55 protein-coding genes, 3 tRNA genes and 1 riboswitch (2 of these 59 running past the window's edge) are annotated in these 57,671 nt (G+C 35.0%); of the genes, 7 read left to right on the top strand and 51 right to left on the bottom strand.

Translation table 11 applies throughout. The annotated features are described in order from the left end of the window. The 9 genes from G558_RS0100530 to ybeY all read right to left on the bottom strand — a co-directional run. Positions 1-327, bottom strand: the 5' portion of a protein-coding gene (locus G558_RS0100530; protein ID WP_036931296.1) for a cyclodeaminase/cyclohydrolase family protein. The gene continues 294 nt to the left of window position 1, outside the view; 327 of the gene's 621 nt are visible here — the first part of the coding sequence; its start codon is at positions 325-327; its stop codon lies beyond the left edge, outside the window. A 27-nt stretch (positions 328-354) separates the two neighbouring features. Next, complete coding sequence (gene hutI / locus G558_RS0100535; protein WP_028828407.1) at positions 355-1,593, bottom strand: imidazolonepropionase; 1,239 nt, start codon at positions 1,591-1,593, stop codon at positions 355-357. 27 nt (positions 1,594-1,620) lie between these two features. Then, positions 1,621-2,514 carry a glutamate formimidoyltransferase gene (gene ftcD, locus G558_RS0100540; protein ID WP_036931335.1) on the bottom strand — a complete coding sequence of 298 codons (894 nt, stop codon included), beginning with the start codon at positions 2,512-2,514 and terminating at the stop codon, positions 1,621-1,623. 27 nt (positions 2,515-2,541) lie between these two features. After that, entirely contained in the window at positions 2,542-4,569 is a 2,028-nt protein-coding gene (locus tag G558_RS0100545) for a urocanate hydratase (protein ID WP_330363748.1), read from the bottom strand. A gap of 162 nt (positions 4,570-4,731) precedes the next feature. Then, the gene (locus G558_RS0100550; protein ID WP_028828410.1) at positions 4,732-5,538 is read right to left on the bottom strand and encodes a histidinol-phosphatase HisJ family protein; all 807 of its coding nucleotides are present in this window, start codon (positions 5,536-5,538) and stop codon (positions 4,732-4,734) included. 27 nt (positions 5,539-5,565) lie between these two features. Beyond that, the gene (gene recO / locus G558_RS0100555; RefSeq protein WP_028828411.1) at positions 5,566-6,303 is read right to left on the bottom strand and encodes a DNA repair protein RecO; all 738 of its coding nucleotides are present in this window, start codon (positions 6,301-6,303) and stop codon (positions 5,566-5,568) included. Between the two features lie 30 nt (positions 6,304-6,333). Next, positions 6,334-7,242: a GTPase Era gene (gene era, locus G558_RS0100560; protein WP_036931298.1), complete on the bottom strand. Its 909-nt coding sequence runs from the start codon at positions 7,240-7,242 to the stop codon at positions 6,334-6,336. Positions 7,243-7,269: 27 nt separating this feature from the next. Continuing rightward, positions 7,270-8,073 carry a diacylglycerol kinase gene (locus G558_RS0100565; protein ID WP_330363749.1) on the bottom strand — a complete coding sequence of 268 codons (804 nt, stop codon included), beginning with the start codon at positions 8,071-8,073 and terminating at the stop codon, positions 7,270-7,272. Between the two features lies 1 nt (position 8,074). Beyond that, positions 8,075-8,569 (bottom strand): rRNA maturation RNase YbeY, encoded by a 495-nt coding sequence (ybeY, locus tag G558_RS0100570; protein WP_084502762.1) that lies wholly within the window; start codon positions 8,567-8,569, stop codon positions 8,075-8,077. 221 nt (positions 8,570-8,790) lie between these two features. Between ybeY and G558_RS0100575 the strand changes: the two genes are divergently transcribed. Further along, positions 8,791-9,159 (top strand): class II SORL domain-containing protein, encoded by a 369-nt coding sequence (locus G558_RS0100575; protein WP_028828415.1) that lies wholly within the window; start codon positions 8,791-8,793, stop codon positions 9,157-9,159. 116 nt (positions 9,160-9,275) lie between these two features. Here the strand turns inward: G558_RS0100575 and G558_RS0100580 are convergent, their stop codons facing one another. The 13 genes from G558_RS0100580 to G558_RS0100640 all read right to left on the bottom strand — a co-directional run bounded on the left by G558_RS0100580 (position 9,276) and on the right by G558_RS0100640 (position 26,249). Next, the gene (locus G558_RS0100580) at positions 9,276-10,418 is read right to left on the bottom strand and encodes a THUMP domain-containing class I SAM-dependent RNA methyltransferase (RefSeq protein ID WP_408633484.1); all 1,143 of its coding nucleotides are present in this window, start codon (positions 10,416-10,418) and stop codon (positions 9,276-9,278) included. A 39-nt stretch (positions 10,419-10,457) separates the two neighbouring features. Next, the gene (locus G558_RS13275) at positions 10,458-11,117 is read right to left on the bottom strand and encodes a ribonuclease HI family protein (RefSeq protein ID WP_051188381.1); all 660 of its coding nucleotides are present in this window, start codon (positions 11,115-11,117) and stop codon (positions 10,458-10,460) included. A 14-nt stretch (positions 11,118-11,131) separates the two neighbouring features. Next, a complete protein-coding gene (locus G558_RS0100590) occupies positions 11,132-11,914 on the bottom strand; it encodes a Nif3-like dinuclear metal center hexameric protein (protein ID WP_028828417.1) in 783 nt (260 codons plus the stop codon). An 18-nt stretch (positions 11,915-11,932) separates the two neighbouring features. Further along, positions 11,933-12,658: a tRNA (adenine(22)-N(1))-methyltransferase gene (locus tag G558_RS0100595; protein ID WP_028828418.1), complete on the bottom strand. Its 726-nt coding sequence runs from the start codon at positions 12,656-12,658 to the stop codon at positions 11,933-11,935. Positions 12,659-12,719: 61 nt separating this feature from the next. Beyond that, complete coding sequence (locus G558_RS0100600; protein ID WP_028828419.1) at positions 12,720-14,276, bottom strand: ABC-F family ATP-binding cassette domain-containing protein; 1,557 nt, start codon at positions 14,274-14,276, stop codon at positions 12,720-12,722. A 51-nt stretch (positions 14,277-14,327) separates the two neighbouring features. After that, entirely contained in the window at positions 14,328-14,852 is a 525-nt protein-coding gene (gene hpt / locus G558_RS0100605) for a hypoxanthine phosphoribosyltransferase (protein ID WP_028828420.1), read from the bottom strand. A gap of 38 nt (positions 14,853-14,890) precedes the next feature. Continuing rightward, positions 14,891-15,433: a DUF4364 family protein gene (locus tag G558_RS0100610; RefSeq protein ID WP_028828421.1), complete on the bottom strand. Its 543-nt coding sequence runs from the start codon at positions 15,431-15,433 to the stop codon at positions 14,891-14,893. Positions 15,434-15,554: 121 nt separating this feature from the next. Then, positions 15,555-17,306 carry a pyruvate kinase gene (gene pyk / locus G558_RS0100615; protein ID WP_028828422.1) on the bottom strand — a complete coding sequence of 584 codons (1,752 nt, stop codon included), beginning with the start codon at positions 17,304-17,306 and terminating at the stop codon, positions 15,555-15,557. A gap of 39 nt (positions 17,307-17,345) precedes the next feature. Next, complete coding sequence (pfkA, locus tag G558_RS0100620) at positions 17,346-18,305, bottom strand: 6-phosphofructokinase (RefSeq protein WP_028828423.1); 960 nt, start codon at positions 18,303-18,305, stop codon at positions 17,346-17,348. 125 nt (positions 18,306-18,430) lie between these two features. Next, positions 18,431-21,880: a DNA polymerase III subunit alpha gene (locus tag G558_RS0100625; RefSeq protein ID WP_028828424.1), complete on the bottom strand. Its 3,450-nt coding sequence runs from the start codon at positions 21,878-21,880 to the stop codon at positions 18,431-18,433. A 127-nt stretch (positions 21,881-22,007) separates the two neighbouring features. Then, on the bottom strand, positions 22,008-22,748 hold the full coding sequence (pflA, locus tag G558_RS0100630) for a pyruvate formate-lyase-activating protein (protein WP_028828425.1): 741 nt from the start codon (positions 22,746-22,748) through the stop codon (positions 22,008-22,010). 28 nt (positions 22,749-22,776) lie between these two features. Continuing rightward, positions 22,777-25,008, bottom strand: a complete 2,232-nt coding sequence (gene pflB, locus G558_RS0100635) for a formate C-acetyltransferase (protein ID WP_028828426.1) — start codon at positions 25,006-25,008, stop codon at positions 22,777-22,779. A gap of 101 nt (positions 25,009-25,109) precedes the next feature. Next, a riboswitch (ZMP/ZTP riboswitch) is annotated at positions 25,110-25,191 on the bottom strand. 59 nt (positions 25,192-25,250) lie between these two features. Then, positions 25,251-26,249 carry a YhdH/YhfP family quinone oxidoreductase gene (locus G558_RS0100640; protein ID WP_207636186.1) on the bottom strand — a complete coding sequence of 333 codons (999 nt, stop codon included), beginning with the start codon at positions 26,247-26,249 and terminating at the stop codon, positions 25,251-25,253. Positions 26,250-26,399: 150 nt separating this feature from the next. Between G558_RS0100640 and G558_RS0100645 the strand changes: the two genes are divergently transcribed. Then, a complete protein-coding gene (locus G558_RS0100645) occupies positions 26,400-26,834 on the top strand; it encodes a MarR family winged helix-turn-helix transcriptional regulator (RefSeq protein WP_028828428.1) in 435 nt (144 codons plus the stop codon). Between the two features lie 226 nt (positions 26,835-27,060). After that, entirely contained in the window at positions 27,061-28,314 is a 1,254-nt protein-coding gene (locus tag G558_RS0100660; protein ID WP_071604433.1) for a DUF2254 domain-containing protein, read from the top strand. 93 nt (positions 28,315-28,407) lie between these two features. On the opposite strand, the gene G558_RS0100665 is transcribed toward G558_RS0100660, so the two are convergent. From G558_RS0100665 to G558_RS0100690, 6 genes are all read right to left on the bottom strand, one after another. Continuing rightward, a complete protein-coding gene (locus G558_RS0100665) occupies positions 28,408-28,926 on the bottom strand; it encodes a peptidylprolyl isomerase (protein WP_028828431.1) in 519 nt (172 codons plus the stop codon). A gap of 87 nt (positions 28,927-29,013) precedes the next feature. After that, positions 29,014-30,336: a bifunctional folylpolyglutamate synthase/dihydrofolate synthase gene (locus G558_RS0100670; protein ID WP_028828432.1), complete on the bottom strand. Its 1,323-nt coding sequence runs from the start codon at positions 30,334-30,336 to the stop codon at positions 29,014-29,016. Between the two features lie 18 nt (positions 30,337-30,354). Further along, complete coding sequence (gene truA / locus G558_RS0100675; RefSeq protein ID WP_036931299.1) at positions 30,355-31,101, bottom strand: tRNA pseudouridine(38-40) synthase TruA; 747 nt, start codon at positions 31,099-31,101, stop codon at positions 30,355-30,357. Further along, complete coding sequence (locus G558_RS0100680; RefSeq protein ID WP_028828434.1) at positions 31,091-31,534, bottom strand: N-acetyltransferase; 444 nt, start codon at positions 31,532-31,534, stop codon at positions 31,091-31,093. Before G558_RS0100680 ends, truA begins: the two co-directional genes overlap by 11 nt. 84 nt (positions 31,535-31,618) lie before the next feature. After that, positions 31,619-32,791 (bottom strand): tRNA uracil 4-sulfurtransferase ThiI, encoded by a 1,173-nt coding sequence (gene thiI / locus G558_RS0100685; RefSeq protein WP_028828435.1) that lies wholly within the window; start codon positions 32,789-32,791, stop codon positions 31,619-31,621. 1 nt (position 32,792) lies between these two features. Next, positions 32,793-33,944: a cysteine desulfurase family protein gene (locus G558_RS0100690; protein ID WP_036931301.1), complete on the bottom strand. Its 1,152-nt coding sequence runs from the start codon at positions 33,942-33,944 to the stop codon at positions 32,793-32,795. Between the two features lie 199 nt (positions 33,945-34,143). Between G558_RS0100690 and G558_RS0100695 the strand changes: the two genes are divergently transcribed. After that, on the top strand, positions 34,144-35,130 hold the full coding sequence (locus G558_RS0100695) for an asparaginase (RefSeq protein ID WP_028828437.1): 987 nt from the start codon (positions 34,144-34,146) through the stop codon (positions 35,128-35,130). 43 nt (positions 35,131-35,173) lie between these two features. Here the strand turns inward: G558_RS0100695 and hpt (G558_RS0100700) are convergent, their stop codons facing one another. From hpt (G558_RS0100700) to G558_RS0100710, 3 genes are all read right to left on the bottom strand, one after another. After that, complete coding sequence (gene hpt / locus G558_RS0100700; RefSeq protein ID WP_028828438.1) at positions 35,174-35,713, bottom strand: hypoxanthine phosphoribosyltransferase; 540 nt, start codon at positions 35,711-35,713, stop codon at positions 35,174-35,176. Positions 35,714-35,792: 79 nt separating this feature from the next. After that, on the bottom strand, positions 35,793-36,692 hold the full coding sequence (locus tag G558_RS0100705; RefSeq protein ID WP_036931303.1) for a DMT family transporter: 900 nt from the start codon (positions 36,690-36,692) through the stop codon (positions 35,793-35,795). A 64-nt stretch (positions 36,693-36,756) separates the two neighbouring features. Next, entirely contained in the window at positions 36,757-38,379 is a 1,623-nt protein-coding gene (locus G558_RS0100710) for an ABC-F family ATP-binding cassette domain-containing protein (protein ID WP_028828440.1), read from the bottom strand. A 190-nt stretch (positions 38,380-38,569) separates the two neighbouring features. On the opposite strand from G558_RS0100710, the gene G558_RS0100715 reads away from it, so the two are divergent. Continuing rightward, positions 38,570-39,925 (top strand): Na+/H+ antiporter NhaC family protein, encoded by a 1,356-nt coding sequence (locus G558_RS0100715; protein WP_028828441.1) that lies wholly within the window; start codon positions 38,570-38,572, stop codon positions 39,923-39,925. Positions 39,926-39,929: 4 nt separating this feature from the next. On the opposite strand, the gene G558_RS0100720 is transcribed toward G558_RS0100715, so the two are convergent. Then, on the bottom strand, positions 39,930-41,300 hold the full coding sequence (locus G558_RS0100720) for a cobyrinate a,c-diamide synthase (protein WP_028828442.1): 1,371 nt from the start codon (positions 41,298-41,300) through the stop codon (positions 39,930-39,932). Between the two features lie 112 nt (positions 41,301-41,412). On the opposite strand from G558_RS0100720, the gene G558_RS0100725 reads away from it, so the two are divergent. Next, a complete protein-coding gene (locus G558_RS0100725; protein ID WP_028828443.1) occupies positions 41,413-42,339 on the top strand; it encodes an AEC family transporter in 927 nt (308 codons plus the stop codon). On the opposite strand, the gene G558_RS11995 is transcribed toward G558_RS0100725, so the two are convergent. The 19 genes from G558_RS11995 to G558_RS0100820 form a co-directional block, all read right to left on the bottom strand. After that, the gene (locus tag G558_RS11995; protein WP_028828444.1) at positions 42,340-42,885 is read right to left on the bottom strand and encodes an FUSC family protein; all 546 of its coding nucleotides are present in this window, start codon (positions 42,883-42,885) and stop codon (positions 42,340-42,342) included. 3 nt (positions 42,886-42,888) lie between these two features. Continuing rightward, complete coding sequence (gene pap / locus G558_RS0100735) at positions 42,889-44,391, bottom strand: polyphosphate:AMP phosphotransferase (protein WP_028828445.1); 1,503 nt, start codon at positions 44,389-44,391, stop codon at positions 42,889-42,891. A gap of 77 nt (positions 44,392-44,468) precedes the next feature. Next, positions 44,469-45,152 (bottom strand): RluA family pseudouridine synthase, encoded by a 684-nt coding sequence (locus G558_RS0100740; RefSeq protein WP_028828446.1) that lies wholly within the window; start codon positions 45,150-45,152, stop codon positions 44,469-44,471. Next, entirely contained in the window at positions 45,153-46,022 is an 870-nt protein-coding gene (locus G558_RS0100745) for a class I SAM-dependent methyltransferase (RefSeq protein ID WP_028828447.1), read from the bottom strand. It abuts the gene before it with no gap. A 12-nt stretch (positions 46,023-46,034) separates the two neighbouring features. Then, on the bottom strand, positions 46,035-47,195 hold the full coding sequence (locus tag G558_RS0100750) for an NAD(P)/FAD-dependent oxidoreductase (RefSeq protein WP_028828448.1): 1,161 nt from the start codon (positions 47,193-47,195) through the stop codon (positions 46,035-46,037). Between the two features lie 170 nt (positions 47,196-47,365). Then, positions 47,366-48,562: a molecular chaperone DnaJ gene (gene dnaJ / locus G558_RS12000; RefSeq protein WP_071604434.1), complete on the bottom strand. Its 1,197-nt coding sequence runs from the start codon at positions 48,560-48,562 to the stop codon at positions 47,366-47,368. 63 nt (positions 48,563-48,625) lie between these two features. Next, positions 48,626-50,452 carry a molecular chaperone DnaK gene (gene dnaK, locus G558_RS0100760; protein WP_028828449.1) on the bottom strand — a complete coding sequence of 609 codons (1,827 nt, stop codon included), beginning with the start codon at positions 50,450-50,452 and terminating at the stop codon, positions 48,626-48,628. Between the two features lie 83 nt (positions 50,453-50,535). Next, positions 50,536-51,150, bottom strand: coding sequence for a nucleotide exchange factor GrpE (gene grpE, locus G558_RS0100765; protein WP_028828450.1), 615 nt, complete (start codon positions 51,148-51,150; stop codon positions 50,536-50,538). A gap of 13 nt (positions 51,151-51,163) precedes the next feature. Beyond that, positions 51,164-52,225: a heat-inducible transcriptional repressor HrcA gene (gene hrcA / locus G558_RS0100770; RefSeq protein ID WP_084502767.1), complete on the bottom strand. Its 1,062-nt coding sequence runs from the start codon at positions 52,223-52,225 to the stop codon at positions 51,164-51,166. 160 nt (positions 52,226-52,385) lie between these two features. Beyond that, positions 52,386-52,459 (bottom strand) — tRNA-Gly (locus G558_RS0100775). Between the two features lie 43 nt (positions 52,460-52,502). Next, positions 52,503-52,587, bottom strand: a tRNA-Tyr gene (locus G558_RS0100780). Between the two features lie 18 nt (positions 52,588-52,605). Then, a tRNA-Val gene (locus G558_RS0100785) sits at positions 52,606-52,681 on the bottom strand. A gap of 108 nt (positions 52,682-52,789) precedes the next feature. Next, the gene (gene pyrR / locus G558_RS0100790) at positions 52,790-53,314 is read right to left on the bottom strand and encodes a bifunctional pyr operon transcriptional regulator/uracil phosphoribosyltransferase PyrR (protein ID WP_028828452.1); all 525 of its coding nucleotides are present in this window, start codon (positions 53,312-53,314) and stop codon (positions 52,790-52,792) included. Positions 53,315-53,333: 19 nt separating this feature from the next. Beyond that, positions 53,334-54,248 (bottom strand): RluA family pseudouridine synthase, encoded by a 915-nt coding sequence (locus G558_RS0100795; RefSeq protein ID WP_028828453.1) that lies wholly within the window; start codon positions 54,246-54,248, stop codon positions 53,334-53,336. Positions 54,249-54,261: 13 nt separating this feature from the next. Then, complete coding sequence (locus tag G558_RS0100800) at positions 54,262-54,642, bottom strand: DUF3783 domain-containing protein (protein WP_028828454.1); 381 nt, start codon at positions 54,640-54,642, stop codon at positions 54,262-54,264. 65 nt (positions 54,643-54,707) lie between these two features. Next, on the bottom strand, positions 54,708-54,881 hold the full coding sequence (locus G558_RS13905; RefSeq protein ID WP_156888479.1) for a hypothetical protein: 174 nt from the start codon (positions 54,879-54,881) through the stop codon (positions 54,708-54,710). Between the two features lie 10 nt (positions 54,882-54,891). Continuing rightward, a complete protein-coding gene (gene feoB, locus G558_RS0100810) occupies positions 54,892-56,760 on the bottom strand; it encodes a ferrous iron transport protein B (RefSeq protein WP_028828455.1) in 1,869 nt (622 codons plus the stop codon). A gap of 67 nt (positions 56,761-56,827) precedes the next feature. Next, the gene (locus G558_RS0100815) at positions 56,828-57,049 is read right to left on the bottom strand and encodes a FeoA family protein (protein ID WP_028828456.1); all 222 of its coding nucleotides are present in this window, start codon (positions 57,047-57,049) and stop codon (positions 56,828-56,830) included. Positions 57,050-57,091: 42 nt separating this feature from the next. Beyond that, positions 57,092-57,307, bottom strand: a complete 216-nt coding sequence (locus G558_RS0100820; RefSeq protein WP_028828457.1) for a FeoA family protein — start codon at positions 57,305-57,307, stop codon at positions 57,092-57,094. Positions 57,308-57,495: 188 nt separating this feature from the next. Here G558_RS0100820 and G558_RS0100825 point away from each other — a divergent pair, with 188 nt between their 5' ends. Further along, positions 57,496-57,671, top strand: the 5' end (the start) of a protein-coding gene (locus tag G558_RS0100825) for a pyridoxal phosphate-dependent aminotransferase (protein ID WP_028828458.1). 910 nt of this gene lie beyond the right edge of the window; only the first 176 of its 1,086 coding nucleotides appear in the window; it begins with the start codon at positions 57,496-57,498; the stop codon falls past the right edge of the window.

A 57,671-nucleotide genomic window follows, 5' to 3' on the forward strand; every position in this document is an offset into this window, starting at 1 on the left:
TTGCATAGCATTTCTTCTTGTTTCTTTCTGCTCTTCAGTTTCTTTGGGCATTCCAAGGGCATCCATGTATTTATTGAATGAATTCGTATCTCTTTGTATATCATCAATCAATTGTATCCTTATTTTTTCAGCTTTATTTGCCATTGCTTTCATTTCTTCTTGCACATCTTCATAACCTTTTTTATCTATGGTAAGTCTTGCTACCATTTCTGCAAGCGCTCCTGCAAGTGCTCCTGCTAAGGCTGCAACACTTCCTCCACCTGGTGCCGGTTCACTTGATGCTGTCTTTGATACAAAATCTTCTATCGTCATATTTTTCATTTCCATAATCAGATCTCCCCTAACAAATACAATTTATTTTACAATTACACCATCTTTTATTACCGTCTCTACTATATTAACGCCCGCGTGGTATGGCAGAAAATGTATAGACGGGAATTCGAGTATTATTATATCTGCTTTTTTTCCCACTTCTATGCTGCCAATTTTATCCTGTCTTGCAAGTGCCGCCGCCCCATTTATAGTAAGGGCCGTTATTATCTCTTCTATAGACATTTTCATTTGAATCGCAGCAAGGGCGATTACAAGTGGAACGGAATTGGTAAAACAGCTCCCTGGATTAAAATCCGTTGCAAGTGCCACAGCGCACCCACTGTCTATAATATCTCTGGCTCTTGCATAATCTTCTTTAAGGCAGAATGCAGTGGCGGGTAAAAGTGTTGCCACTACATCTTTTTTAGCCATATTTCTTATGCCCTCATCAGATGCCTGGAGAAGATGATCTGCTGATACTGCCCCCAATTCTGCTGCGAGTTCTGCTCCTCCAAGCCTTACTATCTCATCGGCGTGAAGCTTTAGCATAAGTCCCATTTCTTTTGCACTGGAAAGAAATTTTCTTGACTGCTCTATGCTGAAGACATTCTTTTCACAGAATATATCTGCAAACTCTGCAAGGTTTTGATCTTTGGCTTTTTTCATTACCTCAATCATGTAATCTATGAATTCATCTTCTTTGCCCTTCCACTCAGGTAAAACACTGTGGGGTCCTAAAAATGTAGCTGCTATGTCCACCGAATGGGTATCGTTGAGGATTTTTACAGCTTCTAACTGCCTCATCTCTGTTTCTTCGTCCAGCCCGTATCCGCTTTTAGCCTCTACTGTCGTCACTCCAAAATCAAGCATTTTATCGAGTCTCTTTTTCCCTGTTTCAACAAATTTTTCAAGAGAAGTGCTTCTTGTAGATCTTACAGAACTTGTGATTCCTCCGCCTCTTTCCATTATCGACATATATGTGTCACCTCTGAGCCTCCAGGAAAACTCATCGGCTCTGTAACCTCCAAATATAAGGTGAGTATGGGAATCTATAAAACCTGGCAGTACAGCTTTTTCGGTGGCATCAACTACATGATATTCGCTCTCGTCATATTTTTTGTTTATATTTTCCGCAGTATCTACGTCGACAATAATTCCATCTTCAATCACCACCGAACCACCGTAAATAATTCCTATATCAGCCATCTCAGCGCCTTTTTTGGGAGCCTTTCCTCTGCAGGTTACAAGTTCTGAGGCATTTTTTATTATAAGCTTTTTCATCTCTATCTCCTGTTCAAATTACCTAAACTATATTCTGGTTTCAAGTACCTGGTCCATACTGAAGTTTTCAATTTGCAGGTAATATTCAGCCGAATCTATGAGTGCCTGCATAGGAACAAGTCCGACAATTTCGCTTCCTATAACATTTACTCCGTATCTTTTAGCTTCCATTTTTACAGTCTCAAAAACTCTGTATACCGCTGATTTTGTATAATCAGTAAGATTCATTGATACCTGAGCAACGTTTCTGTCTTCAAGCATTACTCCCATTGCTTTAACATATCTGAAGCCTCCACTTATATGTCTTACCTGTTTAGCTATCTTGTCAGCAATCTCAAGATTTGGAGTGTCCAGATTAATATTATAAGCAACAAGTGGCATTCTTGCTCCTATAGCGGTAACCCCTCCTGTAGGATGTATTGTATCTGGGCCAAAGTCTGGTTTCCACATACTTTGATCCAGCATTTTTTCTTTCATTCCTTCAAACTGACCTTTTCTGACATTGGCAAGATTTTCTCTGTGAGGTGCGCTCGCTGATTTTTCATAGAGGAAAAATGGCTGGCCATATTTTTCAGAAGCTTCTTTTGCTACTTCTTTTGCTAGTTTATCTGCATCTTCAACTGTTGTGTTTTTTACCGGAATAAATGGTATTACATCTACGGCTCCCATTCTTGGATGCTGACCTTCATGTTTTGTCAGGTCTATAAGTTCTACTGCTTTACCTATTGCATTAACTATCGCCTCTTTAAGTGCTTCAGGCTCCCCTATAACAGTTACAACGCATCTGTTATGATCTTTATCCGGGCTGTAATCCAGCAATTTTACATTTTCTTTAGCTCTAAAGCAATCCATTATTTTTTCTATTTTTTCTAAATCTCGCCCCTCACTAAAGTTTGGTACACATTCAATAATCCTGTTCATGGCCATTTTACTTCTCCTTGTCTATTCTTATTTTCTTTTATATGAATTAAATGTTTTTTCTACAAGACCGTCATCTGCTACATAAGGTATGGTTATATGATCTTCTCCCTTAAACGTTTCATTGTATTCAGCTACTGTTGATATAGAGTTTTCACATCTTGCCCAGCTTCTTCTTGAAACTCCGACCATAGTATCCCAAGGTATTGATGTTTTGATTATCTCGTCTACTCTTTCACTTCCATCAAGCACCATTCCAAAACCGCCGTTTATAGATTTTGAAATACCTACTCCACCCCCGTTATGAAGTGCAACCAAGCTCATCCCTCTGGCTGCATTTCCTGCAAAACACTGGATTGCCATGTCGGCAGTTATATTGCTTCCGTCGTATATATTTGAAGTCTCTCTAAAGGGTGAATCCGTCCCACCTGTATCATGATGGTCTCTGCCAAGCATCACCGGACCAATCTCAGCATTTCTTACCATTTCGTTGAATTTGAGTGCTATATCTCTTCTTCCAAGTGCATCTTGATAAAGTATTCTGCACTGAGTACCTACTACCAGATTGTTTTTTTGAGCATCTCTTATCCATATATAGTTGTCTCTGTCCTGTCCTCTTCTTTCAGGATTGATAACTGACATTGCTGCTTTGTCAGTTTTTCTAAGATCATCAGCGCTTCCACTCAGGCAGCACCATCTAAATGGCCCATACCCATAGTCAAACAATTCTGGCCCCATGATATCTTCTACATAGGATGGGAAAATAAATCCTTCACTCGTATCTATTCCGTTCTTTGCAATATCTTTTGCTCCTGCATCAAATACTGCTTTCATGAAGGCATTTCCATAATCAAAGAAATATGTTCCTCTGGCTACAAGTTCCTTTACCAGGTGATAATGCTTTATAAGACTTTCATCAACTTTTTTTACAAAATTCAATTTATCTTTATCCAGCATTTGCGTTCTTTGTTCAAATGTCACACCCTGAGGACAGTATCCTCCGTCATAAGGTACATGACACGATGTCTGATCTGAAAGGAGCTCTATTTTTACGTTATTATCTACAGCGTATTCAAGCAGATCTACTATATTTCCATGATATGCTATAGAAATCGCTTTTTTCTTATCCATGTTTTCAGAGGCAATTTCAAAAGCCTCTTTTGCAGACGTTGTTATGACTGACACCCATCCTTGTTTGTGTCTGGTTTCAATCCTTGAATAGTCTACTTCTGCTATAATTCCTACTCCATTTGCAATTTCTATGGCTTTTGGCTGTGCCCCGCTCATTCCCCCAAGACCCGATGTAACAAATATATGTCCCGCCAGGTCCTTATCGTCAGGAATTCCAAGAACTTTTCGTCCCGCATTTAAGATAGTATTAAATGTCCCATGTACAATTCCTTGTGGGCCTATATACATCCAGCCACCAGCTGTCATCTGTCCATAACTCGAAACACCCATAGCTGCAGCTTTTGACCAGTCGTGTGGATTATCAAACATACCTATCATCAATCCATTTGTTATAATTACTCTTGGACTGTTTATAGAAGATTTGAATAAACCCATAGGGTGACCAGACATCATTACAAGCGTCTGCTCATCGGTAAGCTCTTCCAAATATTTTTTTAAAAGCTGATACTGCATCCAGTTTTGTACTACCTGACCGGTCTCACCATATGTAACAAGCTCATATGGATAAAGCGAAATCTCATGATCCAGGTTGTTATCTATCATTACCTGAAATGCTTTACCTTCTATGCACTTACCTTTGTATTGCTCTATTGGCTTCCCATATATTCTGTCTTTTGGCATAAATCTGTACCCATAGATCCTGCCTCTGGTCATAAGCTCTTCCAAAAACTCTGGAGCGAGTTCTTCATGGAGATTCTCTGGTATGTATCTTAAAGCGTTTTTTAGAGAAAGTTTTATTTCCCTTTCATTTAAACTTAGCTCTCTCATTGGAGCTCTTCTTACAATTTTTTTAAATTCAGGATACTCAGGCAGTGAATCATCGAGTTTAATAGTCATAGCCTTTGATATGTCGGTGTTGTTTATCATAAATTACCTCCTGTATTATTATTTTTTTTAAAGAATCAAATTACATTCTATAATAAATATGATAACACTCTCAAAGAAATTTTACAATCAGCCAGTTAAATATTTATCCACTAAAAAGCAAGCAACCTTAGCTTGTTTCTTCTAAGTTTTGCTTGCTTTATTCTAATTTATCTTTTCAAATACAGGTTTCATTTTTTCAAATCTTGAGTAGTATTTGAAGCCACATTTTTTCAAAACATCATACGCTATATCAAAATCTCTCGCTAGATCTGTTTTTTTATGAGCATCCGATCCTATAGTAACTATCTCTCCACCTAAATCTTTGTACATCTGAAGAATTTCCATCTTTGGATGTACGTGGCCAAGATTGTATCTAAGCCCCGCCGTATTAATCTCTATGCCCTTTCCCTTATCTATCAGGGTTTTGAGTATTTCTTTTATATATTCGCGGTGAACATCCATATTCAAAAATTTATTATCGTATCCGCCATATCTAATTATATAATCTATATGACCCAGCACCGAAAAATTGAAATCTTTTTTTACGCAATTGATTCCCCATTCAAAATATTTTTTATAGTATTCATCCTGAGTAAGTCCTTTGCTAGAATCCGGTGTTGCAAAATCTTTAAACTCAAAAGCGTGAAGAGAACCAATTATAAAGTCAAAAGGGTATGTGCTTAAATAATCATTTGTCTCTTTTTCTATTGAAGGTTCAAGATTGATCTCTGCTCCAAGCAAAATGTTTATATCTTTTCCATATTTAATCTTTAAATAACTTATTTCACCTACATATTTATCATAATCTATTACACTGTCTATCCTCTTATTTGGATGTATAACCTCGAGATGATCTGTGAAAACTATTTCTCTAAGGCCAATATCAATGGATTTTTTAACAATATCTTCCATTTTTTCATCTGAGTCAAACGAATAACATGTGTGCATATGATAGTCTGTCTTTATCATTTATTACTCCTTGTAATTGATCTTTTTCTAATCAAGTATCAGATATTCTCTTGTCTTAATTTTGACTTCTGAAAGATGGTATTTAATATAATAATCAAGCATAATGCTGAGTTCTTGAATTATTTGATCATTTATCTTTGCTTCTAGTATTTTTGAAATGTGGTTACTTTGGATGTATTCAATAAGCCTGAATGTTGTAGTATCATACATGTATTTCAGCCGAACTTGGTTAAGACATTTTGTGCAGACTCTGCCACCTTCTCCTGGAGCGAAGTAGTTCCCAAGATTTTGATTATTTCCACACACTATACATCTGGATGCATTGGGTCTATATCCTGTATAATCAAGTATTTTTAATTCAAAAATTGTTTTCATTAGAATTATGTTATCATTGTTTTGAAGTTCACCAAGTGAGTCTGCAAGCAATTGAAATAGTCTGATATTGCTTTGACCTTCCATAGAAAGTTTTTCCACCAGTTCGATCATATAATATCCAAGATATGTTTTTTCCATTTTACTGGACAATTTATAGAAATTTGATATCAAATCAGCATTGGAAAGCCTGTATTTTCCATCTCTTGTATTAATTGTCACATTAGAATATGCAAATATCTGAGATCCGCTCATCAGGGGGCTTTTTAAGAGCCTTGCATTTTTTGAATAAACACCAAGTTTCCCCATTTTTCTTGTAAAAAGTGTTAATATGCAATCTGAATCAGAATATTTAGTGCTTCTTATTACTATTGCTTCCGTTTGTATTATCATATATCACCATTTAAACCATATTATAGAGCTTTAGATTTCCTTGTCGTTAAATCCAAAACCTCTGATATAATTTTCATTATCTCTCCAGTTTTCTTTAGGTTTTACCCAAAGTTCAAGGTTTACTTGTATACCCAGTCTAATTTCTAGTTCTTTCCTTGCTGCGCTTCCTATACCTTTGATTTTTCTTCCGCCTTTTCCGATTATAATACTCTTATGATTCTCTCTTTCACAGTATATTACGGCAGAGATATCCATTATTTCTTTATCTGTTCTCTTCTTCATTGATTCGATTCTAACCATAGTTCCATGGGGAATCTCTTCATCAGTATAGTGCAGTATTTTTTCTCTTATAATCTCAGAGACAAGTACTCGCTCTGGCTGATCTGTAATCATATCTTCTGGAAAAAACTGCGGTCCATATGTCAGATAAACTTTGATTATTTCTATTACCTTTTTACTGTTAGTTCCCTTTAGTGCAGATACTGGTATTATTTCATCAAATAGATTTAAATTACTGTACATCTGAACTATTTTCATAAGTTTTTCGTTGTTTATTTTATCAACCTTGTTGATTATAAGAAGCTTAGTCTCTTTTCTGAATTTCAGTTTTTCTATTATCTTAGAATCAGCCTTTCCTATAAAATCAGATTCATCAACTACGTAAAGTATTATATCCATACCCTTCATAGATTCTTCAGATGATTTAAGCATGTATTTTCCAAGTTTATTCCTTGGGTCTTGCATACCAGGTGTATCAACAAATACTATCTGAGCATCATCATCGTTAAATATAGCTTTTATCTGATTTCTTGTTGTTTGAGGTTTGTCACTCATTATAGCTATTTTTTCTCCCACAAGCTCATTTATAAGTGTTGATTTTCCAACATTAGGCCTTCCTACTATACTTACAAAGCCCGATTTAAATTTTTTATTTATCATAATATCCTTTCAAAGTAAAATCTCAATTTATATTTTAAACACTTTAAACATAAAAACTATAACCACAATACCAGTGATTGCTCCAAATACAACTTCACGCAGAGTGTGAATCTTGCCTTCTATCCTTGACTGACCAACGAGCATTGCCATCAAAAAAGACAGCGTAGCAATAAGGGGATCTTCAGAAAGCAGTGATATCGCGGTTGCCACACCAAACCCAAGCGCCGCATGGCCACTCACTATGCCTCCTTGAAATGCAGTTCCCGATTTTGCATAAGTTTTTATCCCTATTACAAGTATCAGTATTAATATTATTCCTACAAAAGTGACATGAATTCCCTGTCTCCTCATCTTTGTTAAGACCGAAATTGTAATAGGATTTATTTTATCAAAGAAGAGCAGATAGCCCGTTGCAATTGCATTTAGTGCAGAAATCAATACTGCTCCAGCTGCCACGTCTTTAGCAATTTTTGCCAGAGGCGAATATTCAGTGGTTGTAAGGTCTACCGCACTTTCTACTGCTGTATTTATCATTTCAGAAACCACTACAAAAACAATCGATATACATAATATAGCCATTTCTATCCTTGTAAGCTCAAAAAATAAAGAAGCAAACAAAATTGCTATGGCAAAAACATAATGAACCCTCATGTTTCTTTCAGACTTAAGCGAGTAAATTATACCTTCAACCGCATAGTTGAAGCTTTTTATCATACTTATTTTTCTTGGATTTTTATCATCATATTTTCTATTCAGACTCTGTTTTATTTCAATATCTTTTTCATATTCGGCTTTGAGCCTGGCTTTTAATTCATCCTTTGTCTCTTTCATCCTAATGATCCCTGGTGATTTCGGCTTTTTCAAGTATATGTCTTTCCATAGCCTGCATCATTTTTGTATCCCCTGGATTCTCATGATCATATCCCAGAAGATGAAGTATAGAGTGACAGACAAGAAAGCATATTTCTCTTGTAAAAGAATGATTGTAATCTTTAGCCTGAGCTTTTGCAGTTGGTATTGATATTATAATGTCTCCTAGTAATTCAAACATACCCGAATCATTTGAATTCTCATTTTTTCTCATAATTCCTATTTCTTCTTTTGTAAACATGGGAAAAGAAAGTACATCAGTCTTAGTATCTTTTTTCCTGTATTGCTTATTAATTATTCTTATCTCTTCATCGTCTACAAAAGTGAGCGAAATTTCATAATTGTCATTTAATGCATGGACATTAAGCGCTTCACCAATTATTACTTTTAGATAATCTATCATTTCTTTTGTAATCTCAGCTGAATATTCTCCTAAATCATAATTCAGATCAATCATCTTGTGAATTCTCCCTTATATAATTTATAAATTATACCTGACAAATACTTATATCCTTATTTTACACTAAAGATACCTTTTTTTAAAGAAGTATTATTACTTGGAAAAGTGTTTGTGAATAATTTTAAATAATAAATTTATTCATTTTATGTTTAATTTATCAGTTTATGGGTTATAATATCTATTAAGCATTACTAAATTTAATTATTAGGAGGATACACATGTCAATATCAAATTATTTTAAATCAGGTGACTGGAAATCAGAGAAACATGTTCCAGTTATAATTGCTCCAGAAAAAGTTAACGCAGAAGAAAGTTTTGAAGTAACTGTATCAATAGGAGATGCAATCGCTCATCCAAATACACTTGAGCATCATATTTCATGGATGAAATTATTTTTTGTTCAAGAAGGAAGCCAAGTACTTGTAGAAGTTGCGAGCATGGAATTCTCTGCTCACGGAGAGCTTGATAACCTTACTGATCCTCATTTCTCAACAAAGCTTAAAATTGCTAAACCTGGAAAATTAGTTGCTATGAGCTATTGCAACATCCATGGTCTTTGGGAAAGCGAAGTTGAAGTTAAATTCTAATTATTGAAAACACTTCTACAAAAACATAAACATAAAAAACCAGTTCTGAGTAAAAAAATCAGAATCTGGTTTTTTTGTAATCATTTTTAAAATCTTATTTTAAAACTATTCTTTTTTTAATTTTGAACTTTTGGCGGTTTTGGACCAGGAAATTGATAATAGTGTGACTTAAGCATACCATTATAAAGTTTTCTTTTTTTCATTGCCTTTTTTCCAAACAACTCTTCTACGTTTTCAAGGCTTGAAATTACGTATATTGACCATGTAGGCAGATGTTTAAATGCTTTGCCTAATTGCTTATAGAGTTCATACACTTCTTCTTTTTCACCCATTCTTTCGCCGTATGGAGGATTTGTAATAATGAATCCATATTCATTTGAAGAATGGAATTTTGTTGCATCAGACTTCATAAAATCAATAAGGTGATCTACTCCTGCAATCTGGGCATTTGATTTTGCAAGCTTTACCATTTCTGGATCAATATCATATGCATAAATCTTGAACTCTTTATGATTTTCTTTTTCAATCGCTTCTTTTCTGGCAATCATCCAATCTGACTTACTTATAAAAGACAGTTCTTCACCCTGGAAATTACGATTTATCCCAGGCATTATATTTGCACCTATCATTGCTGCTTCAATTGCAATGGTTCCTGAGCCACACATTGGGTCAACAAGCAACTTTGATTCATTCCAGGGAGTAAGCATTACCATAAAAGCAGCTATGGTTTCTCTTATTGGAGCTCCACCAGAAAGTTGCCTGTAACCACGTTTATGAAGTGCTGGTCCAGTTGTATCTATAGTAACTTGAACTATGTCTTTATTAATAAAAACATGTATTGGGTGTTTTTCGCCTGTCTCACAAAACCACTCTGTTTTATAAACGCTCTTTAATCTTTCAACGGCAGCTTTTTTAGTGATTGCCTGTATGTCTGAAACCGAAAAAAGTTTACTGTTTATTGATTTTGCTTTTGCAACTGGAAAATTTGCATCAACTGGTATATATTTTTCAAGAGGTAGTTTTTTAACGTTTTCAAAAAGTTCATCAAAAGTTCGCGCCTGAAATTCACCCAGTTTTACCAAAATTCTTTCCGCACATCTCAGCGAAATGTTAGCTGTCGCTATACCTTTTGCATCAGTTTCAAATGTCACTCTGCCATCGGAAACATTAGTAACAGTGAATCCCAGGTTTTTTAATTCGTAAGACACTGTGGACTCAACTCCAAAGAGGCATACTGCTATTGCTTCAAATTTCATTATATTTCTCCTTATTAATAACTGCTATAGGTTTTATCATTTTTATATAAATTCAAAAAGCAGATTTTTTATTTTGCTTTTTTCTCTTACTGATTTTAAATCATCCAATATATTTTCTATTTTTTTTGCATCACTTATTTTCAAAGTTATTACGACATACTGATTTAAGGCCTTGATATCCACAAAGTCAGTTTTGTTGTTTTTTAGTAAAGTTTTTACTTTATCGAATTCAGTTTTATTGCTTTGAGAATTACTACACTCCAAATTTTCATTTTCAGTAATCCTATAATCATATATGACTGTGTTGTCACTATCAAGAGCTTCATTTACAAGCTTGTCCGCCCTTTTATTAAGCTCTCTTTTGACGTGGGTTACACTGTATTTTTTAAATTTCTTGAGTTCACTTATAACAGCTGTAAAAAGAGGTATAAGATCCAGACTCTTTACTTTGTATTCCCCTTTAATCTGCTTTTCAACCAGCTGACTGTCCAGATATACTTCGACCTCAATATAACCCATACTATCTGCCATTTTAAGAGCTTCAATAACCGCCTTATATTCTGCGGTGTTATTTGTTGCTGTACCAATGTTCATTCCACACTCATATACAGCGTCTCCATCTTCTTTCTTTATTACATACCCGATAGCTGCTTTTCCGGGATTCCCCCTGGAACCACCATCAGAAAATATTACTGCCTTCATATTAACTCCTGTTATTATCTGTATTCAAAAGGATTGACATCTACCTCTGATTTTATTAACTCTATGTCTCTTAGATCCTCAATGTTGTTTCTGATGAATTTATGCATGGCCTCTGGAAATATTTTTTCTGTGTCAAAGTGCCCTGCATCAAGTATATTAAGTCCTTTTTCTTTCAATTCCAGAGCGAAGTGATACTTGAGATCTCCTGTAATAAAAAGCTGTGCTCCATTTGAAACTGCAAGATCAATATATTCGCTTCCACTGCCAGTAACTACAGCAACCTTTTTTATTTTATCATTTATATTGCCCGAAAATCTAAGATTATCTATCTTCATAACAGATTTAACGTGTTTTATATAATCTTCTATTGAAGCTTCTTTAATGTTAAATATCCTGCATATCCCATGTTCTTCTATAGGAGATTTTATCACTTTTATGTTCTGTCCTCCAAGCTTTTGCGCAAAATAATCGCTCAATCCACCATCTATAGCGTCAAAATTAGTATGTGCACCATAAAAGGCAATCTCACTCTTTATTAGTTCATATACAAGATTGTCACCTTCAGAGCTTACAACTTTTTTTATTCCTGAAAATATGAGTGGATGATGACTGATTATCAAGTCTGCTTTTTCTTTTACCGCAACATCAAAAACGTCTCTTGTAAGTTCCAGTGTCAAAAGTATTTTTTTTACCTCAGAATCGTAATCCCCAAGCAAAAGGCCTACATTGTCCCAAGATTCTGCAATATTTGCTCTTAGTTTATTATCCAGGATTTTAGATACCTCTCTCAGTTTCATAAAAACCTCCTTTGATGGCTAGTCAATTTTTTCCAGCACATTATTTAATGATTCAATTTTTTTAAGAACTACTCTGTACCTGTCTTTAATATTGTTACTATCTGTAATTTCAAGTTTTTCTTTTATTTTATACTGTTTTTTCAGCTTATAATAGACCAGTTCTTTGAGGAGCATAAGGTTGTTATTGCTTTTGTCTGCCATTATAAATTCCCCCAGCTCCAGTGTGACATCGCCTTCACTGAAATTTCTAATTGGAATTTTCGCTTTTCTTGCCTTTGCTTTTATTATATGATATATCCTGCCATCTGCTTTGGCCAATTTTTCTTCGAGTATATCAAAGCTGTTTTCATAAAAATATTTCCTTATGGATTCAGGCAACTGTACTGGCTGAACTATTATTTCTATATCATTTTTTCTGATATGTTTTAGCCTTTTATCAATAAGCTCTGATATTAAATTTCCGCCCATACCAGAAATCACTATAGTATCTATTTTATCGCCTTCTTTAATCACTTCGAGGCCCGATCCAAGTCTTGTTTCTATGCTTGTTTCAAGTTTGTGCAATTCTACCTGAATTACCGCTTTTGAAAGTGAACCCTTGCTAACATCTGAAGCTATTACATTTTTTACCACTTTGTTTTGTACAAGATATATAGGCAAATATCCATGATCAGTACCCACATCAAGGAGTGTACCAGGTTTGCTTACCATATCTGCTATTGTTTTGAGTCTCTCATCTATCATATTATTCACCTGTAATTTATAAGACCTATTACCAAGCCGCTCTTAATAATAGGTCTGCATTTTATACTATCTTATTTGTCCAGTCTTCTACATTCCATACTTCATCAACTACATCTTCATAGAACTCAGGATCATGTGATACAAGTACAACTGTGCCCTTGAATTCTTTTATTGCCTTTTTTAGCTCATCTTTTGCATCAACATCCAAGTGATTTGTGGGCTCATCAAGTACGAGGAAATTTATATTTTTCAGTAAGATTTTGCACAGTCTTACTTTTGCATTTTCTCCACCCGAAAGCACCATCATCTGACTTGTAATGTGTTCATTAGTCAGTCCGCACCTTGCCAGTTCGAGCCTTACTTCATGATTGGAAAGATTTGGATATGTGGTCCATATTTCTTCTAATGCAGTATTTCTGTTTTTTTTGGCATCTTCTTGTTCAAAAAAACCATACTCTACATGCTGTCCCAATTTTACTGAACCATCTATCGGTTTTTGTATTCCCAGCATTGTCTTTAAAAGAGTTGATTTTCCAAGCCCATTAACTCCTTTTATTGCTATTTTTTTATTTCTCTCAACTACAAATGATACTTCTCTTGTGAGTGGTTCATTATACCCTATTACCAGATTTTCTGCTTCAATTATGAACTTTGAAGGTGTCCTCGATTCTTTGAACGAAAACGACGGCTTTAATTTTTCTTTAGGTCTTTCAATCATGTCCATTTTTTCAAGCTGTTTCATACGGCTTTTAGCTCTTCCTGTAGTTGATATTCTGGCCTTATTTCTCGCAATAAAGTCTTCTAGTTTTTCAACTTCTTTTTGCTGCTTTTCATAGGCATGTTCATGTTGCCTTTTTTTCAAATCATAAAGTCTTTCAAATTCATCATAGTTTCCAACATATCTTGTAAGACTTCCATCTGCAACGTGATAAATTATATTAGTTACGTCATTTATAAAAGGTACGTCATGTGATATTAATATGAATGCATTCTCATAATTATTAAGATATTTTTTTAACCACTCTATATGTTCAAAGTCAAGGTAGTTGGTAGGCTCATCCAAAAGAAGGATAGTCGGATTTTTAAGTAAAAGCTTTGTAAGCAATACTTTTGTTCTTTGTCCTCCGCTCAGCTCATTTACAAGACTATCCAGGCCTATTTCTCTTAAACCCAGTCCGCCTGCAACCTCTTCTATTTTAGAATCTATTATATAGAATCCTGAATCGTCGAGTATTGTCTGTATTTCGGCTGCTTCTTCCATCATTTTATCCATTTCTTCGGGTGTTGATTCTGCCATATCTTCGTATAGTTTCAACATCTCTTTTTCAATGTTGTACATATCATCAAAAGCACCTCTTAAGGTATCTCTTATAGTTGTGCCTTCTTTTAATGAAGCGTGCTGATCCAAATAACCAACACTGACATGACTTGACCATGTGACTTCGCCTTGATCTGGCATAAGGTTTCCAGTTATGATATTCATAAATGTAGATTTCCCTTCACCATTTGCTCCTACCAGAGCCACATGCTCTCCTTTGAGTAACCTGAAAGAAACATCTTCAAGTATTACCCTTGACCCAAAACCATGACTTACATCTTTAACTATTAAAACACTCATATTTTCTCCTATGTCTTTTTTTATTTATTTTATATCTGTCTTTGTCTTAAACTAATCTTGAACAAATCCAATGTAAGGAAGGTTTCTGTATTTTTCCCCACAGTCTATGCCGTAGCCAACAACAAATTTATCTGGAATTTCAAATCCTGTAAAGTCTGCAACCACGTCACAGGTCCTTCTTTGAGGTTTGTCAAGCAAAGTACAGATTTTAAAGCTCTTGCAACCTTTTCTCTGGAAATAATCTCTAAGATAATTCATTGTAAGGCCTGTGTCTATTATGTCTTCAACAATTAGTACATTTTGACCTTCTACCACTGCATCTACATCTTTGATTATTTTAACGACGCCAGAGCTCTTTGTAGACATTCCATAGCTTGAAACCATCATGAAATCAAGTATCACATCATTTTTTATCTCTCTCATCAGATCAGTAACAAAAACGCATGCACCTTTTAGTACTCCTACTATTACTATATCTTCATCACCAAAACATTCTTCGATTTCAACGGCAAGTTCTTTGACTCTCTTAGCTATTTCTTCTTTTGAATAAAAAACTCCTGCGATATTGATATCCATTATTTACTCCTTTTATTAATAAGTTGAATTGTTTATTACTACTGTGATCTTTTTTGAGTGAGGACACTGGTTATTTCACCATATATGTCCGACGCATACTCATCCCAGTTTGCACATATTGATTTTGCAGTTTCTATTGTAGGAACTTCCAGGTTTAATGTTATGAAAGGTTTTCCTTTATTTATCAGCTGAAGCGTAACTTCTGCATTTCCAGTTTCATTATCTTTTTTGTATTCTGCCTTAATTTCTTTGTACCTGTTAAATTTGGGTAGATTTTCATCAAGATAATGCTCTATCTTTTTCTTATCTTGCCCAAGCATCCTGTTTTCAAAATAATTAAGTGCAGATTTCCCTCTTTCAGTCATCTCGTAGAATTCATTTCTCTCAACGACCTTTTTGTATATGAAATCTGATTTTTCAAGTTCAAACAGGTACTGCTGCAAAGGAAAATATTCCACTATATCTGTCTCTATAAGCGTTTGGGTTATATTTAAGTTTGAAAATGGTTCATCTATTTTATCAAGCAAATATAAAATATACAATTTGCTTTTTGTAAGTTCTTCATCTGTCTTTCCATACATAGAATATCCCTCACATCCTTTTAATTTTTCATAATATCTACTCACTAAACATACTTTAATATTATATCATAAAAAGAGCAAACATTACATTTGCTCTTTCATATTTTAAATATTTTTCATCTTATACAAGATTTATTTTCCCTCTGTAAACAAATCCTTTTTCAAGATCCACACTTATAAGTTCTCCACTGGTAATATTTTCAGTTATATTCTTTGCTCCAACTATAACTGGGATACCAAGGCTTACTCCTACAACTGCAGCATGACTTGTAAGACCGCTCTCTTCAACTACTATAGCCGATGCTCTTTGAACCTGGTCCATAAAATCTTTGTCTGTAAATTTACCAACAAATATATCCCCATCTTCAAATTTATCTTCAGGCGAATTTATTATTCTTGCAACACCCGAAATACTGCTGTTCCCAATTCCTATTCCTCTACCTACCACATCTGTAACCAGATGAACTTTTATAAGGTTTGTAGTACCTACTTCTCCAACAGGAACTCCTGCGGTTATTACTACAGTGTCTCCTGATTTTACAAAACCTTCTTTAAGCGAAAGTTCCACGGCCTGCTCAAACATGGCATCAGTGGAATGTACTGGACTACCAATTACAGTTACAACCCCCCACACAAGTGAAAGTTGTCTCATTACTCCTGGTGTATTTACTGCTGCTATTATAGGAGCCTGAGGCCTGTAGCTGGAAACCGATCTTGCCGTATATCCTGAACTTGTGGCAGTTATGATAGCATTAGCATTTATATCCACTGCAAGTGTACACGAAGCATGGCTTATAGCATTAGTTATAGACCAGTCTCTGAGTAAAAGTCTATTTTTTAAAATATTTATATAGTCTAGAGTATCTTCAATTCTTACTGCTATCCTTGCCATTGTTTCAATAGTTTCTATAGGATATTTTCCAGCTGCTGTTTCTCCAGAAAGCATTATGGCATCAGTTCCATCATAAATTGCATTTGCTACATCTGTAACTTCTGCTCTTGTAGGTCTTGGATTTCTTATCATGGAATCAAGCATTTGCGTCGCAGTAATTACTGGTTTTGCAAGGAAATTGCATTTTCTGATAATCATTTTCTGTACTATCGGAATTTCCTCAGTAGGGATTTCAACTCCAAGGTCTCCTCTTGCAACCATTATGCCGTCTGAAACCTTTAAAATTTCGTCTATATTGTCAACACCTTCCTGGTTTTCAATCTTAGATATTATCTGTATATGTTCGCCGTTATTTATCTCAAGTATTTCCCTTATAGCCATTACATCAGATGCTTTACGTACAAAAGAGGCAGCTACAAAGTCAATTCCATTTTTAATTCCAAATACAATATCCTCTCTGTCCTTTTGCGTTATAGCCGGAAGATTGATCACCACGCCCGGAACGTTTACGCCTTTATTATTCTTAACTACTCCTGCATTTTCAACTCTGCATATTATATCATTGCCAATTGTTTCTTCAACAACAAGACTTATAAGTCCATCGTCAATAAGAATTTTGTTTCCAGGCACAACATCATGTATCAGCTCTTTATAAGAAATTGTGCATCTATTTTGATCTCCCATAACCTCATCCATAGTTATTATGAATTTTTGGCCTTCTTCCAGATTTACCTCAGGAACTGAAAATAAACCCGTTCTTATTTCTGGACCTTTAGTATCCAGCAGTATTGCCACAGAAGGCTTTACTTCTTCACGAACTTTTTTTATAGTGTCTATCCTTGCCTGATGTTCAGCATGGTTTCCATGAGAAAAATTCAGTCTGCATACATTCATACCAGATGTCATAAGTTCTCTTATTACTTGTGGCGACTCACTTGCAGGTCCTATAGTGCAGACTATTTTAGTTTTTTTATTTGACATATTATAGTTCTCCTTGCCTTATAAATAATAAATTGTACCTTATATAGATAGAATTTTTGAAAGTTCGTGCATATCCTTATCAAAAACTCTTTTTTGTTTTAAAGCTTCATCAATGTCCATATCAAATATCTTATTTTCTTTTATACCTATAACCCTTGCTTTTTTACCAGAGATGAGACATTCTACAGCCATTGCACCCATTCTACTTGCCAGTATCCGGTCTAAGCTACTTGGTGAACCTCCACGCTGAATATGTCCAAGAATAGTAGTTCTGGTGTCCATTCCTGATTTTTCCGATATAAGGGCTCCGATAGTAGTGGCAGAGGCAGCTCCCTCTGCTACTACTATAATACTTTGCGTTTTCCCTCTTTGTTTACTATCTATAAGCTTTTTACATATTTCATCAATATCATATTCCACTTCAGGAACTATAATAGCTTCTGCTCCACCTCCAAGGCCCGCATAGAGTGCTATGTCTCCACAATTTCTTCCCATCACCTCAACTATACTAACTCTTTCATGAGAAGATGATGTATCTCTAAGCTTACTTATTGCATCAAGCGCTGTGTTGACAGCTGTATCAAAGCCTATAGAAAAATCAGTATATGCCAGGTCATTGTCTATAGTCCCTGGTATCCCTATAGCCGGAACCCCTTTTTCACTGAGTTTCTGCGCTCCTCTAAAGCTTCCGTCTCCTCCAATTACAACAAGGCCATCGATTTTATATACATTCAAAACATTAATAGCATCATTTTGACCCTCATCTGTCTTAAATTCAAGAGATCTTGCTGTCTTTAGAATAGTACCTCCTCGCTGAATAATATCACCTACGCTGGATACATTCATAGGGAACAAGTCTCCTTCCATAAGACCCTTGTATCCCCTCTGTACTCCATAAACTTCAATGTTATTGTATACGGAATATCTTACCACCGCTCGCACAGCAGCATTCATACCTGGCGCATCACCGCCACTTGTTAAAACAGCTATTCTCTTCATCAATACCTCCATCGGGATCGTTTTAGTTCCCTCATATACATTTTTTATCCCGCAAAAACTTCTTATTCCTATTATAATAAAATTCTGTTTTCTTGTCATTAGTTTTTAAGAAATAATTTATAAAATCATTTTAAAATAATATTTTCTTTTCCTATTAACAAGGATAATTCATCAATTGTATTGTCACTACAAGATATATATGAGTATTTATTAGATACAAAGCTCTTGTTTGACGAAGCGTCAAAGTACTTTACATTATTTGTACCCGGATTTTTCAAAACTACTTTCTCAATTTCTTTTACCACTGGATCCGCCATGCTTTTTACTCTTATATATAGGGTCTTATTGTCTTCATTGGATACAAGTGTATCAATCTTCATGGCAATTATCTTTGCGTCGTCATCTTCTTTGAGTTGCAGTCTTCCTTTTACCGTGACAACACTGTCTTTTTCCAGTGATAAAGTGCACGAGTTAAGAACTTTAGGGAAAACTATAACCTCTACAGTACCATATTCATCCTCAAGGGTTATAAAAAGCATCATTTCATTTCTTTTTGTAGTCTTGTAGGTTTTTTCAGATATCAAGCCTCCTACTATTACCATCGAATCATCTTCATATTGATACTGCTCATAATCTTCCTGCATTTCTTTAAACATGAGCGTGTTATGTGATGCAACTCTCTTTAGCTTGTCCGAATAGTCACTTAAGGGATGTCCACTAATATATAATCCTAGAACTTCCTTTTCCATAGCCAGTCTTTCTTTTGTTCCAAAATCTGCTGCATCAACCATATCAATTGTTGACTCGGTCTCATGGATACTGTCAAAAAGAGAAACCTGCCCATCTATGTTGTTTCTTCTTTCATTATTTGCACTGTCCCATATTTTTTCAAAATTCGCCATCAGGGTAGCTCTGTTTATATTAATAGAATCAAACGCTCCTGCCTTGAAAAGACTCTCTACAAGCCTTTTGTTGACATCTTGCCCAGAAACTCTTTTTACAAAATTTTGAAGAGAGGTAAATTCTCCATCTTTTGTTCTTTCTCTTACTATAGTTTCTACAGCATTTTCACCAACATTTTTAATTGCCGACATAGCAAATCTTATATTTCCATTCTCCACACTGAAAGTTTTTATACTTTTGTTGACATCGGGCGGAAGCACTTCTATACCAATATCATTACACTCTTTTATATATTGAACTACTTTATCTGTATTGCCCATGACACTTGTCATAAGAGCTGTCATAAATTCTACTTTATAATGTGCCTTCAGATACGATGTCTGATATGCAAGCACTGCGTAACATGCAGCATGACTTTTATTGAAAGCATATTTTGCAAAATCTATCATGTTATCATAGATCTTGTTAGCTGCTCCTGCGCTTATGCCATTTCTTACACAACCCGCTATTTCAATATTTCCATCTGCATCTAGTTTCCCATTTACAAAGTACTCGCGTTCTTCTTCCATTACATCCATCTTTTTCTTGCTCATGGCTTTTCTTACCAGGTCTGCTCTTGCATATGAATATCCACCGAGTTCTCTTACTACTTGCATAACCTGCTCCTGGTAAACAAGTATGCCATTTGTAACCTCGAGTATGGATCTGAGTTTTTCATGGAGATACTCTATCTGGTCTGGATTGTTTTTGTTTTTTATATATGCTGGTATAGATTCCATTGGGCCCGGTCTGTAAAGTGAAATCCCAGCTATTATTTCCTCAAAATCATCGGGCTTAAGCTCTTTCAAGAACTGTCTCATGCCGCCGCTCTCAAGCTGAAAAACGCCCAGAGTGTTAGCCGAGGAAAGATTTTCGTATACAAGCGGATCATCGTATTTCATTCCAGAAAAAACTATATCTTTGCCATGATTTAACTTTATCATCTTAACAGAATCCTGAATTACAGTAAGTGTCCTAAGCCCCAGAAAATCCATTTTCAAAAGACCAAGTTCTTCGAGCGTAGTCATAGGAAACTGTGTAGTTACAGAATTTTGATGCATATAAAGAGGTACATAGCTGTCTACGCTTTCCTTGGATATAACGACTCCAGCCGCGTGTGTCGATGCATGGCGAGGAAGGCCCTCCACGCTTTTTGATATATCTATCAGTTCTTTTATCTGAGGGCTTGAACTATAAAGCTTTCTTAGATTAGAATTTACCTCAAGGGCTTTTTCTATAGTCATTCCTATTGCAAAGGGAATCTCTTTGGCTACTTTATCTACCTCCTGATAGCTTACTCCAAGGACCCTTCCCACGTCGCGAATAGATGATCTTGCTCCCAAAGTTCCAAATGTTATTATTTGGGCTACGTGATCGTCATGATATTTCTGCTTTACATAATCAATTACCTGCTCTCTTTTTTCATAGCAGAAATCTATATCCACATCTGGCATAGAGATTCTGTCAGGATTAAGAAAACGCTCAAACAGAAGTGAGTATTCAATCGGATCCACATCTGTGATTTCAAGGGTGTATGCTACAATAGATCCCGCTGCGGAACCCCTTCCTGGACCAACCATTATGTCATTGCTCTTGGCATAATAAATAAAGTCCCATACTATAAGAAAGTATGCTACGTAACCCATTTTTTCTATGACTCCAAGTTCAAACTCAAGTCTGTCTAAAACTTCTTTTGAAGGATTTGTATATCTTTTCTTTAATCCTTTGTAACATAATTCTCTGAGAAATCCAGAAGGAGTTTTTCCATCTTCCACCTTATATTCAGGAAGATGAATTGTCTCAAAGTCAAAGTCAACTTTGCACCTGCCAGCTATCTTTACTGTATTTTCCAGTGCGCCGTCATAACCTTTAAAGAGATCTGCCATCTCATCTGGAGACTTGAGATAGAATTCATTAGTCTTAAACTCCATCCGGTGCTCATCTTGGAGAGTTTTTCCAGTCTGTATACACATGAGTATCTCATGTGTCTTCCAATCTTCTTTTGTAAGATAATGCACATCATTTGTTGCAACCATAGGGATTCCAGTTTCTCTGGAGAGTTTTTGTATATACATATTAACTCTCGCCTGCTCTGGGATATTATGATCTTGAAGCTCCATATAAAAATTATCTTTTCCAAATAAAGCTAAAAATCTCTGCGCTGCAGTTTTCGCCTCCTGATATTTCCCCTCCATAAGTCTTTGGGGAATTTCTCCCGCCAGACAAGCTGAAAGCCCTATAATCCCTTTGCTGTATTTTTCAAGTACTTCATAGTCAACTCTTGGTTTATAATAAAACCCTTCAACAAATCCTGCAGATACAATCTTTATGAGGTTTTGATAACCTTCATTGTTTTCTGCAAGAAGCACAAGGTGATAAGATTTTTTATCTATATTTTCTCTGTCATATCTACCCCTGAATGAAACGTATACCTCGCAACCAATTATAGGGTTTATACCACTGCTCTTTGCTTTTTTATAAAAATCTACAACCCCAAACATTACCCCATGATCCGTTATGGCCACAGAATCCATTCCCAGCTCTTTTACTTTATCCATAAGATTATCTATTTTGGAAAATCCATCCAAAAGACTGTACTGCGTGTGAAGATGAAGATGACAAAATTTGCTCATTTTAATTCTACTTTCCTTTTACTAAAAATTTTTCCAAATTAACAAAGCATCATTACTTATTATTATATCATAAAGACGCAAAAAGGACTGAGAACAAATGTTTCTCAATCCTTTTTTTACCTTATTTTTATCTTTTATTTATATGTTTGTATAGCTTTAAAATCGTATCTTCTGAAGTTTCAGGGGTGTCTTTGAGTTTAAATTCCATATTCATAGAGTCATATTTAGAAATGCAGAGCTTTCTAAATCCTAAAAGTTCAACTTTTTCAACATTTTCATATCTGTCTGCAATATCATTTAATTTTTTTATTGATAAATGGTCATCATTAATACCAGGGACAATAACCTGTCTTAACCACACTGGTATTTTACAAACCTTTGTCAATTCCAAAAAATGCAGCACTTTTTCCAGGCTTCCACCAGTAAGGTTTTTGTAGTTTTCTTCACTTGCAAACTTTACATCGCATATAACAAGGTCCGTTAAACTAAACAGCTGCCTTAGTGATTCTTCATCCTCGCATCCCATACCGGATGTATCAAGCGCTGTGTGTATATTGTTTTCTTTGCAGATTCGGAAAATTTCCTTAACGAATTCCACCTGAAGAAGTGCCTCTCCTCCTGATACGGTTACTCCACCATTTTTACCAAAGTAATTTTTATATTTTTTGATTTTGCTGTAAAGCTCGTTTGCTGTCATTTCAATTCCGCCCTGAATACTCCAGGTTTCAGGATTATGACAGTAAACGCAACGCAGGGGGCAACCTTGAAGAAAAACCACAAATCTTATGCCCGGTCCATCCACAGCGCCAAGGCTTTGAAATGAACTAACTCTCCCCTTTGTGTCTCCATTGCCTGAATTGTTTTTCATACAAACCTCCATGCTTTGATAAATTCCACTAAACTCTTTCGTGGAAGGTTCTTTTTATTACCTCGATCTGTTGGTCTTTGCTTAGCTTTACGAAATTGACTGCATATCCAGAAACTCTTATTGTAAGATTTGGGTATAAATGCGGGTTTTTGTATGCTTCTACAAGCTTTTCTCTTTCAAGAACATTTACATTTATGTGATGTGCATTTTGTGCAAAATATCCATCTATTATACTGCTTAGATTTTCCCTGCTCTCTGCTTCAGTTTTTCCAAGAGCCTGAGGCACTATAGAAAACGTGCATGAAATCCCATCTTGACATGATTCATAAGGTATCTTTGCTACAGAATTCAGTGATGCCAGAGCTCCTTGTGTTTCTCTGTTGTGCATGGGATTGGCTCCAGGAGCAAATGCTTCTCCTTTTTTTCTTCCATCTGGTGTAGAACCTGTTTTTTTCCCATACACTACATTAGAAGTTATAGTAAGAACTGACAGAGTATGTTTTGAGTTTCTGTATGTCGGATTTTTCTTTAATGACTCATGAAATTTTACTATCTGATCTACTGCAATCTGGTCTACTCTGTCATCATCATTTCCGTATGTTGGGAAGTCGCCTTCCACTTCAAAATCTATGATTATTCCATTTTCGTCTCTTAGAGGTTTTACCTTTGCAAATTTTATGGCTGAAAGTGAATCTGCCAGCACCGAAAGTCCTGCCACCCCAAAAGCCATAAGTCTTTCAACATCTGTATCATGAAGCGCCATCTGAAGTTTTTCATATGCATATTTGTCATGCATATAATGTATTATATTCATTGTGTTCACATAAAGCTTTGCAAGCCAGTCTCTGTAGAAATCAAGTTTTTCTATGACCCTATCATATTCCAGGTATTTCCCTTCATATTTTTCTCCTTGTGGCCCCACTTGCATTCCTGTATTTTCGTCTATTCCTCCATTTAAAGCAACAAGAAGAAGTTTTGCAAGATTTGCTCTTGCTCCAAAAAATTGCATCTGTTTGCCTACCTTCATTGCAGATACGCAGCAAGCAATAGCATAGTCATCTCCAAACTCAGGCCTCATTAAATCATCATTTTCATACTGGATAGAATCTGTATCAATTGAAACTTTTGTGCAGAATCTCTTAAAGCCGTCTGGAAGATCTTGTGCCCATAAAACAGTAAGATTGGGCTCTGGAGATGGGCCTAGATTATAAAGGGTATTTAGTACCCTGAATGAGTTTTTTGTAACCATGGATTTTCCCTGTATTGTCATTCCACCAATACATTCAGTTATCCACATAGGGTCTCCTCCAAAGAGCTCATTATAATCTTTAGTTCTAAGATGCCTTGCCATTCTCAGCTTCATTACAAAATCATCCATTATCTCCTGAGCCTGTGATTCATCAATTGCCCCAAGAGCAATATCTCTTTCTATATATATATCAAGGAATGTGCTGGTTCTTCCCAGTGACATGGCTGCCCCATTTTGTTCTTTTATCGCTCCCAGATAGGCAAAATAAAGCCACTGGACTGCTTCTCTTGAGTTATGTGCCGGTTTTGAAATATCATATCCGTAAGAAAAAGCCATTTCCTTAAGTTTTTTCAAAAAAGCTATCTGCTGATATAGTTCTTCCAGACTTCTTATTGAATCCACATCCATTACCTTTTCTCCGACATTCTTCTTATCTATTTCTTTCTCTTCTATGAGTATGTCTACCCCATAAAGAGCCACTCTTCGATAATCTCCTATTATCCTTCCTCTTCCATACGCATCAGGTAACCCAGTTATTATTCCAGATTTTCTGACTATTTTCATTTCGTCAGTATATGCCCTAAAAACTCCATCGTTATGAGTTGTTCTGAAACTGAATTCCTTTTCTACTTTATCAGAAAGCTCGTATCCATATTCCTTGCATGCCGATCTGGTCATCTTTATTCCACCAAAAGGATTTACCGCTCTTTTTAAAGGTCTGTCTGTCTGCAGCCCTACTATTATTTCATTTTCTTTGTCCAGATATCCTGGCTTAAAATGAGTAAGAGAAGCCACCGTATTCACGTCAATATCAAGCACTCCCCCAAACTGCTTTTCGATTTCAAAAAGTCCATTTAGTTTTTTCATCATATCGTCAGTTCTTTTACTTGCATTTTTAAGAAAACTTTCATCTCCATCATATGCTTTGTAATTATTTAATATAAAATCACTCACATTAATCTCATTATTCCAAACTGATTTTTTAAATCCTTCCCACTGCATGAATTTCATATTCAGTCCTCCTTATATTTAAAACAAAAAAGACAGCTCCATCAGGAACTGCCTTGAGTTAGTTAGTTTATTCTTGCATCAACCATACCGGGCAGTATCTAGAGTGTTGCCCAGGCGGTCGGCTGTTATTTATCGATATCTCACGTGGTTTAATCCACTTATCCGCCAGAAATATCAATACAAGATTATTATATATCTATAATCGATCTAAGTCAATAGCACAAATAGAAAAAATTTTTAGATTACAGATCAAGGTTTACAATAGTTCTCCCTTTTAATTTCCCATCAAGAATTTTGTCTATCTTGTCATTTAGCTCCATAATGCCTATCTCTTGAATATTTTCGTTTAAGCTATCTGGCTTCCATAATTCTGACAGCTTATCCCATACTTTTACTCTTTCATCCATTGGGCATTGAACAGAATCTACTCCGAGCAACGAAACTCCTCTTAGTATAAACGGATATACAGTAGTTAAAAGTTCATGTGAAGCCACATTCCCGCAACAAGTTACACAACCACCATATTTTGTAGATTTTATAGCAGTTGCAAGTATATTTCCTCCTACCGTATCAATTACGCCTGCCCATCTTCCTTTTACCAAAGGTCTTCCTGATTGGTCATCCAGCTCTTCTCTAAGAATGATATCCTTAGCTCCTAATTTTAACAACATGTCCTTAGACTCCGGCTTGCCTGTTGCGGCAATAACACTATAGCCCAGTTTATGGAGAATAGAAACAGCTACACTTCCAACTCCACCTGTAGCACCGGTTATCAGTATTTCACCATCAGCAGGTTTAATATTGCAGCTTAATAGTTTACTTATAGAAAGCGCTGCTGTAAATCCTGCAGTACCGTATATCATACTTTCTTTTAGTGAAAGGTTTTCAGGTAATTTAACAACCCATTCCCCTGGTACACTAATATACTGACTAAAACCGCCAGCTGTATTCATACCCAGATCATACCCCGTTACAAGCACATGATCTCCTGCTTTAAAATTTGCATTCTTGCTTTCCATAACTACTCCCGCGGCATCTATACCGGGGGTATGAGGATAAACTTTTGTTACCCCCCTGTTGCCTGTAGCTGAAAGAGCATCTTTATAATTTAAAGACGAGTATTTTACGTTTATTAAAACTTCATTTGATGGCAAATCAGAAATATTCCTGGTCACAATATCTCTGGAAAACTTTCCGTCATCAAGTTCACTGACTAACATAGATTTATAATTAGTTATCATAATTAATTCATCCTTTCTACAATTCAATATTCTACCAACTAATGGTTTTGCGTCAAACTAATTGTAGCACAGCAATAGTTTTGTGTCAAACCATATTGCAATTTTTTATTTATTGATATATACTGTTTTAAATGGAGGTTGGATAAAATAATGAATGATAAATATATAGTTTATTTTATAAGTAGAACTAAACAAAAAATGATTCAATTTATTGAACAAAAATTAGAAGAAAATGGAGTATATGACCTGATAACTTCGCATGGCAATATTCTCACAGCCCTGTATGAAAATAATGGGAAATTGACAATGAGCCAAATTGCAAAAAAAATAGGTAAAGATAAGTCAACAGTAACACCTTTAATAACCAAGCTGTTTCAGCTTGGTTATATAGACAAACTTAAAAATGATGATGATAAAAGAATCACTTATATAACTATCACGGATAAGGGTAGGCAGTTGGAATCCACGTTTAATTCTATCACATCACAGGTTCATGAAACCGCTTATAAAAATTTCACTCCAGAAGAAAAGCAAATTTTCCTAGAATTGTTAAAAAAGCTGAACATGAACTTTACTAAACTGTAATACAAAATACTAATTCAGGTTGATATTTTTCAATAATCAATTTTCATTTGATATATAACAGGTAAAATTAATTAAGAGCTATCTAGGTCATTCAACTGTTTCTTTGTATTGATATGGGGTAAATAATTATTATAAATAAATTTGAGAGATTTCAGACATTTTTATAATAATATTTTTGGAGGTATATTATGTTTAATAAAATATTGATAAAAATAAAAAAGAGTATATGGATTTATCCTATTTTGTACAGCGCAATATCATTAATCGCGGCTATTTTCATAATAATTATAGATTCGAGGTTTTTTTAAATTTAGAGAATTACCTGCCTCAGGTTCTATTCACAAGTGTTGATTTAGCAAAAACTATATTAGCCACTATAGCTGGTTCTCTTCTCAGCATGACTACTTTCACTTTTTCAATTACCATGGTAGTCTTGACTATGTATTCTTCACAATTTTCATTAAGGACACTTGAAAACTTTCTTAGTGACAAGACAACCATGAAAATTCTTGGGGTTTTTATGGGAGGATTCGTATATTCCATATCTTCTCTGCTTTTCATGAGGGCTGCTATTTCTGAATACATGGTAATTTCAGCCACCATAGGGGTTATATACGCTATAACCTGCCTTGCATATTTTGCTATATTTATACACCATGTAGCTTCTTTGATACAGGTAGAAAATCTAGTTGACCGTCTTTATTCAAGTTCGATTGAAGGTATTAATAGCTATAAGGAACTCTTAAAGGACAAATCATTTAAAGATGATTTAAATCTTAAGGATTATAATTTTATTTTTGAAATTATAAATGATAAGGTCGGATACATACAACTTGTAGATCATTTTAGGCTACAGGTGATTGCAAAAGAAATATCTGCTACTATTATTTTTGAAAAACTTATAGGACAATTTCTAGTAAAGGATACGGTTGTTTTTTTTATATGTTCAAAAGATAAAATTACTATCGATGAAGAATTATCGAATAAATTATTGGATTGCTTAACAATAGGGAAATATCGAAGTGAACTTCAAGATTTTAATTTCCCAATTCAAAAAATAGTCGAAATATCTTTAAGGGCCATATCACCAGGGATAAACGATCCAAATACGTCTAATCACTGCATAAGAATGTTAGGGGTTTTAATAGGGCTCATATCTGATTTTGAAAAAGGATATGTAATACTTAAGGTTGATCAAGAAAATTCAGAGTTTATATTTAAAGCAATTGATTTTGAAAAAGAACTTTATTTTACTTTCTATCAGATTGTCACCTACGCAAAACACGACGTTTCTGCACTTTTATCAATTTTTACAGCCTTGGGATATGTGATGAAAAATGCGACAGATCAAAATCGCGATGTCATAACCTCTTTTTCTGACTATGTCTGGGATCATATTGATAGAAGCTTGAAAAAAGGTTTGGATTATCATATATTAAAACATGAAAAAGAAGCTATAATTTGCAAATATATCCCTTAATATCTAAACAGGTGAAAGTAACAATTTTAAAAAGCACCAGATCCAAATAGGAACTGATGCTTTTTAAAAAAAATTTATAATATTTTATAGAAATTACATCTTTTCAGGTTCTGGGTACTCTACATCAAATGTTTCAACAGTAACCGCTTCCATTATTTCGTCCACTTTTGGCTTATCTCCAAAACCAGTCTTGATTTTTTCTATGTCCATAGCAATTTCAAGTCCTTCAACCATCTTTCCAAATCCCGCATACTGTCCGTCCAGATGAGGGCTGTTTGAGGTCATCAGAAAAAACTGTGATCCTGCAGAGTTTGGAGCCATTGTTCTCGCCATAGATATAACACCTGGTTCATGAATTAAGTCGTTTTTATGACCATTAGATGAGAACTCACCCTTGATTGAATATCCTGGGCCACCGGCACCAGTTCCTTGAGGGTCTCCACCTTGTATCATAAATCCTTTAATTACTCTGTGAAACTTGAGCCCATCATAATATCCTTTTTTTACAAGTGATATAAAGTTATTTACTGTATTAGGCGCAATCTCAGGATATAATTCTATCTTAATATCTCCTCTGTCTTTGATTTTCATCGTTACTATTGGATTTGACATATTTTATTCTCCTTTTAAATTCATTTTTTTATTTACATTAATCATTTTAACATCATTTTCTTACTTTGTATAGAACATGGTATTGATTTATAGTCTATGATACATTTCGTTTAGCAGTGTACGAACTTTACCAATCATATAGAGTGATCCTGCATATACTACAACCTCATCTTCTGATGCAGTTTTTTGTGCATAGTTTACAGCCTCTTTAATTTGAGGGATTTCAATTATCTCTAAAACTGTATCACTTTTATTTATCTTGGAAATTAAATCATGTACTTCTTTTACATTAGCCGCCCTTGGACTTTCAGGTTCAGTGATTATTACTTTTTGAACACATGGAACAAGAATTTCTGCCACTGAATAGATGTCTTTATCTGAAAGCATTCCAAAAACAAGATTTATTTTTTTCCCTTTGAGATATCTCTCTATAGCTTCTCTTAGAATGCCTGCTCCATCTGGATTGTGTGCTCCATCAATTATAGTCATTGGATTTTCAGTTATTATCTCCATCCTGCCTGGCCACCTGGTGTCTCGTATTGACCCGTATAGCGCCTCTGTATCAATCTGAGATATTTTACCAGACATTTCCAGAATCCTAATAACACTAAGAGCAACCGCCAGATTTTTAGCCTGATGACGCCCAGGGAGCCTTATTTCTATACCTGAGTACAGATGCCCCATCTCTTCAATATTCACGGTCTGACCATGTATGTTTTCTGATATATATTCTATATTATCATTTTGGGTTATATAAAGATCCGATTTTCTTAGATTGCAGATTTCCGATATCACAAGTTCCACTTCTTTTGATTGCTGGTACAGGACAACAGGGATATTTTCTTTTATTATACCAGCTTTTTCAAATGCAATCTCAGCAAGAGTTTCACCGAGATATTGTGTATGATCCATACCAATTGAAGTTATAGCACTTATTACAGGAGTGCATACATTTGTCGCATCCAACCTTCCTCCAAGCCCAACCTCAATCACTGCAAAATCCACATTTTTTTCACTGAAATAAAGATAAGCTGTAGCCGTTATTATTTCAAATTCTGTAGGATGCTCAAATCCAGAATCAAGGATTTTATCAATCGCTTTTTTTACTGTGCTTATACTCTGTGCAAGCTCCTCATCTGATATATTAGAATTATTGATTCTAATTCTTTCATTAAATTCTTCAAGATAGGGAGAAGTGTAAAGTCCTACATTGTAACCTTGATAAACCAGCATATTATTTATATAAGAACATGTAGATCCTTTTCCATTTGTACCTGCCACATGTATTATCTCAAGGTTATTCTGTGGATTTCCTAAAATTTCAAGTAAATTCTTAACATTCTCAAGCCCTAACCTGGAACCAAATTTGCCTGTATTTTCAATATAATTTAACGCCTGTCTATAATCCATATCCGCCTCTTAATTATATTAATATTTTACTTTTAAGAGTTTCAGCCCTTGTGATGGAACCATAACTCCAGCATCTTCTCTTGATCCATTTTTTAATATTTCCTGCACTGAATTGATGTCTCTGCTTCCTGTTCCAACTTCAAGAAGAGTACCTGCAATTATTCTTACCATGTTTTGCAAAAATCCATTTCCCTCTATCTCAATCACAACTTCTCCATAATTATCTTGATAAATTACTATATCATATATTTTTCTCACTGTAGATTTCGTTTTAGATTTAAGGTTTGTAAATCCAGAGAAATCTCTTTCTCCAACCAGGAGTTCTGCTGCTTTTTTCATTTTCTCTACATTTGGCACATCGTTTATATGATATGCATATTTTCTTGTAAATACGTTGCGATTTCTGTCTGAAGATATCCTGTACTGATACGTTTTTGAATATACATTGTATCTTGAATGGAATCTGTCTGATACTTCAGATATTTCTTTTACATATATATCTTCTGGCAGATATTTATCAAAATGATTAAGCATACCTTTTTCGTCTATTTTATCATCTGTATTAAAATTTGCTGTGTAATTTTCGCTATGAACTCCTGCGTCGGTTCTTCCACATCCAACAAGCGAAACATCATGGCCGACATAAGTCTTAATTACAGACTCAAGTTTGCCCTGAATAGTACTTTCGTTTTCTTTTGTTCCTGTTTGTTTTTGAAATCCCTTATATCTTCCGCCATCATATTGTAATACTATTTTATAATTCATTTTCACTCTTTTCCCATACAAAAAGCAGCTCTGTCTCCTGTGTATTTTGATCAAATTGCCTGTATTGAAACTTAAAACCTTGCCTGGTAAGAAAACCCTGGGCATTTTTGTTTTTTTCGTATACAGATATAAATAATTTATCATGTTTTTCTTTTACGCAGTTCAGCAGCTGAACACCAATACCTTTGTTTTGAAAAGGCATTTCTACAAATATTGCACCAATAGTACTTTCTTCAATTATAGATATAAAACCTACAACCCCTCCATCCATAGTGTAAACATAACTTTCACTGTTTAGTATATAATTTGATCTCATATTTTCAATAGCTTCATGCCAATAATTTTCATTAACAAAATCATGAGCTTCCACTATCGTCTCTATCCATACCTGCATAACGGCCGCAGTATCTTTAATCTCAAATTTTCTTATCATATAACTCACCATTCTTTTATATAACTCACCATTCTTTTATATAACTCAAAAAAATATACTCTGATTAATCACAATATGAAATTTTTATACATCAACGACTGTTGCATTCTCCATCGCCTCTGAAACCAGTCTCTCCACGTCAAGCGCTTCTTCAGCCTTATATATCTTTTCAAGTTTTGGCTTTGTGGCAGGTCTTTTTGGTAGAAATACTGTGCAGCAGTCTTCTTCTGGAATTATTGATGTTTCAAACGTGTCAATATTTCTTGCAATCTTTATTATATCTTCTTTGTCAAATGATATAAGAGGTCTGATAACTGGCATGGATTTTACAACATCATTGGTTGCAGTCAATCCTTCAATAGTCTGAGATGCCACCTGCCCTATACTTTCTCCAGTTACAAGCGCCCCACATCCTGTCTGCTGGGCTATCAGCTCTGCTATTCTCATCATAAATCTTCTTGAAAGTATGGTCATTAGCTCTTCAGGACATTTTTCAGCAATTTCCTTCTGAATAGGAAGAAGGTTAACCATATGGATTTTTATGTTGCCTGTATATAGAGATACTATCTTTGCAAGTTGCTCTACTTTTTGTGCCGATTTTTCGCTTGTGAAAGGAAAACTGTGGAAATGTACAGCTTCAATTTCAAGTCCTCTTTTTGAGGCCATATAAGTCGCTACTGGGGAATCTATACCTCCAGAAAGCAGGGTTGCTACCTTACCGTTTATTCCTACTGGCAATCCACCCACGCCATCAATTTTTCGAGCATAGACAATGTTTACGTTGTCTCTAAACTCTGCATACACTGTAAGCTCTGGTTTAAATACGTCAACTGCTATAACATCAGGGTTTTGAGAAAGAATATAGCCCGCTATGTCTTTTGTCATTTCAGGAGATGTCATATGAAAAGACTTGTTTTGTCTCTTAACATCCATTTTAAATGTCTTGTATTCTCCATTTTCAATTGCATCCTCAAAAACTTTAAGACAAATTTCCTTGAGGTTATCATATCCTTTTTCAGTTTTTATAGCAGGACTAAGGGTCACTACGCCAAAAACATTCTTCACTTTGTCAATGACCTGATCCATGATTTCAGGATCTGCATCGACATATATTCTCCCCTCTCCCTTGTATACTTTATAACCTTGCATTCCATAAAGTGCCTTCTTTATGTTCGTCATGAGCTTTTTCTCAAATACTGGCCTATTTTCGCCTTTTATTGCCACTTCACCATTTCTGATTATTATGGTATTAAACATTTTATCTCCTTCCAAATTTTGTTATCATCCTTATATCTTCAACTGCAGCTCTAAGCTCCTGTATACACAAATCAATTTCTTCTTTTGTATTGAGTGAAGAAAGCGAAAATCTAATTGCACCTTCTATTTCATTTTCTTTTAATCCGATGGATCTCAGTACGTGAGATCCTTTCTTTTTAGATGAGCAGGCTGAACCTGTAGAAACATATATGCCCTTACTTTCCAGAGTGTGCAGCAGTATTTCCGCCTTAGCACCAATAAAGGATACATTGAGTATGTGACATACTCCGTTCTCAGGAGAATTAATCTTTATATTTTCTATATTGTCTGTTATTGACTTCTTCAAATAATTCTTTAGCTCATTTATATATTGTGTGTTTTTAGTAAAGTCTCTGTCATTTATTTCCACAGCTTTTCCAAGCGCAAAGATCCCCGGTGTATTCTCTGTACCACAGCGATATCCTTTTTCCTGCCCACCACCTAAAAACATAGGATTAAGGCGGGAGGTGTCCCTTGCATAAAGAACTCCACTACCTTTGATTCCATGTATTTTATGTCCAGATACACTTAGATAATCAGCCCTTGATTTATCGACGTCAACTTTCAGTTTCATATAGGACTGAACGGCATCTATGTGAATGGCTGTAGCCGGATTTTTTTTCTTAACTTCATTTCCAAGTTTGTTTATATCAATAATATTACCCGTCTCATTATTTACATGCATTACACTTAGCAAAGCCGTTTGAGGAGTAATAGCTTCAACTATGCGATCCACCTCTATTATCCCATTTTCAGGTTTTATATAAGTTACCGTGTAACCTTCACGCTCATATTTTTTTATAAGATTAAGTGTAGCATCATGCTCATACTCAGTCGTAACAATGTGTTTTCCTCTTGAGTTTCGAATAGAAGAATTTATTGCAGTATTTATAGACTCGGTTCCACCAGATGTGAATATTATATTTTTAGACTTTGTATTTATTGTCCCTGCTATATTTTCTCTGATATCTTCCATTTTTTTTGAAACTGCTATAGCTTTATCATAAATTGACGATGGATTGTAAAACATGTTATTTATCGCAGAGTTTACTGCCTCTGCAACTTCTGTATATGGTTTTGTTGTTGCACTGTTATCAAAATATATTTCTTTCATCCTAACTCCAATATCCCTTAAAATTTAATAAAAAACAAAATATGCCTTTAATATAATATATAATTATATCACTTTATATTCATTACTACAAAAAGTAATTGTATATTTCATAATTTTATCATACAATATTTTGTGTGTCATTTTTAAAATTGAAATTTTTCAATTTTGTAAATCTTATTATTGGAGGCTAATTATACTTATGAAAAAACCTAAAGTGGCAATTATATTTACCGGCGGAACTATATCTATGACTATAGATGAAAAAATCGGGGCAGCCATTCCCTCCCTTTCAGGAGATCAGATACTCTCAATGGTAACAAATATAGACAAGCTTGCTGATATAGAACCCATTGAATACTGCGAAATTCCGGGACCACATGTTAATTTTGAAATGCTTTTTGAAATAAGAAAGATAGTCCTTGAACTTTCACAAAGAGAAGATATAACTGGGGTCATAATAACTCACGGAACAGATACACTTGCAGAAAGTGCATATTTCCTGGATCTCACCCTTAATATTAAAAAACCTGTAATTGTTGTAGGAGCTATGAGAAACAGCTCAGAACTTGGATATGATGGCTCATCCAATCTTGCCGCAGCAGTATGTACTGCAATTTCTCCAAATGCAGTGGGAAAAGGCGTCCTTGTCGTATTAAACAACGAGGTAAATACCGCCAGGGAAGTTACAAAAACCAATACCATGTCACTAAACACTTTCCAGTCAAATTATGGGCCTATAGGCATAATAGATACCAATGAATTTATAATCCACCGAAATATTGCTGTTCACGATTTTATCGAAACAGAAAAAATCGAAAAAAATGTTGTATTGATAAAATCATGTATGGATATGGGACCTGAAATCCTCGATTTCTGTATTGAAAAAGGATCTAAGGGCATAGTAATCGAAGCTATGGGTAGGGGTAATCTTCCACCTGATCTTGTCCCTTCAATTAAAAATGCAATTTCCAAAAATATAGTTGTTGTAATTGTTTCCAGATGCCCTTCTGGAAGAGTAATGTCAAGTTACGGATATCCTGGTGGAGGGAAAAATCTTCGTGATCTGGGGGTTATATTTGGTGGTGAACTTTCCGGAGAAAAAGCAAGAATCAGATTAATGTTGGCTCTTGGTGCCACCTCTGATATGGAATTCATTCAAAATATGTTTGAAAAAAATTACATCTAAAAAAATAAAAAACTGGAATAAACCAGTTTTTTTTATTGCTTATTTATCTATCTTCATTTGTAACTGCAAAAACGTAGGGTATATTTCTATAGTAATCTCCATAATTAAGCCCATATCCAACTACAAACTTGTCTTCTATAGAAAACCCTATATAATCTGCTTCCAGGTCCACCTGTCTTCTGTCAGGTTTATCTAAAAGTACACAACTTTTTATACTGGCTGGAGATTTTTTCATAATATGTTCCGTAACATATTTCATAGTAATTCCTGAATCAGTAATATCATCTACAACAAGAACGTCTACACCTTCCAGATTGTCCTGAATATCCATACTCACAGATACACTTCCACTTGATGTTTCTGAATGTCCATAGCTTGAGGTTATCATAAATGCAACTTTTAGTGGTATGCTCATCTTTCTTACAAGATCGGCGGTAAAAATAAAGCTTCCTTTGAGCAAAGACACAACCAGTAAATTCTTACCTTCGTAAGCCTTACTTATCTCTTCTGCAAGTTCACTTATCCTGTCTTTAATCTCCTCTTCTGAACAAAGCACTTCCCAGACCTTACTCTCTATATCCATTTTTTTCTCGCTTTCTTTACCAATATTAGTATTCCTGTTTATAGACAATTTTAAATAAAATACCTGGAAATGTCAATAATCAAATGTGTTTATTAGCTGAATGTCCTAATCCTAAAAATTCGAATCTTGTTTCAATCAATAATATTGCAACAAATACAGTAATGCATCCAAGTGCCATTTGTATGTTAAACAGTTCGCCTTCAAAAACAACCGCAACCAAGGTTCCAATTACTGATTCTAATGAAAGAATAAGTGATGCATGTGTTGCCGGAGTATATTTTTGACATATATTCTGAAGAAGAAATGCAAGCAGAGTAGACCCAAGTATCATATATGCTATAGAAATAGTTGCCTCTGATCCTAGTTTTGTGGGCATAGGTTCCATAATAAGAGCTGAGCCCAGAGAAAGAACAGCCGTTACTGCAAACTGGACTATTGTAAGAGCAATAGGATCTTTATCTTTTGCAAAAAAACCAATAGATACTATATGACATGCAAAAAATACAGCGCACATAAGAGTCCACATATCACCAACGTTAAGATGCAATCCATCTTTTAGAGTGATTAAACCTATCCCTGCCGTTGCAAGAGCTGCCCCAATGAATGCAAATTTGTCTGGTGCTTTTTTGTATATCATCCATACAAGGAAAGGAACAAAAATAACATTGGTAGCAGTTAAGAAAGCCTGATTTGAAATACTGGTGAACTGTAATCCTATAGTCTGCGCTGCAAAAGCAATATAAAGAAATATTCCAATTATAAATCCCGCTTTTATATCATCTTTATTTATTTTTTTAAAATTTTTAAAAAACACTATGCTCATTATGATTGTAGCACCTACAAATCTCATAGCCATCATCCAAAGCGGAGTTATATAATCCAGTCCTCTTTTTGTAAAAAGAAATCCCAAACCCCAAAGTAAAGCGACCATAAGTAATCCCAGATCTGCAAGCAATACTTGTTTTTTTGTCTTATCCATAATTATTCTCCTATGTAGTAAAATGCATGAAATATTTCATGCACTTTAAAAGTAACACTATATCTTACGCATTGTACATATGTTCAACTTGTGTTTGAACTTCATCATCTTCAAGATATTCATCAAATTCCATCAATTTGTCCATTACTCCTCCTGGAGTTATCTCAATTACTCTGTTAGCAATAGAACTTATAAACTGATGGTCATGAGATGAGAACATCATACATCCATTAAATCTCATAAGGCCTTCATTTAGGGCTGTGATGGACTCAAGATCTAAATGGTTTGTAGGATCATCCATTACAAGTACATTTGAATTCGCTATCATCATCCTTGAAAGCATACATCTTACTTTTTCTCCTCCTGAAAGAACCGAAGCCGATTTTAAAACTTCTTCTCCTGAAAACAACATCCTTCCAAGGAATCCTCTTATAAAAGTTTCTGTCTTATCAGTTGAATACTGTCTTAGCCAATCTACAAGATTTGAATCTATTCCTTCAAAATATTTTGTATTATCTTTTGGAAGATATGATACCGAAGTAGTAACTCCCCACTTAAAAGTACCACTGTCTGGCTCTTCTTCTCCAGTAATTATTTTGAACAGCATGGTTACCGCTTGCTCATTTTTGCTCATAAAAACTACTTTATCGTCTTTTGAAAGTCTAAAAGTTATATTATCAAGTATCTTGACTCCGTTTACAGTCTTTGTTATTCCATCTACTTCCAGAAGTTCATTTCCGACTTCTCTTTCAGGTGTAAACCCTACAAAAGGATAACGCCTTGAACTTGGTCTTATATCTTCAAAAGTAAGCTTTTCAAGCTGTTTTTTTCTTGATGTAGCCTGCTTTGCCTTGGAGGCATTAGAGCTGAATCTAGCTATGAAATCCTGAAGCTCTTTTGCTTTTTCATGAACTTTTTTATTTTGATCCTTCATAAGCTTTCCTGCCAGCTGACTTGATTCATACCAAAAATCATAGTTTCCAACATAAAGCTGTATCTTGCTGAAATCCACGTCACACATATGTGTACATACTTTATTAAGAAAGTGTCTGTCGTGTGATACTATTATTACAGTTGACTCTTCAAGGTTCATAAGGAAGTTCTCAAGCCACATTATAGATTTAAAATCAAGGTGGTTTGTAGGCTCATCCAGAAGCAGTATTTCAGGTTTTCCAAAAAGTGCCTGAGCAAGCAATACCTTGACTTTATCTCCACCCTTTAGCTCTTTTACCTGCTTATCGTGTAAATCCTTGGATATTCCAAGCCCCATAAGAAGAGATGCCGCATTTGATTCAGATTCCCAGCCATCCAGCTCTGCAAACTCTGCTTCAAGTTCTGCCGCCTTCATTCCATCTTCATCTGTAAATTCTTCTTTAGAATAAATTGCATCCTTTTCCAACGCTATCTGATGAAGTCTTTCGTGACCCATTATTACTGTATTTAAGACAATTTCATCATCGAACTGGAAGTGATCCTGCTTTAATACAGCCATTCTCTTTCCTGATTCGATTGTTACACTTCCCTCATTTGATTCTATCTCACCAGAAAGAATTTTTAGGAAAGTAGATTTTCCAGCACCATTGGCTCCGATTACTCCATAGCAGTTTCCGTCTGTAAACTTAAGGTTTACATCCTTGAAAAGCTGTCTGTCACCAAATCTGAGTCCAACTCCTGTTACATTTATCATTATATTACCCCTCACTTTTATATTATTAAATTATTTTACGCATACTATTATATTGTACTATATATTGTAATAAAAATACAGTTATTTTAACATAAATATTTTGATAATTGACATGTAAACCATTTACTTGTAAAATTTCATTACAGAGCACTCTGTAAATAAATAATTTATTTTATAGTAAGGGGAAATTATGAATATTTATAAAAAACTATCCGCAAATCTTATCACAGTTACTATCTTCCTGATTGCTTCCTCGGTTTATTTTGGATTCAGCCTTATACTTAGCTTTGCCACGGCTATACTCTATTCATTTATAGTCCTCCAGCGAAATGAATTCGATATCAGATTACTACTTACCCAATCACTTGACTCTGTATTAAAATACATACCTCTTTACATTACTATCTTCCTTATAGGCGCCACCGTCTCCATGTGGCTTTCATCTGGCGTCATAGCGTCTATGATTTATTATGGATTTAATTATGTCAGAGGAATAAACTTCCTTTTCTTCAGCTTTATAATAATAACGATGTGTTCTGTCTTTATGGGAACAGCTGTTGGAACGTTCAGTACTATAGGACTTATACTTTACAGCATAGGCTCTGCTATAGGAATACCTCCTCATATAATGATGGGTACTATTGTTTCAGGAGCATTTATAGCCGACAAGATTTCTCCACTTTCAGGACTTATGAATATAGTTTTAAAAGTCACAGAAACAAACTATAACAAGACCTTCAAATCTATGATGTATACCCTTATACCGTCTATGTTGCTTACTCTGACATTTTATCTTGTAGTCGGAAACAAATACATAGTGGGTGATAACATGAGTGACTTTGTAATACTTCAAGGCGCACTGAAAAGCTCATATATTATCTCGCCATGGCTGCTCCTGTTTCCCATATTTATAATTTTAATGTCCTCCCGGGGAATCAATTCTCTTTTCACAGTAGGCAGTGGGGTCTTAATTGGCTCATTCCTTACAATTTTTGTACAGGGATACTCTGATGTCACTACACTTGGCTTTCTTGTAAATGGCTTCGTACTCAATTCAGACAACACCTATCTTAGTTCCATACTTCATGGGGGAGGTGTTGCAGGTATGATTGAAGTCATAGCAATAGTTGTAAGCGCAATATTTCTAGTAAGTATCTTTGAGAAAAGTGGGATAATTAATTATATAATAGGAAATTATATAAAAAACATAAAGAACCCATCTGAACTTATCATGAAAACTGCCATTCTAAGTGGGTGCCTCACAATACTTACCTGTGATCAGACAGTAGGAATAGTGCTTCCTGGAACATTTCTGAAAGAAAAATACGAAAATTTTGGAATCGATTCAAGTGTCCTTGCCCGTACTATTTCTGACAGTGGCATAATTATTGCCCCCATAATCCCCTGGAATATAAATTTTATAATAATAACAAGCATAATCTCCACCGGCTTATCTTTCATACCTTATGCTGTGTTTTGTTTTATATGCCCTTTAGTTACGATAATTTCTTCTTTCTTCATAAAAAAGAAATCATATAATCCATAATTCTCTATTTTTCTCTGTATTTTTCCATTGCATTGATAAAGTTAAGTGATATTTTATAATCGCTGCAAAAATGTGTATGCAGATATGTTCCAAGGGTATTTCCTATGCAATACCCGCCTCCCCAGCGCTTTATATCGCCGTTTGACATTTCTTTGAACATATCATAAGCATTATCCATTTCAGATTCAAACACTGAATAGTGAAACTCGTGCCCTTTCACAATTTGATCTTTGTCTGATATGGTCGTTTGCATGTTGGACTTTCCACTGCAATATCCAAATCTTTGGAGTTTGCTTTGCATTTTACTTGTGCCTCTAAATATTCCCGTCATCTTGTATGAGTTCGCATTCATATCTTCAACTCTTTCTCCAAGATACATCAGTCCTCCACACTCAGCATATATGGGCATGCCTTCCAGTGATTTTTGCTTGATATTCTCAAGAATGCCCTTATTCATTGAAAGCTCTGAGGCAAACACCTCAGGGAAACCTCCTCCTATATAGATACCATCACACTCTGGAAGCTGTTTATCTTCAAGAGGGCTGAATTTTACCAGTTCCACTCCCATTTCTTCTAAAAGATCCAGGTTGTCCTGATAATAAAAATTAAATGCTTTGTCATAAGCTATTGCAAGTTTTACATTGGTTATATTTCTTATTTCATCTCTTCTTGCGCTGTCAAATTCATTCTTATCTCCTTCTGCTATCTTAAGAATCTTATCTATGTCCAAATACTCTTCAAGTTTTCCAGCCACATAATCCAGTTTATCATCCAGCTCGTCTATTTCAAAACTTGGGGTTAATCCAAGATGCCTTGATGACAAACTGAAGTTTTCATCTCTTGGTATTCTTCCTACAACTGGGACTCCAGCATACTTCATTATCGATTCTTTAAGGAGTGTATAATGACTTTGGGAATTTACATTGTTTACTATTACCCCTGCAATATTTACTTCTTTATCAATGTTTTTAAATCCATATACAATAGCTGCCGCCGATGCAGCCATAGCACGTGCATCTATAACCAGAATTACAGGACAAGATAAGATTTTTGATATGTTCGCACTACTGCAATAATCAAGGGATGATCCGTAGCCATCATAAAAACCCATAACCCCTTCAATTATTGATATATCCTTGTCTTGTGAATTTTTTCCAAATATATATTTGATTTCTTCTAGGGGCAGCATAAATTCATCCAGGTTCCTCGACTTATACCCGCTGGATTTAGTGTGATATTCTGTATCAATATAATCAGGTCCTACTTTAAAGGGCTGAACTTTCATATTTCTCTTCTTTAAGGCTCTCATAAGTCCACAGCTCACAGTCGTCTTTCCTGTTGAACTGCTAACTGCTGCAATCATTAGTTTTTTCATATGCTTTATTCCTCCATCTATAATTCCATTTAATCTTATTATTTTATATATATTGTGATATAATTTTAAATATAGTATTTAATAATTATATCATCAAGACAAGGAGTAATAAATGAATTTTTATCTTATATTTTCAAAAGTATCTGTTATCTTTCTTCTAATCCTGGTAGGGTTTTTTCTTTCGAAAAGGAGAATACTCTCATCCGAAGGTCAAAGAGAACTGACGTCGCTGCTTCTTTATGTGCTTCTTCCATGTACGCTTATAAAGTCCTTTGATATCGAATATTCATATGACATCCTCACAAGAGGTCTTAAAATGTCTTTTTTTATGTTTGGAATGTACATTATTTCATATTTTCTGGCTAAATTTATTTCTGGAAAATATGCGGAACCTGAAAACAGAAAAGACATCCATGTACTTTCTATGATACTTCCAAATGTAGGTTTTATGGGTTATCCAATTATCAATGCCTTAATAGGACCAGATGCAATAATATATGCTGTGATGTGTAATATGGGCTTTGAATTTTTTGCATGGACAGTAGGCATTAATACAGTGTCAAAGAATAGTCCGGTTAAAGTCACTGAAAATCCAGTTTTTTCACTACTCAAAACTCCAGCTATTCTTGCAATTTTAACTGGTATGGTGCTTTTTACTACGCCTCTTTATATTCCTGAGCCACTTATATCCACTGTAAACCTGCTTGCAGGCGCAATGTCTCCCGTAGCTATGATAATTGTAGGAATATCTCTTGCAAATAGTAATCTTTCCAATATAATAAAAAACAAGTATATATATATATCTTCTTTAGTAAGACTCTTTGCTATACCACTTATAACAATGCTTATACTAAAATTAATATCTGCTGAGAATTTGTCTTATACTATCCCACTTATTCTCATATCCATGCCCACAGCTGGCTACGCAACGATGTTTGCTACAAAGTACGAGAACGACAGTCTCCTTGCCTCAGAAATAATATCTATGAGTACACTGATTTCATTAATTTCTATTCCGCTTATACTAAGCCTTATGTAATTAATGATCTTCTTCTTGTTCATCGTTTATTAATATATTCAATGTTTTTCTTGTAAACATTACATTAACGAAAAGTGACACGATTATACCTACAATCGTGTCCAGCATTCTTGTAGCTGCCGCAAATATAACCTCATTGCTACCAACGTGAAGTATTACAATACTAGCATATACAACCCCCGTTACAGATGCTGCTCCTTGTTTTTTCATAAGCTTCATCACAAAAAGCATAGGTACAATCATAGCAGATATAAATGCAAACCTTACAATATCAATGTCCATGAATGGTATTATATTGACGCTGTAAAGAGCCAACACCCCAAACATACCTCCTGCAAAAGTTCCTATGATACGATTTTTAGAAACAGTCCAACTATTATCTATATCTTTTTGCATACATATTATAGCCGAAATAACTGAATATATAGGCTGATTTATTCCTCTTAGTGCATCTACACAGAAACACAAAAATGTGGCTATGGCAGTTTTTATTATCCTCATCCCTGGTTTTGGAACAAATTTATAAACATCAACTTTAGGTGGCATTTATTAGTCCTCTTTTTTTAATATTCTTTCTAATTTATCGATAAAAATTTCCATAGTCTTTATTCTCGCAAAGTTTTTACTTTTTGCTTCGATTATATTCCATGGTGCAAAATCAGTTGAAGTATAGTTTATCATTTCATCTACAGATGATTCATATTCATCCCATTTGTCACGATTTCGCCAGTCTTCACCTGTAATTTTATATTTTTTAGAAAAAGTGTCTTCTCGTTCATTGAAACGCTTAAGCTGTTCTTCTTTATCAATATGAAGCCAGAATTTAATTATTACAGCTCCCCACTTGTTGAGGGTGGCTTCAAATTCATTGATTTCGTTATAGGCTCTCATCCATTCTTCTTTTTTGCAATATTCTTCAACTCGCTCAACTAAAACTCTTCCATACCAGCTTCTATCATATATGGATATATGTCCTGTCTTTGGAACTTTTTTCCAGAATCTCCACAGGTAATGATGACCAGTTTCACATTCATTTGGAGCGGCAATGGTCGTTACATTATAACCGCGTGGGTCAAGAGCAGACGCAATCCTTTTTATGCTCCCACCTTTCCCAGCTGCATCCCAACCTTCATAAACAATAACCACAGGGATTTTCTTCTGATAAAGAATATTTTGAAGAGTCTCTATCTTGTCTTTATATTTTTTTAATTTCGCTTCATACTCTTGATCAGAAATATCTTTTGTGAGGTCAATTTCTTTTAATTTATTGCTTTTTAAAATATAAAACTCAGGTTGGATACTTATGGTGTTGTTGATTATTACACTTTTTTCTATATCTGATTTTACTTTTATGTGAGTTTTGATTTGTTCTATTATTATTTCCAGAGTTTTTATTCTTAAATACCGTTTATCGGTTGCAGGAATGATATTCCATGGAGCAGTTGTGTTACTCGTCCTGCCTATCATTACATCAAATGCTTCAAAATGCTCACTATATTCTTTATTATGTTTTTTATCTTTGTCAGTGACTCTCCATGCTGTCGTTTTATCATCTAGCAGTTTCTTAAATCTCTGTTTTTGTTCCTTTTGGTCTATATGAAGGAAAAACTTTATTATAAGTGTTCCGTCATCTGAAAGTTGCCTTTCAAAAGTATTGATTTCATCGTATGATTCTATCTTTTCCCGAAACTCACCTGCAGTATCTATGATATTTGTTGAAATGTCAAAATACCAGCTTCTGTCAAATATAGCTATGTTTCCATATTCAGGTGTTTTTTCCCAAAATCTGTAAAGAGGTGGCATTCTTTTTTCATATTCGTTAACTGCCGATATTGAATATACATCAAAGCCTCTAGGGTCTAATGACCTTATTACAGAAGATATAGTACTTCCTTTGCCCGACGCTCCCCAGCCTTCAAAAAGAATTATAACTGGAATTTTGAGTTTTTTAATATCCTGTTGAAGTAAAAACAGCTCAGATCTTAGATTATCTATCTTTTCATCATATTCCTCTTTAGATACAGAAAGTTTTAAATCGACTTTTTCAAGCATATCGTCACCTCTCGTATGTAAAAAGGTGACTAACCTCATAGAAATGTGTTAATCACCTTAAAAAAATATCCAATATTTTAATCCATCTTCCTGTTAACCTTGAATTTATCCCAAGGCTCTACCAGAGGTGGTTCTAACACAAATGTCATTTTTGTTTTTTTTGTAGGATGCATAAATTCCAATTTTGTGGACCACAAAGCAATCCCTTTTCTGCTCTTATATGATGATCCATACTTTCCATCACCCCAGATTGGATTTTCTCTGCTTGAAAACTGAACTCTGATCTGGTGAGGTCGCCCTGTAAGAAGATTCACTGAAATAAGTGTTAGCCTGTCTTTAGATTCTATCATCTCATATTTGAGTATAGCTTCTTTAGAATCTTTTACATTTTTACTGACAACTTTTACTGTATTTGTATCCTTGTCTTTCTTAACATAATCAACAAGTTGAGCTTTTTCTGCTTTAATATGACCTTCAACAACTGCCATGTATTCTTTGTAAAATTCCCTGTCCCTTATCTGTTCAGAGAGTCTTGATGCCGCCTTTGAGGTTCTGGCAAATACCATCAGTCCTCCTGCTACTCGGTCTAACCTGTGTACCATACCTATATATACGTCTCCAGGCTTATCGTATTTTACCTTTACATACTCTTTTACTGCTGTCAAAAGGTCTCTGTCTTTTGACTCATCCTCTTGCGTGGGCATATTGAAAGGTTTTTCAACTACTATTATATGATTATCTTCATATACTACATTTAACATCTATTTATTCTCCATTCTTGCATATATTCCGCACGGCAGAATTAAGTCACCATTTCCTATTGGTATTCCTATTTCACCAGAGGAAAATCTTGAATCAAATTTTTTAAATACAATTTTCATCATATTGCTTAGCGAGATATGAGAAAAGCCTGTTGTGTAGGAATTTACAAGCAGAAAAAGTGGATCGTCTGTCAGAACCTTTGAAGTAAGCTCAAGTAGTTTTGGCAACTCATCTTCAAGTTTCCAAATTTCTCCCTTGGGACCTCTCCCATAAGATGGTGGGTCCATTATGACAGCATCGTATTTGTTTCCTCTTCTTATCTCTTTTTCTACGAACTTGAATACATCATCCACAAGAAATCTTATCTTATTTTCTCTAAGTCCACTTATTTCAGCATTTTCCTTTGCCCATGTAACCATTCCTTTGGATGCGTCCACATGGCACACCTCGGCTGCTCCTGCTTTTGAAGCTGCGCAAGTCGCTCCGCCAGTGTAAGCAAACAGATTGAGTACTTTAACAGGTCTTCCGGCATTTTTTATTTTTTCTGTCATCCAGTCCCAGTTTGCGGCCTGCTCAGGAAAAAGTCCTGTATGTTTAAAGCCCGTAGGTTTTATATAAAAAGATAAGTCTTTATATTGTACAATCCACTTTTCGGGATACTTCTTTTTATTCTCCCATTGTCCCCCGCCTTGAGTACTCCTGTGATAAGATGCATGAACATCTTTCCACATTTTCTGATCTTTGTCTGTTTTCCAGATTATTTGGGGATCGGGTCTTCTTAATACCACATCTTTCCAGATTTCCAGCTTTTCGCCTTCACCTGCATCAAGTATTTTATAATCTTTCCAGTTATTTGCTAATATTAACATCAATTGCCTTCCTTATTTAATTATTTCCAGAAACTCTTCTCTGGTAGTTTTTTTTGTAAGCATTGAAAAAATCTTAGATGAAAGTTTTGTCTCTCCAATTAGATTCGCTCCAGTAAAAATATTATTCTTGAAAGTATAAAGTTTATAGTTTTCACCTTCAAGTATCTCTATTTCATCGTCTTTGTCAGTTACATCTCCAGCTGAATATACTCCTATATCCAGTGCTTTTAGTATTGTCGCAGGTGGATTCATAGTAAATTCGATACTTTTCCCAAGGATATCCATAGCTGCTACTTTTCCTGTTTGCATAGCTAATGGCCATATACCCAGACATACCCCGTTTACCTGAGCGCAGTCTCCCACAGCATATATGTCTTTATCCGAAGTCTTCATATCTTCTTTTACTACTATTCCTTTGTCTGTTTCAAGACCTGCTTCTGATGCAAGACCAATCTGCGGTCTTATTCCAACAGAAAACATAATCATATCTGTAGAAATCTCTTCGCCAGAATTAAGAATTATTTTTTCAACCTTATCACTTCCTATTATACACTTTGTACTTTTTTGCGTAAATACATTTATTCCTTCTTTTTCAAGTTCTTTAAGAATTATCTGACTCGCTTTTTCGCTGAGCTGCCTTGCCATGAGCCTGTCTCCAAATTCAAGTATATTCACATTTTTTCCAGATTTTCTAAAAGTCCATGCTGCTTCGATTCCTAAAAGCCCTCCACCTACTATAGTCACAGTTTTTTTGTCTCTTATATAGGTGTTTATATTTTCCATATCATCATAGAATTTCAGGTCAAATACTCCAGGTATGTCTGAACCCTCAACCGGCGGTACGAAATTTATACTGCCAACTGCCAACACAAGTTTATCATATTTTATATTTTCTCCTGAAGCAAATTCTACTGATTTTGAATCTCTGTCTATTTTTACAGCTTCTTTGCCAGTTAACAATTCTATATTCTTATCTTTATAATAGTTTTCTGCTTTAAGATAAAAATGTTTATCTTCTTTCCCATCACAAAGCATATGTGATAGTTGAGGCCTGTAATATGGGAGTCTGGTTTCTTTACCTGCTACCGTTATCTCAACGTCTGAGTCATTCTTTCTTAAAGTGTCTGCACAAGAAATCGCTCCTGCACTGCTGCCCAATATCAAAACTTTCATGTTTTTCCTCCTTAACGTGACCATATTGCTCAAGTCCAAGAAATAATATACAAAATTAATTATGTTATTTTAAATGATAACACAATAAAAGGCTGTCATCAAGTCACTGATTTTTTTATTTAAAAAATAAAAAAAGGATTAGAATAATCGTATACTCTAATCCTTAAATATTAGTCTTTCAAAGAATCCTTCATCTTTTTAAAGAAAGATTTTTCTTTTTTTTCGGAATTTTTTTCAGAATTCTCTTCCTTGTTACTTCCAACTGCTTCTGAATTCTTTGTTTCGCCTGTTTCAGCAGCAAATTCTTCAAGAATAGCTTTTTGCTTTGCTGTAAGGTTTTTTGGAGTTTCAACAGTAACTCTCACCATCTGATCTCCACGTTTATCAGGATTGCTTATATATGGAATACCTTTGTTCTTAACCCTGAATATTGTGCCTGTCTGAGTACCTTCTGAAACTTTGTACTTTACCTTGCCATCAAGAGTAGGAACTTCAATCTCAGCACCAAGTGCCGCCTGAGTAAATGAAATAGGAATTTCAAGCCATACATTATTTCCTTCTCTTTCAAATAATTTATGTGAAAGTACGTAAATTGTAAGGTATACATCGCCGCGTGGACCGCCCTTGCTTCCAGGTTGGCCTTCTCCAGCAATTCTAAGTGTTGATTCGTCATCTATACCTGCAGGTATTTTAACAGATTTTTTCACCTTTACAGTTTCGGTTTTCTTACCCTTACACTTTGAACATTTTTCTTCAATTACTTCACCGGTTCCATTACAGTTTCCACAGACAGCTGCGCTCATCATAGTACCAAAAGGAGTTCTAACCTGCTTTTGTACTTGGCCGCTTCCATGACAAACAGGACATGTTTTTGCTGATGTTCCTTTTTTTGCTCCAGATCCATGGCATTCATGACATTCTTCTTCTCTTGTTATATTGATTTCTTTTTCTACTCCAAAAGCAGCCTCTTCAAAAGTGATATTCATTCTGTAGCGAATATCTTCTCCCTTTTGAGGTCCATTTCTTCTCTGTCTGCTTCCTGTACTTCCAAATCCGCCTCCAAAGATACCTTCAAATATATCTTCGAAGCCTCCAAAACCGCCGCCTCCAAATCCGCCTGCGCCTCCGCCTGGACCGCCCTGTTCAAAGGCTGCATGACCAAATCTGTCATAAGCCGCTCTTTTTTGAGGATCCGAAATGTGCTCATATGCTTCATTGACTTCTTTAAAATTTTCTTCAGCTTTTTTATCATCTGGGTTTCTGTCAGGATGAAATTCCATAGCCTTTTTTCTAAAGGCTTTCTTTATTTCTTTCTCATCTGCATCTTTTGAAACTCCGAGAACTTCGTAATAATCTTTTTTCGCCACCGTATCACCTCTTCAAGGCAAAAGCCTGCGGAAAAATCCGCAAGCCTGCCGTAATATTTTTTATTACTCTTCTATAATCTCTGCATCAACAACATTGTCATCTTTAGCTTCTTCAGTTCCTGATTCCGGATTTTCTCCTTGAGCTGCCTGAGCTTCTTCATACATCTTTTGTGATATTGAATGGAATTTAGTCATTACTTCGTCTATTGCTTTTCTTATATCTTCGCCAGATGCATTTTCATCAGCTACAAGAGTCTTAAGATCGCTTATAGCCCCGTTTACAGCATCTTTTTCTTCTTGAGAAGCCTTTTCTCCCACTTCTTCAAGTGTCTTTTCAGTCTGATAAATTGTAGATTCTGCTTGATTAAGCGCTTCCATTTTATCTTTTTTCAGTTTGTCTTCTTCAGCGTGAAGTTCAGCTTCTTTAACTTTTTTATCTATTTCGTCTTCAGACAGATTCGTAGATGATGTTATAGTTATTGATTGCTCTTTACCTGTTCCAAGGTCTTTTGCAGTAACGTGAGCTATACCATTTGCATCTATATCGAATATTACCTCAATTTGAGGAATCCCTCTTGGAGCTGGTGGAATATTAGTCAATTGGAATCTTCCAAGAGTTATATTATCAGATGCCATTGATCTCTCACCTTGTAGTACGTGAATATCAACTGCCGTCTGATTGTCAGCTGCCGTAGAGAATACCTGAGATTTCTTAGTTGGTATTGTAGTATTTCTGTTTATAATTGGAGTAGACACTCCGCCTAATGTTTCAATTCCAAGTGAAAGAGGGGTAACATCAAGTAATAACAGGTCTTTTACTTCCCCTGTAAGAACTCCTGCCTGGATTGCAGCTCCAAGCGCAACACACTCGTCTGGATTGATTCCCTTGTGAGGGTCTTTGCCTGTAAGATTTTTTACAGCCTCTTGTACTGCTGGTATTCTTGTTGATCCACCAACTAGTATAACTTTATCTATATCACTTGTTGATAATTTTGCATCTGCAAGTGCTTTTTTTGTAGGTTCCATAGTCGCATCTACAAGTCTTCTTGTAAGCTCATCAAATTTTGCTCTTGTAAGGTCCATGTTAAGGTGCTTTGGACCTTCTGCCGTAGCTGTGATAAACGGAAGATTCACATTTGTTGACATTGTTGAAGAAAGCTCTTTTTTAGCTTTTTCAGCTGCATCTTTAAGTCTTTGAAGACTCATTTTATCAGCTTTAAGATCTACGCCTTCTTGCTTTTTAAATTCGCCTGCCATATAATCTACAAGTATATCATCAAAATCATCTCCACCTAATCTGTTGTTTCCGCTTGTAGAAAGCACTTCAAATGCTCCATCTCCAAGCTCTAGTATAGATACGTCAAAAGTACCTCCACCAAGGTCGAATACAAGTATTTTTTCTTCCCTTCCATCTTTATCAAATCCATAAGCTATAGAAGCTGCTGTTGGCTCATTGATGATTCTCTTCACATCAAGACCAGCTATTCTTCCTGAATCTTTTGTTGCCTGTCTTTGAGCATCTGTAAAATATGCAGGTACAGTTATAACTGCATCAGTTACTTTTTCTCCAAGGTAGCTTTCAGCATCTGCCTTAAGTTTTTGCAAGATTATTGCTGAAATATCTTGTGGAGTATATTTTTTTCCATCTATCATCACATTGTGATCAGTTCCCATCTCTCTTTTGATAGAACTTATTGTTCTTTCAGGGTTTGTCACTGACTGTCTCTTAGCCGGCTCTCCTACTATTCTTTCTCCATCTTTAGAAAATGCAACTATTGAAGGAGTTGTTCTAAATCCTTCTCTATTTGATATTACAACTGGTTCTCCACCTTCTAAAACAGCAACACATGAGTTGGTTGTTCCTAAGTCAATTCCTATTACTTTTCCCATTTTTTAATCCTCCTGAATTTTTATTCATAAAAACGTTATTGTTTATTCAAACTTCTATATTGCTATAGCAGTATTTTGGCTATCTAATTAGATACCTTTACCATTGCCGGTCTTATTACTTTACCCTTTAACTTGTAGCCTTTTTGAAATACTTCAAGTATCTCATCCGGATTTTCACCAGCCTCTTGCATTACTGCGTGATGCATATTATGATCAAATTTACAGTCTGTCTTTATTTCTTCAACACTGCTTTTTGAAAGTGCACCTTCCATCTGTTTCTTTATCATCTCGACCCCTTTGAATACAGATGATTCTTCATCATCAAAGGCATTTAGCGCCCTTTCAAAGTTGTCCATTATACCCAAAAATTCCATGATTATTTTTTCGTTTGCAAAAGCAGAAATATCTTCTTTTTCTTTTTCAGTTCTTCTTTTGTAATTCATGAAATCTGCCTGAGTTCTCTGCACAGTAGCTTTAAGCTCTTCAATCTGTTTTTTTGCCTCTTCAAGCTCAGCAGAAGATTTGTCTTTTTTTGTTTTCGATTTAGCAAAATTTAAGATTTTTTCTCCAGTATTTGCTTCTTTTTCTCTTGATTCCTGGTTGTCTTCAACATTTTCATCTGTACTGATATTTTCAGCCGTATTTTCAATAGCCTGTATCAGATCTTCATCCAAGGTGTTTTTTTCTTTCTTGTCCATTTTTCTTTCCTTTCTACGAGTCATTTATTATTGAATTTATTTTTGACTGAATATAACTTATGACTGAGTATGCTTTGTCATAATCCATCCTTTTTGGAGCTATCAGTCCTATCTTCCCTACTACAGACCCTCTATAATGAAAGTTGGCCGTTATAATGGCACAATCTTTAACCACTGAGCCCATATCCTCATTACCTATTATTATATTTATATCATTCTTCTGAATACCCTGTTTATCAAGGATGTTTTTAACTTCATCTTTGCTACTCAAAAAATCCATAAAGGATTTGGCTCTTTCGATATCATGAAATTCTGGATAATCCAGCATATTAGTAGCCCCATCAAGAGCAAATTCTAACGTGTTTTCATTTATGAATGCACTGTTTAGATTCATTGTAATATCATCAAATAAAGATGCATAGGCATCGAGTTTTATTCTTATGAAATCAAGAAGGTCTATGTCAATGCCGGCTATGTTTTTACCAACAAGACTGTCATTAATCATTGAACCCATAAGTTTTATAGTGTCATCGTTGACATCTGTACTCATATTGGCGATGCAATTATTTACTTGTCCATTATCAAGCACGGTAACAATAACAACTTGCTTCTCATTTATCTTTACCAGAGAAACATGTTTTATATATATTGCCTGAACATTTTTTTTAGAAACTGCGAATGCCGTATAGTTAGTTATTTTTGTAAGCATATTGAGAGAATGATCTATCAGTGCATTGATTTGCGTTATATTGTCAAAAATATTCATCTCTTCAAGTATTTTCATATTGTCATCTGTGTTTTTAAAAGGCAAATCTTCAAATAATAGATTTTGAACATAAAGTTCATAAGCTTCAGCTGATGGTATTCTGCCAGAAGAAGTGTGGGGTTGAAGCAATAAACCAAGCTTCTCCAGATCTGACATTTCATTTCTGATTGTCGCAGCACTCACTCCCAAATCCTTGTTTTTGGATATAGTTCTTGATCCAACAGGTTCGGCTGTATCTATATATTCTTTTATAATAAATTGCAGTATTCTTTTTTTCCTGTCACTTAAATTGATCAATGAAGTCATCATTTCACCTCACTCTATCTTTGTTAGCACTCTATAACATCGAGTGCTAATCTATACATATAATATACCTTTTTGCTTATTGTGTCAACATTATTTTCAATTTTTACAATAAAAAAACTCCTTATCATATGAAAATATGTAAGAAGTCTGGGTATCAATCAATTGGAGCGGGTGAAGGGGATCGAACCCTCGCAACCAGCTTGGAAGGCTGGGGCTCTACCACTGAGCTACACCCGCGTGGTAAGAAGGAAATCTTTAAAAGTACTATATATTGAAATTTTGGTGGTGGAGGGTGGATTCGAACCACCGAAAGCGATGCTAACAGATTTACAGTCTGCCCCCTTTGGCCACTCGGGAACTCCACCATATATTTGATTGTATTTTGGTGGGACCAATAGGGCTCGAACCTATGACCCCCTGCTTGTAAGGCAGGTGCTCTCCCAGCTGAGCTATGATCCCATGCAAACAATCAAGTAATTATTAAAGTAAGTATTATCCTTACTACGCTTATTATATTACCAAATCAACGGACTATTGTCAATGGAAATTTAAAATTTTTTTATATTTTTAAAAAATAGCAACCGAATTTTTCTGATCAAAGGGCTGTATGCTTACCTTAACAATCTCTTCTCTTGAAGTAGGTACATTCTTTCCAACAAAATCCGCCCTTACAGGAAGTTCTCTGTGACCTCTGTCAATAAGCACTGCGAGCTGTATGGATTTTGGCCTCCCAATTTCCATAAGCGCGTTAAGTGCCGACCTCACAGTCCTGCCGGTGTATAATACATCGTCCACAAGTACTACCACCTTGTCATCTATTGAAAATGATAGATTATTCCCTTCGCTTACAGTATTTATTTTTTTTTGTTCAAGGTCATCTCTATAATTTGTTACATCCAATTCTCCCGTACTAAGCTGAGCTTTCTCTATCTCATTTATTTTTTTAGAAATGCTTTGCGCAAGATATATTCCCCTTGTTTTTATTCCAACTATAACAATGTTTTCTGTGCCTTTGTTTTTTTCAATAATTTCATGACTGATCCTTGTAACTGCTCTGAAAATATCTTTTTCGTCCATAATTAATGCTTTCATTGAAAAATCTCCTTATACACTATATTTCTGTCAGCTTGTCTATGATATCAGAAAAATATTCTGGAAGCTGAGAATTGAATTCTACATATTCTCCTGTTGATGGATGAATAAAACCGAGTTTTCCGGCATGAAGAACAGGTCCTTGAGTTTTAAACTTGAAATTACCGCCAAAATATAAATCATCACCAAGTAGTGGATATTTTTTGTAGAGCGAATGCACTCTTATCTGATGAGTTCTTCCAGTTTCAAGATTAGCCTTCAAAAGACAGTAACCCTGGAACCTCTTTATTACTTCAAAATGAGTTACAGCCCGCCTTCCCCCCTCAACAACAGCCATTTTTAGCCTGTCTTTAGGATTTCTATCTATTGGTGCATCTACTGTATACTTATCTTCTTTGGGATTCCCTAATACTATCATAGTGTATTCCCTTATTATGCTATGGTCTTTAAACTGCTCTGAGAGCGAATTATGCGCCTTGTCATTTTTTGCAACAACAAGTACCCCTGTGGTGTTCTTGTCAATACGATGAACAATTCCAGGCCTCTTTATTCCATTTATTGTAGACAACTTATCCTTGAAGTGAAACAAAAGCGCATTCACAAGAGTACCCGTATAATTTCCAGGGGCCGGATGTACAACCATATCTTTGCTCTTATTGATTATTATAATGTCATCGTCTTCATACATTATATCAAGCGGTATGTCTTCAGCTAGTATATCAAGTTCAACTGGATCACAAATATTCATAACAATTATATCATCTTCTTGAACAATATAGCTGGACTTCTTTATTTTATCGTTCACTTTTATATTTCCGTCTTTGATATTCTTTTGAATAAATGACCTGCTGCTTATGTTTATCTGCGAAGAGAGATATTGATCAAGTCTCGTCCCAGAGTCTTCTTCTGTTACATAAAATCTGCTTTTTTCCATCTTAACTCCTTAATCACTTTTTAGCATTTGTAGCATTCATCTTTTGCATCTCAATATGTTCCTGATTTACATCCACAAGGACTCTCTCAAAATCCCATTCAAGATTGTTCGAAGTTACCGTTGCAAAAACCGGTCTTTTTATACCAGTTTCTTTCATCATGTCTATAAACTCAAATATACTTTCTCTGTCAAATCCTCCAAACATGCAAAGTTCCAGCTCATTTAAAGGTTGTTCTGAAAATTTGGGATCCGCTTCCTTTTCAAGTATATCAATTACCCTCTCAGAAAGCTCACTATTTTTTACAAAGTGAACCTCGTCGCAAAAATTAGAAGCAATACCAGAAATTACACCTAATCTCTGCTCATCAATTCCATACACTAATATTTTTTTCATATGCCCTCTTTCCCACATAAGAAAAATGTCTCAACAAAGACATTCTTCTTATATCTTATTATCTGCTACTTCTCTTTACCATCGCATTTTGTAACAGAAACCCCGCTACGGTTTCTAAGTTCACATTTATCTTTAGATGGACATGCATAACATCCATCACTTACTTCTTTTTTTAAGGATTTGATGAGAATATAAATGCCAAACACTACAATTATGAAACCAATAATATATGATAACATATTATCTCCTTTAGCCCAATAACAGGCTTGCAATCTGGTAAAAAGCCATGGCTACAAACCAGGCTATCCCCAGTTGATATAAAACCGAAAAAGCCGTCCATTTAAGTGAATTTGTTTCCCTTCTTATAACACCTATTACTGATACGCACGGTGTATAAAGAAGAACAAATATCATAAAAGCATAAGCTGAAATAGGGGTAAATGTTGAAGAAAGCGTCGCCGCAAATTCGCCAGCAGTCTCACCCACTCCATAAATTATTGCCATATTTGCAATTACCACTTCTTTTGCAAGTACTCCTGTAAGAAGCGAAAGTGATGCCTGGTAGTTTCCAAAACCAAGTGGTGCAAATAAAGGGGCAATAAGCTTTCCAATTGATGCTCCAATACTGTTATTTATTTCTGAAGGTCCAGCAAAGTTGTAGTTAAGGATAAACCAAAGGACTATCGAAGCTCCAAATATAAGCGTTCCCGCCCTTATAATAAAACCCTTTACCCTGTCCCATATATGAAGAAACAGGTTTTTTAATGACGGAAATCTATATTGAGGAAGTTCCATAATAAAAGGAGTTTCTTCAGCTTTAAATAGAGTCTTCTTAAAAACAAGACCAACTGCAATTGCAACTAATATACCCAGTGCATACAAGGAAAAAACAATATATTTCTCATTGCCCGGAAAAAAAGCTGCTGCAAAAAGAGTATACACTGGCAATCTCGCCGAACATGAAACAAAGGGATTTATCAGTATAGAAGTAAGTCTGTCCTTTTCACTTTCGAGCGTCCTTGTACTCATTATCGCCGGAACATTGCATCCTATTCCAAGTACCAAAGGTATAAAAGCCTTTCCACTAAGACCTATGTTTCTCATTGCTCTGTCCATTATAAAAGCAACTCTGGCCATGTATCCAGTATCTTCCATGAGAGATATCATAAGGAAAAGACAAGCGACATTGGGTATAAAAACAAGAACTCCACCAACGCCTGAAAGTATCCCATCAACAATAAGAGATATGAGCCACCCCTGCGCTCCAATGGAGAGTAAAAGCATTTTTACTGCAGGCGCAATAGTTTCTGTTATAAGTCCATCTATCAACTCATTAAGCGGATTCCCAACAAGATCAAAGGTAACAAAAAAAGTAAAAAACATAAATAGTGCAAATATTGGAATAGCCAGATACTTGTTAGTTAAAACTTGATCTATCTTGTCACTTACCGTATATTTTTCTTCTTCAGGTTTTTTTAATATAGCTCCTGATATGTTTTCTATAAATTCATAGGTTAAATCAGTCTTTTGTTCTTCTCTCAAATCTTCAGAGTCAGCAATTTTTTCAATTTCTGAAATTTTATCAAAAAAATCCTTAATCAAAGGAGTTTCTTCATTACTAATATTTTGGGTCCTTATAGCTTCAACAAGCTCCTCTATTCCTTCATTTTTTGAAGCTACAATAGGAATCACTTTTAAGCCCAAAGTTTTTTCCATTTCCTTTATGTTGATCTCGTGACCCATTCGTTTAGCAACGTCCACCATATTTAAAGCAATTACCATGGGCTTTTTTAGTCTCAACAGTTGAAGAGAAAGAAACAAGTTTCTTTCTAAATTTGATGCATCTACAATATTTACTACTACATCAGGATTTTCTTCAATTATATAATTTTTAGATACTATCTCTTCCATAGAGTAGGGTGAAAGAGAATATATACCCGGTAAATCAACAATTTTTATTTTATCTCCATTGGAAACAAAATAACCTTCTTTTTTTTCTACCGTAACCCCTGGCCAATTGCCAACATACTGTCTGGACCCTGTAAGAGAGTTGAATAAAGTGGTTTTTCCGCAGTTTGGATTACCTGCCAAAGCTATTGTAAAGTTTCTTTGCGACATATATTTTCTCCAATTAATTTATTTTATTGTCTAAAAAAGGCAGGGTGCTGTATCCTGCCATTGAGATTTATTTTATACGGATATTTGAAGCATCCGACCTTCTTATAGCTATATGAGAATTCTTTACCTTTATATCAATAGGATCACCCATAGGAGCTACTCTTTCTATTTTTACCGTACTTCCCTTGGTGAGACCCATATCTACAATCCTTCTTTTTAAAATTCCTGTTATATCTATAGATTCTACCACCGCTGTTTCGCCAATGTTTAAATCACTGAGATTTCTCATAATATCCTCCATGATGATTCTTGTTTAAATTATAAAATTAAATTAGGACACTATAACTCCGTGTGCTGTTGATAAATTAATTACAAGTTTGGAGTTTAAAACTTTTATCAACATAGAACCATTTTTAGATCCTTGTATTATTTTAATTCTGGTGCCTTTAATCAACCCAAGTTCATTAAGTCTTTTTCTAACTGCGAGATTTCCTCTGAAATCCACAACCGTTACTTCATTATTTGTTCTGGCCATACTTAAGGGCATATACAACACCTCTCTCTAATGATCCTTTATAAAAGATTATTCTAATTGATAATCTATATCAATTATATTATAGATGACCCATAAAGTCAAGAATCAATGTAAAAATAGCATGAATTATATTTTTACACTTGTATATAATTAAAATATGGCCTAAAATGTATTTATAATTTAAAAACGAGAGGTGCAAAATGAGTAAAAAACACGGTGCAAATTTGTTTGAGCTGTCAAAACAATATAATTTTGATATAAATAATATACTAGACTTCAGTTCTAATATAAATCCCTTCGGTGCAAGCTCCAAAGCACTGAAATATATTTCGGAAAATATCGATATAGTTTCCATATATCCCGACCCAGATTACAT

Source organism: Proteocatella sphenisci DSM 23131, from assembly GCF_000423525.1.
Taxonomy (GTDB): Bacteria; Bacillota; Clostridia; order Peptostreptococcales; family Filifactoraceae; genus Proteocatella; species Proteocatella sphenisci.

What these genes read in the sequence shown, in the direction of transcription:
- G558_RS0100750 (WP_028828448.1), bottom strand. Translation starts at nt 47,195, where the DNA reads ATGAAAGTTTTGATATTGGGCAGCAGTGCAGGAGCGATTTCTTGTGCA.
- hpt (WP_028828420.1), bottom strand. Translation starts at nt 14,852, where the DNA reads ATGGATATCAATATCGCAGGAGTTTTTTATTCAAAAGAAGAAATAGCT.
- grpE (WP_028828450.1), bottom strand. Translation starts at nt 51,150, where the DNA reads ATGGACAAGAAAGAAAAAAACACCTTGGATGAAGATCTGATACAGGCT.
- pap (WP_028828445.1), bottom strand. Translation starts at nt 44,391, where the DNA reads ATGCTTGAAAAAGTCGATTTAAAACTTTCTGTATCTAAAGAGGAATAT.
- thiI (WP_028828435.1), bottom strand. Translation starts at nt 32,791, where the DNA reads ATGTTTAATACCATAATAATCAGAAATGGTGAAGTGGCAATAAAAGGC.
- G558_RS0100565 (WP_330363749.1), bottom strand. Translation starts at nt 8,073, where the DNA reads ATGAAAGAGACAAAGGATGAATTAAAAGCCAGGCTCAAAGCCGAATAT.
- G558_RS0100590 (WP_028828417.1), bottom strand. Translation starts at nt 11,914, where the DNA reads ATGAAACTGAGAGAGGTATCTAAAATCCTGGATAATAAACTAAGAGCA.
- recO (WP_028828411.1), bottom strand. Translation starts at nt 6,303, where the DNA reads ATGATAATACAAACGGAAGCAATAGTAATAAGAAGCACTAAATATTCT.
- hpt (WP_028828438.1), bottom strand. Translation starts at nt 35,713, where the DNA reads ATGGATATAGAGAGTAAGGTCTGGGAAGTGCTTTGTTCAGAAGAGGAG.
- hrcA (WP_084502767.1), bottom strand. Translation starts at nt 52,225, where the DNA reads ATGATGACTTCATTGATCAATTTAAGTGACAGGAAAAAAAGAATACTG.
- era (WP_036931298.1), bottom strand. Translation starts at nt 7,242, where the DNA reads ATGATAAATAAAAAATTTAAATCGGGCTTTGTAAGTATAGTAGGAAGG.
- G558_RS0100795 (WP_028828453.1), bottom strand. Translation starts at nt 54,248, where the DNA reads ATGGAAAAAAGCAGATTTTATGTAACAGAAGAAGACTCTGGGACGAGA.
- pyrR (WP_028828452.1), bottom strand. Translation starts at nt 53,314, where the DNA reads ATGAAAGCATTAATTATGGACGAAAAAGATATTTTCAGAGCAGTTACA.
- G558_RS0100665 (WP_028828431.1), bottom strand. Translation starts at nt 28,926, where the DNA reads ATGTCAAATCCAATAGTAACGATGAAAATCAAAGACAGAGGAGATATT.
- feoB (WP_028828455.1), bottom strand. Translation starts at nt 56,760, where the DNA reads ATGTCGCAAAGAAACTTTACAATAGCTTTGGCAGGTAATCCAAACTGC.
- G558_RS0100595 (WP_028828418.1), bottom strand. Translation starts at nt 12,658, where the DNA reads ATGATAGATGAGAGACTCAAAACAATAGCAGATATGGTAAGCAAACCT.
- G558_RS0100715 (WP_028828441.1), top strand. Translation starts at nt 38,570, where the DNA reads ATGAATATTTATAAAAAACTATCCGCAAATCTTATCACAGTTACTATC.
- G558_RS0100660 (WP_071604433.1), top strand. Translation starts at nt 27,061, where the DNA reads ATGGATTTATCCTATTTTGTACAGCGCAATATCATTAATCGCGGCTAT.
- G558_RS0100645 (WP_028828428.1), top strand. Translation starts at nt 26,400, where the DNA reads ATGAATGATAAATATATAGTTTATTTTATAAGTAGAACTAAACAAAAA.
- G558_RS0100705 (WP_036931303.1), bottom strand. Translation starts at nt 36,692, where the DNA reads ATGGATAAGACAAAAAAACAAGTATTGCTTGCAGATCTGGGATTACTT.
- G558_RS0100720 (WP_028828442.1), bottom strand. Translation starts at nt 41,300, where the DNA reads ATGAAAAAACTAATGATTGCAGCAGTTAGCAGTTCAACAGGAAAGACG.
- truA (WP_036931299.1), bottom strand. Translation starts at nt 31,101, where the DNA reads ATGAATTATAAAATAGTATTACAATATGATGGCGGAAGATATAAGGGA.
- G558_RS0100740 (WP_028828446.1), bottom strand. Translation starts at nt 45,152, where the DNA reads ATGTTAAATGTAGTATATGAAGATAATCATATAATAGTAGTTGAAAAA.
- G558_RS0100600 (WP_028828419.1), bottom strand. Translation starts at nt 14,276, where the DNA reads ATGAGTGTTTTAATAGTTAAAGATGTAAGTCATGGTTTTGGGTCAAGG.
- G558_RS13275 (WP_051188381.1), bottom strand. Translation starts at nt 11,117, where the DNA reads ATGAAGGCAGTAATATTTTCTGATGGTGGTTCCAGGGGGAATCCCGGA.
- pflB (WP_028828426.1), bottom strand. Translation starts at nt 25,008, where the DNA reads ATGAAATTCATGCAGTGGGAAGGATTTAAAAAATCAGTTTGGAATAAT.
- G558_RS0100640 (WP_207636186.1), bottom strand. Translation starts at nt 26,249, where the DNA reads ATGATAACTAATTATAAATCTATGTTAGTCAGTGAACTTGATGACGGA.
- G558_RS0100690 (WP_036931301.1), bottom strand. Translation starts at nt 33,944, where the DNA reads ATGAAAGAAATATATTTTGATAACAGTGCAACAACAAAACCATATACA.
- hutI (WP_028828407.1), bottom strand. Translation starts at nt 1,593, where the DNA reads ATGAAAAAGCTTATAATAAAAAATGCCTCAGAACTTGTAACCTGCAGA.
- G558_RS0100815 (WP_028828456.1), bottom strand. Translation starts at nt 57,049, where the DNA reads ATGAGAAATCTCAGTGATTTAAACATTGGCGAAACAGCGGTGGTAGAA.
- G558_RS0100680 (WP_028828434.1), bottom strand. Translation starts at nt 31,534, where the DNA reads ATGATAAGAAAATTTGAGATTAAAGATACTGCGGCCGTTATGCAGGTA.
- dnaK (WP_028828449.1), bottom strand. Translation starts at nt 50,452, where the DNA reads ATGGGAAAAGTAATAGGAATTGACTTAGGAACAACCAACTCATGTGTT.
- ybeY (WP_084502762.1), bottom strand. Translation starts at nt 8,569, where the DNA reads ATGATTGATCTGAATTATGATTTAGGAGAATATTCAGCTGAGATTACA.
- G558_RS0100800 (WP_028828454.1), bottom strand. Translation starts at nt 54,642, where the DNA reads ATGAAAAAAATATTAGTGTATGGAATTGATGAGCAGAGATTAGGTGTA.
- G558_RS0100695 (WP_028828437.1), top strand. Translation starts at nt 34,144, where the DNA reads ATGAAAAAACCTAAAGTGGCAATTATATTTACCGGCGGAACTATATCT.
- G558_RS13905 (WP_156888479.1), bottom strand. Translation starts at nt 54,881, where the DNA reads ATGTTATCATATATTATTGGTTTCATAATTGTAGTGTTTGGCATTTAT.
- G558_RS0100725 (WP_028828443.1), top strand. Translation starts at nt 41,413, where the DNA reads ATGAATTTTTATCTTATATTTTCAAAAGTATCTGTTATCTTTCTTCTA.
- pfkA (WP_028828423.1), bottom strand. Translation starts at nt 18,305, where the DNA reads ATGAAGAGAATAGCTGTTTTAACAAGTGGCGGTGATGCGCCAGGTATG.
- G558_RS0100545 (WP_330363748.1), bottom strand. Translation starts at nt 4,569, where the DNA reads ATGATAAACAACACCGACATATCAAAGGCTATGACTATTAAACTCGAT.
- G558_RS0100710 (WP_028828440.1), bottom strand. Translation starts at nt 38,379, where the DNA reads ATGATAAATGTAACAGGAGTTGGACTCAGATTTGGTGACAGACAGCTT.
- ftcD (WP_036931335.1), bottom strand. Translation starts at nt 2,514, where the DNA reads ATGAACAGGATTATTGAATGTGTACCAAACTTTAGTGAGGGGCGAGAT.
- G558_RS0100745 (WP_028828447.1), bottom strand. Translation starts at nt 46,022, where the DNA reads ATGTTAATATTAGCAAATAACTGGAAAGATTATAAAATACTTGATGCA.
- pflA (WP_028828425.1), bottom strand. Translation starts at nt 22,748, where the DNA reads ATGAAAAACAATTCAGGCAATGGAGACACAAAGGGGAGAGTTAGTTCA.
- G558_RS0100625 (WP_028828424.1), bottom strand. Translation starts at nt 21,880, where the DNA reads ATGAGCAAATTTTGTCATCTTCATCTTCACACGCAGTACAGTCTTTTG.
- G558_RS0100610 (WP_028828421.1), bottom strand. Translation starts at nt 15,433, where the DNA reads ATGTATGGAAAGACAGATGAAGAACTTACAAAAAGCAAATTGTATATT.
- G558_RS11995 (WP_028828444.1), bottom strand. Translation starts at nt 42,885, where the DNA reads ATGCCACCTAAAGTTGATGTTTATAAATTTGTTCCAAAACCAGGGATG.
- pyk (WP_028828422.1), bottom strand. Translation starts at nt 17,306, where the DNA reads ATGTCAAATAAAAAAACTAAAATAGTCTGCACTATAGGACCTGCAAGT.
- G558_RS0100550 (WP_028828410.1), bottom strand. Translation starts at nt 5,538, where the DNA reads ATGATAAAGACAGACTATCATATGCACACATGTTATTCGTTTGACTCA.
- G558_RS0100670 (WP_028828432.1), bottom strand. Translation starts at nt 30,336, where the DNA reads ATGGATTATAGACAGGCGTTAAATTATATTGAAAATACAGGCAAATTT.
- G558_RS0100575 (WP_028828415.1), top strand. Translation starts at nt 8,791, where the DNA reads ATGTCAATATCAAATTATTTTAAATCAGGTGACTGGAAATCAGAGAAA.
- G558_RS0100820 (WP_028828457.1), bottom strand. Translation starts at nt 57,307, where the DNA reads ATGCCCTTAAGTATGGCCAGAACAAATAATGAAGTAACGGTTGTGGAT.